Genomic DNA, 56,211 nt, shown 5'->3' on the forward strand with positions numbered 1-56,211 from the left:
GCAGAAGCCGGCACTGACAGCGCGATGGTGCAGGTGCCCAACAGCCTGTTCTTCCAGCGCTCGGTGCGGCGTTGGCCAGGCACTCACGTGTTCCCCGGCGATCGCTAGTATTCACATCTTGTAAAAATCTATAGCCAGCCTTTGGTCGGCGGAGTTAGCTTTAGGCACAACCGCTAACTCTTCCCTGAGGTGTGTAATGGCACTCGACACATGGCTGGCCTTTTTCGTGGCCAGTTGGATTATCTCCCTTTCCCCCGGCGCCGGCGCCATCGCGTCGATGTCCAGCGGCCTGCAATACGGTTTCCTGCGCGGCTATTGGAACGCCATCGGCCTGCAACTGGGCCTGGCGATGCAGATTGCCGTGGTAGCGGGTGGCCTGGGTGCGATTCTGGCGGCATCGTCTACCGCGTTTTATGCCATCAAATGGTTCGGCGTGGCTTACCTGGTGTACCTGGCCATCAAGCAATGGCGTGCCTTGCCCATGGACATGAGCGAGGACGCGACGATACGCCCGATCGGCAAGCCGATGGCGATGATGTTCCGTGGTTTCCTGGTCAACGCCAGCAACCCCAAGGCCTTGGTGTTCATGCTGGCGGTGCTGCCGCAGTTCGTGAACCCGCAGGCGCCGCTGCTGATCCAGTACCTGATCCTCGGCGCGACGATGATCAGCGTCGACATGATCGTGATGGCGGGCTACACCGGGTTGGCCTCGAAAGTGTTGCGCCTGTTGCGCACGCCGAAGCAGCAGAAACGCATGAACCGCACGTTTGCCGGGTTGTTCGTGGGAGCGGCGGGTTTCCTCGCCAGCTTGCATCGCGCAACGGCGTAACTGACGAAACCGGTTAAAAAATGTGGAAGCGGGCTTGCTCGCGAATGCGCAGTGTCAGTCACCAGATGTATTGACTGATCCACCGCATTCGCGAGCAAGTCCGCTCCCACATTGGTTTTATGTCGGTAGCAGGATTTTCATTCAGCGCAGGATCTTCGGCGCTTCATCCCGTGGCAGGTTATTGCGCAATGCCGGCTGCCCAGGTTGTTCCTGATAACCACCACCCAGTTGTTCGGCCAGCTGCCGCGCAACATCCTCACCCAAGGCTTTCGACACTTCTTTAACCACGCGCGGTCGGTTCAGGCTGACGCGTACGTCACGGTTGTTGACCAGCTTGGTGTCCTGGCCTTCGCCCATGGCGGTGAACGCCGAGGTGATCTCGTAGGTGCGCGTGTTGATCAGGCTGAAATCCGCCACCAGCGTCAGGCCCAGCACCGCCGAGTAACTGTTGGTGTGGTCCAGGGCATTGATGTCCTGGGTAAAGTCGATGTCCGACAGGGTGCCGAACAGCACATAGTCCGCGCCCTTGAAGTGACCGGCCTTGATGCGCTTGATCACGTCGTAGACGTCACCCTTGGCGTCGGCGGTGTAGGGCGTGCCCTGCACCAACTGGAACTGCCGGGACTTGAGGATCTCGCCCTTGATATCACCGCTGAACTTGCGCAGCTCGGTCTGCTCGATGTAGCTGGTACGGCTTTCGTACTCGCTGTAGTTCGAGGACCCGCTGGCGTGGTAAGCGCTGGCCTGGAAGTTGTTATTGGCCGACACCTGGTGAATGTATTCCTCGACCCGCGCCTCATAGGCCAGGTCGGTCACCGCGATCTTCGGGGCGGCCGAGGCGCCAAAGGCGCACAGCAGGCCGATCATGCCGATCCATGCACGCATTGCTTAGCGCTCCGTAGTCTTGCGGATTTCTTTTTCGTCCATCCATTCGGCCAGGCCGCTCTCGACGTCGATCAACTGCAGGCTGAACTTGTAGAACACGTCCTTGTAGTCCGAGCTGCGCTTGACGATGGAGCTGATCGAGCCTTCCAGGCGGTACTTGGCGGCGACCATGTTGCCGGTCTTGCTCACGGTGGATTTCTTGTACAGGCCGCTCTGGTTCTGCAGCTTGAGCTGGTCGACCTGGCTTTGCATGTCGGTGTTGTCGCTGGCGAAGCGCGCGGTGCCGGTTTTCATCAGCTGGGTCTTGATCGACGTGGTGATCTCGCGGGTGTCGATGTATTCGCTGGTCTTGTTCTTCACGTCATACACCTGCACCACCGGGCGACCCTGCAGGATGCCGGACTGGGCCAGGGAGCGGGTCATGCTTTCGGCGATCATCTGCAGGTCGGTGGAGCCGAACTCGTTGGTCACCAGTTCCACGGCCTTGGTGTCGCCGTAGCTGATGTTCTTGCCGCCCAGTACCGGCGAGGTGTTGGCGCAACCGCTGGCCAGGACGGCCACCACGGCGAGGATCGAGAAGCGTGCAAACATGGGGAAATCTCTCAAAAAGGGTGGACGGCTCAAGGGGTTTTGACTTCGAGACGGAAGTCCGCCGCTTGCGGCAGATTGGCGATGGCCGGCAGGAAGGTTGCCTGGTTGGCGTACAGGTTCAGCACTTTCCAGGTTTCTTCGTCGCCCACCGGGAAACCGTCGGCGCCCAGCCAGGCGAAGCGGTAATACATCATCTGGTTGCTGCTGGTGATGTTGCTCAACTGCACCTTGGCGGTGAGGAAGCCGTTCTCGCGCGCGACGCGAATGGCGCCGACGGCGATGCCCTTGAACTTGCCCATCACCACGATTTTGCTCGCGGCGCTGCCAGGCTCCGGCGGCGGCGGGGTGGCGCAGCCGGCGAGCAGGACCAGCGCCAGCGCGCCGAGGATGAAATGACGCATAGCGTGCTCCTTAAGGTTGTTTGAGGGTGGCAATGGCCTGGGGCGGCGTGCTCGGCACCACATGGGCCGCAAGCCCGCCGGCGAACACCTGGTTGCCGACCACGCGCAGCGTGATCACCTGGTAACGCTGGTCGGCCTTGACCGTCACCAACGTGCCGCCCAGGGCGTTGGGCAGGCTGACCTGGTGTTCGCCATGCTTGAGGCGCAGGCGAGTGACTTGGGTCATGTCCGGCAGGGTGCGCCAGGTGCGGGTGTCGGCGCCTTCGGTCACGGCCGAGGCGATACCCAGCACCAGGCCCGCCATCGGGTTGGTCTTGTTCAGGTTGTTTTGCGCCACGCCACGGGTGACTGCCCGCACGGTAGTGCGCAGGATGATGCCGGGCATGTCGTCGCGCAGCGCACGGCGGGACATGGCCGTGGTGCTGTTGAGCGCGGTGAGGTTCTGCTGCTGGCCGTCGATGCCGATCTGGGCGAAGGTGGCCGTGGAGGTATCGGCCTTGATCACCGGGAACGACAGCGGGGTGATCACCAGGTTGCCATTGATCGGGATCGGCAGCGGCAGGCGAATCGAGTCGCGCGCGGGGGCCAGGCCGCTCTGGACCACGATCAGCACGTCGGTTTCGTCGGCGCCGACTTTGGATTTGTCCAGGTCCAGCAAGGCTTGTTCCAGCAGCTTGGTGTTGGGGCGCAGCTCGGCGGCCTTGCGATAGCCGGGCGCGGCCAGGTCTTTTTCACCCAGGGCTTCGTAGACGAAGCCGGCCAGGTAATGGCTGAACGCACTCTGGTAGCTGTTTTTCAGGCCGACCACTTCCGGCGCGTCGAGGGACTCCACCGGGTAGCCGCGCAGGTCTTTCATCTGGGTGGTCACGCCTTCGCGCTGGGCTTCGTCCTCGCGCTTGAGGTATTCCTTGTCGCGCAGGTCGGCGATCACGGCTTCGCGCTCGTGGGTCTTCTTGATTTCGGTGCGTGCGCCGTCGAAGTCGTTCAGGGCCAGCAGGTTCAGAGCCATCTGCGTGGTCAGCATGACCTTTTCGTAGTCATAGCCTTCGTAGCGACGCACCTTGTCGTTGACCAGGAAGCTGCCGAACTGGGAGAGGTACTTTTCGCTGTCGAACTTGACCGACTCTTCCCACTTGTAGACTTGCAGGTCGGCGCTGCGCCAGGCGGTCTGGCTGCCGGTGATGTCGCCCTTGGCCCGCAGCAACTCGCCTTTCTCGAAGAAATACAGCAAGTCCTTGTCGTCGCCGCTGTTGTTTTTTTCCAGCAGCGTCAGGGCGCCGTCGACGTTGCCAGTGGCCAATTGCTGGTTGGTGGCTTGCAGCTCGGTGTCGTAGCTGCGGAACATCGAACAACCGGACAGCAAGGTAACCGCCACGAGCGCGAGCGGAGGTAAGGCGCGAAATGCCATGCAACTTCTTCCCTGAAAGTCTTCAGCTAATGTGATGATTCCTCATAAAAACGAGGAACGAAATTCCCTTTCGCACTAACAGGGCGCGGCATTATAAGCGCCATTACTGGCAAAACAATGGCTTTTTGCTTTGAATGAGTCGACGTGGATGCCACTACTGCGCCGCTCAAATTTCCCGCCCTCGCAGACGACAAATCACTAACGCCTTGAGTCAAAGCCTTTAAGGCTTAACAATGTGTTACTTCGTATTTCCCTTTGAGATTCATTCATGACTGCCCCCTTCCGTTTTCTCGCCTGGCTGATGTTGCCGGCGTTGATGTCGTGCAGCTTCAACCTGTTGGCCGCGACTGCCGAGGGCGCCCCCCAGGCCCTGCATTTGCTGGACTACATTGGCGCCGACTACCCACCGACGGTGGAGGCGGGCAAGGTCATCGATGAGTCCGAATACAGTGAGCAGCTGGAATTTCTCGGCGTGTTGCAGGGCCTGGTCGCCGAGTTGCCGCAGCGCCCGGAACGCGCGGCGCTGGTAAAGGGTGTCGATGAACTCCTGGCCGCGGTAACCGCCCGCCAGGATGGCGGCGCAGTTGCACGCCAGGCGCGCCAGCTCGGTGCCCAGTTGGCGGTGGCGTATGAAGTCAGCCAGGCGCCGGCGATCACGCCCGACCCCACGCGCGGCGCACCGCTGTACGCGCAGCATTGCTCGGTGTGCCACGGCACGGCCGGCGCCGGTGATGGCCCGGCCAGCGTGGGCATGACGCCACCGCCGGCCAACCTGCGCGATGCCGCGCGCCTGGATCGCCTGAGCCTCTACGCGATCTACAACACCCTCGGCCTGGGCGTCGAAGGCACGGATATGCCGTCTTTCGCCGACCAATTGGATGATCGCCAGCGCTGGGACCTGGCCACCTACATCGCCGGCTTCACCGCCGACCCTGCTGCGGCGAAAACCGATCAACCGTTCAACCTCGCCGACCTGGCCCGCCAGACCCCGAATGAAGTGCTGGCCGCCAACGGCCCAGCCGCTGCCGCGACCTTCCGCGCCCAGCGTGCACAACCGCCGCAGGTCAAGCGGGGCCCGGCGCAGTTGCTCGACTACACCGCCGCGACCCTGGACAAGAGCCTCGCTGCCTTCCGCAACGGCGACCACGACCAGGCCTACGACCTGTCGGTAGCCGCGTACCTGGAAGGCTTCGAGCTGGTGGAGAGTTCGCTGGATAACGTCGACGCCAACGTGCGCAAGGACACCGAGAAGGCCCTGATGGCCTATCGGCAGTCGCTGCAGGACGGTTTGCCGATCGAGCAGGTGCAACAGCGCCTGGACGTGGCCAAGGGCAAGCTCACGGAGTCTGCCGGTCTGCTCGGCAGCGATGGCCTGAGTTGGTCGTTGAGCTACATCTCCGGTTTGCTGATCCTGCTGCGTGAAGGGCTGGAAGCGATTCTGGTGCTGGCCGCGATCCTCGCGTTCCTGCGTAACACCGGCCAGCAATCGGCGGTGCGCAGCGTCAACGTCGGTTGGGGCCTGGCGCTGTTGGCTGGCTTGGCCACCTGGGCGCTGGCCGCGTATGTGATTGATGTGAGCGGCGCCCAGCGTGAATTGCTTGAAGGCTGCACGGCGCTGTTTGCCAGCGTGATGGTGCTGTGGCTCGGCGTGTGGATGCACGACCGACGCCACGCAGCGGCCTGGCAGGACTACATCAAGAGCAGCCTGGTCGGCGGTGGCGGGCGTTTCGGCTTCGCGATGCTGGCGTTCTTCTCGGTGTACCGCGAGTTGTTCGAAGTGATCCTGTTCTACGAAACCCTGTGGCTGCAGGCCGGTCCGGCTGGGCACAACGCCGTGCTGGCCGGTGGCGCCACGGCGCTGGTGCTGTTGGTGGGCCTGGCCTGGGTGATCCTGCGCGGCTCGGCCAAGTTGCCGCTGGCGCTGTTCTTCGGTATCAACGCGGCGCTGCTGTGCGCGCTGTCGGTGGTGTTTGCCGGGCACGGTGTGAAGGCGTTGCAGGAAGCGGGCATCTTCGGCACGCGGCCGGTGGCGTTCTTTGACTTTGACTGGCTGGGCATTCACGCCGATGCGTACTCGCTGGGTGCGCAGGCCGTGGCAATCCTGGCGATTGCGGTGCTGTACGGCCGCAGCCGCCTGGCCGAAAAGCGCCGGGTGGTGGCATAGGCATGCGCGTCTGGATCGATGCAGATGCCTGTCCGCGGGCGGCCAAGGACCAGGTGGTGAAGTTCGCTTTAAAGCGTCAGTTCGAGGTGGTGCTGGTGGCCGGGCAGAGCCAGATCAAGCCAAGCTTTGCTTGCGTGAAATTGATCGTGGTGCCCAGCGGCCCGGACGCGGCCGACGACTACCTGGTGGAGCACGCGGTGCCCGGTGAACTGGTGATCTGCAGCGATGTGCCCCTGGCCGACCGGTTGGTGAAAAAGGGCGTCACGGCACTGGACCCGCGCGGCAAGGAGTTCAGCCCGGCGAACATGAGTGAACGCTTGGCGGTGCGGAACCTGTTCACTGATCTGCGTGAGCAAGGCCAGATGGGCGGTGGTCCACCGCCCCACGGGGAAAAGGACAAGCAGGCGTTTGCCAATGCACTGGATCGCCTCCTGACGCGGCTGATGCGCCAGGCGTGACCTCCCTTGTGGGGAGCGAGCTTGTTTTCTGTGGCGAGCGGGCTTGCCCCGCGTTGGGTGGCGAAGCCGCCCTGAAACCAGTCACCCCGTTGTGTCTGAATGACCGTGGTGCCGTACTGGGGCCGCTGCGTGCCCCAACGCAAGCCCGCTCGCCACGGACAACAAGCTGCTTGCCACAATTAACGGGTCAGTCGTTCTCGTGCGTCAGCTCCAGCACGCGATCCACCAGTTTGTTGATGCCTGACGCCACCTCGCTGATGTTCTTGCCCAACATGTACGCCGGTGTGCTCACCAGCTTGCGCGCCTTGTCCTCGACGATGTCTTCCACCGTGCATTCGTGATGGGTGGCGCCCATCTTGTCGAGGGCGGCGGCGGTGTCGGCGTCGTTACCGATGGTGCAGGTCACGCCAGGGCCGTAGATCTTCGCGGCCAGGGCAGGGGAGATGCAGATCAGCCCCACCGGCTTGCCCGCTTCGGCAAAGGCTTCGGCCAGCTCCAGCACCTGTGGGTTGACGCTGCAACCGGCGCCTTCGACGGCAAAGTTCGACAGGTTTTTCGCCGCGCCAAATCCGCCGGGCACGATCAACGCGTCGAACTCGTCGGCGTTGGCGTCGCGAATGTCCTTCACCTCGCCCCGGGCGATTCGGGCAGATTCCACCAGTACATTGCGTGATTCGGGCATCTCTTCACCGGTGAGGTGGTTGATCACATGCAGTTGCGCAATATCCGGGGCAAAACATTGGACCTGAGCGCCGCGCTGGTCCAGGCGCAGCAGGGTGATCACGCTTTCGTGGATCTCTGCGCCGTCATACACGCCGCAGCCGGAAAGGATCACTGCAATCTTTTTGCTCATGGGCATTTCTCCTGGGGTCTTGGCGTTAAATGTCTACTAATTTGTCATCTGTTGCCAATGGGATCTCGTGTCGCTGCACCTAATCTTGATGTAACAAAAATAGACCGGACCAGACCATGGACTTCGTGCCTTACGCGGTACCGTTTTTCATTGCCTTGATCGTGGTGGAGCTGCTCGCCGACCGTTGGCGTGGGCAGCGCAACTACCGTGTGGCAGATGCCATCAACAGCCTCAGCACCGGCGTGCTGTCCACCACCACGGGCCTGCTCACCAAGGGCGTAGGGCTGTTGACCTACGCATTTGCGCTCAAGCACCTGGCCGTGATCGAGCTGTCGGCCCACAGCGTCTGGACCTGGGTATTCGCCTTCGTCTTCTACGACTTCTGCTACTACTGGCTGCACCGCTGCGGCCATGAGCGCAACATCCTCTGGGCCGCGCATTCGGTGCATCACCAGAGCGAGGACTACAACCTCACCACGGCCTTGCGCCAGACCAGCACCGGCTTTCTGCTGAGCTGGATCTTCTATCTCCCCCTGGCCGTGCTCGGCGTGCCTCTGGTGGTGTTTATCAGCGTGGCGTCGCTCAACCTGCTGTACCAATTCTGGGTGCACACCCGCCATGTGCCCAAGCTCGGCTGGTTCGAATGGTTCTTCGTCACGCCGTCCAATCATCGGGCCCACCATGCACAGAACGCTCTCTACATGGATCGCAACTACGGCGGGGTGTTCATTATTTGGGACCGGCTGTTCGGCAGCTTTCAGGAAGAGGACGACAACGAGCCGGTGATCTTTGGCGTCACCACACCCCTGGCCAGCTGGAATCCGCTGTGGGCCAACCTGCAGTTTTATGCACAGTTGTGGAGTGATGCGCGGCGCACCGAGAGTGTGTGGGACAAGCTGCGTATCTGGTTCATGCGCACCGGCTGGCGGCCGGCGGATGTGAAAGCGAAGTATCCGTTGGCCAAGCCGGACCTCACCCAGTTCCGCAAATTCGAGGTGCCGCTGGACGCGCGCCAGCAGGTGTACGTCGCCTTGCAGTTTGCGGCGTATGTGGGTTTTGGCAGCTATCTGATGAATTTCGGCGAGGGGCTGCCCACGCAGGCGCTGGTGCTGGGCTGGGGCGCGATGGCGTTGGGACTGTTTACCCTGGGCGTCGCCCTGGAGAATCGCCCGTGGGCGCTGAAAGCTGAGCTGGTGCGCCTGGCGCTGAATGTGCCACTGGTGTGGCTGGCGCCGCTGGTCGGGCTATGGCCGGCCAGCAGCTTGGGCTGGCTGGGGCTGGCGAGTTACAGCCTGCTCAGCGTGATCGGCCTCTACTGCTGCAGAAGCCGGCTTACTCGACTGGTGTCTTAGGCGTCTCGACGGGGGCCGGCTCGGCGGCGAGCCGGGCCTTGGCATCCTCACACGCCTGGCGCGCGATCCGTGCGTTCTTGAAGCGGCGGCGTAGCCACAAGCCGAAGCCCAGCAGCAGCAAGGCGCCCAGCACCCACAGCTCGTACTTCTTGACGCTGCCGAGCATGCCTTCCAGCACTGCGCCGAAGTGGTAGGCCGCAGCCCCCAGGGCGGCAGCCCAGATCGCGGCGCCGATGCCGTTGAGGATCAAGTAGCGCGCCGGCGGATAGCCCGAAAGACCGATCGCCACCGGCATCACCGTGCGCAACCCGTAGACAAAACGGAAGCTCAGCACCCAGATATCCGGATGCTTGCGGATATGCTCCAGGGCCTTGTCGCCCATCAATTGCCAGCGCGGCTTGCGCGCCAACAGTTTGCGGCCGTGCTTGCGCCCAAGGAAATACCACAACTGGTCGCCGGCGTAGCTGCCGCAGAAGGCAACCACGACCACCAGGTTGATATCCATGTATCCACGGAACGCCAGGAAGCCTGCGAGAACCAGGATGGTCTCGCCTTCGAAGAACGTGCCTAGGAAGAGGGCAAAGTAGCCGAAGTCATGCAGAAATTGTTGAAGCATGGTCTGGGTGCTGGCGAAATGAACGCGCAGCCTACGCCTTCGCGAACATTCATGAAAGTATCGAGATGTGTCACGAAGTGAACAATTCCTACATAAACGACGAATGCGACTACAGGTCGCATCGATAAGCACAACTGTCATTCCTTCGTCATAATGGCCGCTTATAACTGCAACGCTCGCCCGTAAACACGGGCTCAGGAGTCTGTCGTGAGCTTTACCCCTGCCAATCGCCTGTTCCCTGCCACCCGTCTGCGCCGCAATCGCCGTGATGATTTTTCTCGTCGTCTGGTTCGTGAAAACGTACTGACCACGAACGATCTGATCCTGCCGGTGTTTGTGCTGGACGGTGAAAATCGTCGGGAAGCGGTGGCGTCGATGCCGGGTGTAGAGCGCTTGACCATTGATCAGTTGCTGATCGAGGCGGCGAACTGGGTTGAGCTGGGGATTCCGGCGCTGGCGCTGTTTCCGGTCACGCCGCCTGGGCTCAAGTCGCTGGATGCTGCCGAAGCCTGGAACCCGCAAGGCATCGCCCAGCGCGCCACCCGCGCCCTGCGCGAGCGTTTCCCGGAGTTGGGGGTGATCACCGACGTGGCGTTGGACCCGTTCACCACCCACGGCCAGGATGGCATTCTCGACGAAGACGGCTATGTTCAAAACGACATTACCGTCGACGCGCTGGTCAAGCAGGCCTTGTCCCACGCCGCAGCGGGCGCCCAGGTGGTGGCGCCGTCAGACATGATGGACGGCCGCATCCAGGCGATTCGCGAAGCCCTGGAACTGGCGGGCCACGTCAATGTGCGGATCATGGCCTACTCGGCCAAGTACGCCAGCGCCTATTACGGCCCGTTCCGCGATGCGGTGGGCTCGGCGCTGAACCTGGGCAAGGCCGACAAGGCCTCGTACCAGATGGACCCGGCCAACAGCCACGAAGCCCTGCACGAGGTGGCCGCTGACCTGGCCGAAGGTGCCGACATGGTGATGGTCAAGCCCGGGATGCCTTACCTGGACATCCTTTACCGGGTCAAAGAGGAATTCAAAGTGCCGACCTTTGTCTATCAGGTCAGCGGTGAATACGCCATGCACATGGCCGCGATCCAGAATGGCTGGTTGAGTGAAGGGGTGATCCTTGAATCCCTGACTGCCTTTAAACGTGCTGGCGCCGATGGCATCCTGACCTACTTCGCCGCCCGCGCTGCCCAATTGCTTAGAGAGCAACAATAGCCCTCACAGGAACACTCGATGAATACCGAAGGACTCTCCGAAGTTGCCGTAAAAGACGCTCACCCGGTGGTGGAACAAGTCACCGAGACCCCGCCGGAGCTGGAGCCGGCCGCGCCAGCCGTGGTGGCCGAGCCGCCTGTGCCGGCGCCGGTGGTCGCGGTGACCAACCTGGATGACAGCAGCCTGTACATCCATCGCGAGCTGTCACAACTGCAATTCAATATCCGCGTGCTGGAGCAGGCGCTGGATGAGTCCTATCCGCTGCTGGAACGGCTGAAATTCCTGCTGATCTTCTCCAGCAACCTGGACGAGTTCTTCGAAATCCGCGTCGCCGGCCTCAAGAAGCAGATCACCTTCGCCCGTGAACAAGCCGGCGCCGACGGCCTGCAGCCGCACCAGGCGCTGGCTCGCATCAGCGAACTGGTGCACGGCCATGTGGACCGCCAGTACGCGATCCTCAACGACATCCTGCTGCCGGAACTGGAAAAACATCAGGTCCGCTTCATTCGTCGTCGTCACTGGACCACCAAGATCAAGACCTGGGTGCGCCGCTACTTCCGCGACGAAATCGCGCCGATCATCACCCCGATTGGCCTCGACCCGACGCACCCGTTCCCGTTGCTGGTGAACAAGAGCCTGAACTTCATCGTCGAGCTCGAAGGTATCGACGCCTTCGGTCGCGATTCGGGCCTGGCGATTATCCCGGCGCCGCGTTTGCTGCCACGGATCATCAAGGTACCGGAAGAGGTGGGTGGGCCTGGCGATAACTATGTATTCCTTTCGTCGATGATCCACGCCCACGCCGATGACCTGTTCCAGGGCATGAAGGTCAAGGGCTGCTACCAGTTCCGCCTGACCCGTAACGCCGACCTGGCGCTGGACTCCGAAGACGTCGAAGACTTGGCGCGTGCCCTGCGTGGCGAGCTGTTCTCACGGCGCTACGGCGACGCGGTGCGCCTGGAAGTGGCCGATACCTGCCCCAAGCACCTGTCGGACTATCTGCTCAAGCAGTTCAACCTGGGCGAGACCGAGCTGTATCAGGTCAACGGTCCGGTAAACCTGACGCGCCTGTTCAGCATCACCGGCCTGGACAGCCATCCGGAGCTGCAATACACGCCGTTCACCCCGCAGATCCCGAAACTGCTGCAAAACAGCGAAAACATTTTCAGCGTGATCAGCAAGCAGGACATCCTGCTGCTGCACCCGTTCGAGTCCTTCACCCCGGTGGTCGACCTGCTGCGCCAGGCCGCCAAGGACCCGCATGTCTTGGCCGTACGCCAGACCCTGTACCGCTCCGGCGCCAACTCGGAGATTGTCGATGCGTTGGTCGACGCGGCGCGTAACGGCAAGGAAGTCACCGCGGTGATCGAGCTGCGTGCGCGGTTCGACGAAGAATCCAACCTGCAACTGGCCAGCCGCCTGCAGGCCGCCGGGGCGGTAGTGATCTACGGCGTGGTGGGCTTCAAGACCCACGCCAAGATGATGCTGATCCTGCGCCGTGAAGCCGGTGAGATCGTGCGCTATGCCCACTTGGGTACCGGCAACTATCACGCCGGCAACGCCAAGCTCTACACCGACTACAGCCTGCTGACCTCCGACGACGCCTTGTGCGAAGACGTCGGCAAGTTGTTCAGCCAGTTGATCGGCATGGGCAAGACGTTGCGCATGAAGAAGTTGCTGCATGCGCCGTTCACTCTCAAGAAGGGCATGCTCGACATGATTGCCCGCGAGACCCAGTTCGCCCTCGACGGCAAGCCGGCGCACATCATTGCCAAGTTCAACTCGCTGACCGATCCGAAGATCATCCGCGCGCTGTACAAGGCCAGCCAGTCCGGCGTGCGCATCGACCTGGTGGTGCGTGGCATGTGCTGCCTGCGCCCGGGCATCGCCGGCGTCTCGCACAACATCCATGTGCGCTCGATCATCGGCCGTTTCCTGGAGCACACCCGCGTGTTCTACTTCCTCAACGGCGGCGAGGAGCAGATGTTCCTCTCCAGCGCCGACTGGATGGAGCGCAACCTCGACAAGCGTGTGGAGACGTGTTTCCCGGTAGAAGGCAAGAAGCTGATCATGCGGGTCAAGAAGGAGCTGGAAAGCTACCTCACCGACAACACCCACAGCTGGAGCCTGCAATCGGACGGGCGCTACGTGCGCAACACGCCAACCGGCAACCAGAACCCGCGCAGCGCGCAGGCGACGTTGCTGGAGAAGTTGGGCAGCCCGATCCTCTCGGTGAATTGAGGCTTTACCTGGCAGCATGAAAAACGGCCCTTTAAGGGCCGTTTTTTTGTGCTGGGTGTAGCCCAATTATTGTGGCGAGCGGGCTTTTTTGTGGTGACCGGGCCTTTGGTGGGGAATGGGCTCTTTGTGGGGAGTGGGCTGTTTGTGGGGAATGGGCTCTTTGTGGCGAGCGGGCTGTTTGTGGTGAGCGGGCTTGCCCCGCGTTGGGTGGCGCAGCCGCCCCAAAACCTGCCAATGCGCTCCGACTGACGCTCCTCGGTGGCTTGATGGGTCGGGGCCGCTTCGCGCCCCAACGCGGGGCAAGCCCGCTCGCCACAAGAAGTCCGCTTGCCACCCACACAAGGCCTACCTGCCACAGACAACGTGCCTGCCTACTCCAACAAGGCCTGCTTGGCACAGACAACAAGCCTGCCCACCCCAACAAGCCCTCATGCCACGCTAGCTGCCTGCTTCGAGGTCAGCGCAGGTTCAGGCTGAACCCCACCCGCGTCAGCCACTCCGCTTCCTGGGCGAAGTCCGCCTGGGTCAGTTGGTTCTCGTCCAGCCAGCCTTTCGGGAACACCACGTCGAGGCTCTCGCCATTGGCGCGCAGGGTCACCTGGGGCATTTCCTGGGTGCCGCGGATGTGGTGGAACAGGATCGCAAAGCGCAGCAGCACGCACAGGCGGATCAGCTTGATGCCTTCGTCGCCGAATTCGGCGAACTTGTCCTTGGGGATGTTGCGGCGATGGCCACGCACCAGCAACGCCAGCATTTGCTGGTCCTCGCGGGAGAACCCGGCGAGGTCCGAGTGCTCGATGAGGTAGGCGCCGTGCTTATGGTAATGGTAGTGGGCGATATCCAGGCCCACTTCATGCACCTTGGCCGCCCAACCCAGCAGCTCACGCCATACGCCGTCTTCGAGGTCCCAGTCTTCGGCCACCTGGTCGAATGCGTGCAAGGCTTTGCGCTCGACACGGGCGGCCTGTTCCAGGTCGACGTGATAACGCTCCATCAGCGAGCTGAGGGTACGCTCACGCACGTCCTCATGGTGGTGGCGGCCCAGCAGGTCGTAGAGCACGCCTTCGCGCAAGGCGCCGTCGCAGTGGTCCATGCGTTGCAGTTCGAGGGCGTCGAAGATCGCTTCGAGGATCGCCAGGCCGGCCGGGAAAATGGCACGACGGTCGGGCTTGATGCCGTCGAAGTCGATTTTCTCGGCATCGCCCAGTTTGAACAGCTTGCGCTTGAGCCACGCCAGGCCTTCGGCGTTGACTTCGCCGGCGCCATGGCCGCCGGCTTTCAAGGCCAGGCCGATGGCACGGATGGTGCCGGACGAACCGATGGCTTCATCCCAGGTCAGGCGATGCAGGGCGTGTTCGATGCTCATGATCTCCAGGCGCGCCGCCGTGTAGGCCTGGGCGTAGCGTGCCGGGGTGATCTTGCCGTCCTTGAAATAGCGTTGGGTAAAGCTGACGCAGCCCATCTGCAGGCTTTCGCGCAGCAGTGGTTCGAAGCGTTGGCCGATGATGAACTCGGTACTGCCGCCGCCGATGTCCGCGACCAGGCGCTTGCCCGGTGTGTCGGCCAGCGTGTGCGAGACACCCAGGTAGATCAGGCGCGCCTCTTCACGGCCGGAGATGACCTCCACCGGGTGCCCGAGGATTTCCTCGGCGCGGCGGATGAATTCGCCGCGGTTGCGTGCTTCGCGCAGGGCGTTGGTGCCGACGATTCGTACGGCGCCCAGCGGCATGCCGTTGATCAGTTGGGCAAAACGCTTGAGGCAATCGAGCCCGCGCTGCATGGATTCTTCATTGAGCTGGCGCTCGTCGTCGATCCCGGCGGCCAGTTGCACTTTCTCGCCGAGCCGCTCAAGGATGCGGATTTCGCCGTTCTGGGCCTTGGCCACGACCATGTGAAAGCTGTTGGAGCCCAGGTCGATGGCGGCGATCAGGGACAGATTCTTGGCTTGGGATTGCGGCATGGTTTGGGGGTCTCGGTCGATAACCTTGCCATCGTGCCACGATCGACCGCCAACGCCAACGCGTAGTGCTGCGGGAATTTCTCTCAGATCGTCTGTAGGTGATTACTGTGGGAAATGTAGTCGAACTTTCCGCACCTCTGTTAGCGCAGTCGTTGGAAGCCGTAGGAATATATAACTTCATGCTTCTGGACGGCTGATCATGATTTCGCCTACAGATTAAATGTCAGTGTTGTATTCGTTAAGTGGTTCGGGACTACTGTTGCGGCGCGCTTTGATGACAGTTTGTTTATATCACTCCCACAGTAATCACGGTGTCGTCTTATTCTTTGTTCGGGCATCAAAGCGACAGACTGTCACTCGGCAATCTTGCCGTGGTGTTATTTATTTATGGCTTGTTTATTCAAGCGCAAATAAAGGCGCCTCCTAACTTTAGATGACAGGTCGATTATGAAAAAAATTGTTGGATTGACTCTTGGTATCGCGTGCCTGGCTGGCGCCCTCAATGTTCATGCGTCCACCAGTGCCGAGCTGATTGTCAGGGGCACTATCAAGCCCACCGCCTGCAACCTCAGCATGACCGGTGGCGGGATTATCAACTACGGCGATATTGCCTCGGGCACATTGCAGCAGACCGCCTTCAACCCCCTGCCCGAAAGAACCACGCCCCTGAGCGTCAGTTGCGGCAGCACTCCCATGACGTTCGGACTGAGATTTGTCGACCTGCAGTCCGCCAGCAAGGTCTCGGGGATCCTCAATGCATTGGGTTCGGGTTATACCGAAGTACATAACTATGGCTTGGGCATCGTCTCTGGCCGGCGTACCGGCGGCTTTGCGGTCACCCTCAGGGACCTGAGGACAAGCACTGCGACGCTGTTTCCGATCATGCGTGTCGGTACCGGTGGCTGGCAGAGCAGCGACGGCAAGGTCGCCCAATCGCCATCTCAATACTCATGGCGCAGCGGCACTGCCATTTCCCCGGCCTCGATTCCTCAGCTGACCGGGACCATTGCGGTGCGCGCAGTGATCAACAGGGCGCAAGACCTGGACCTGAGTCGTGACATTACCCTTGATGGGCGCGCAACACTTGAGTTGAGTTACATCTAAGCGACTGAATGACAGCCGATCAGAAATGTATGTCTTTCTTGTCGGCTGTTTTATCCGGGCCTGATTATCAATCGCCAACTTATGTCGTGGGGAATACTGGGTGCTTAGTCTTTCAGTCATAAATAATGCGCGGTTGTTTTGTGCAGGTTTGTTGTTGTGTTGTAACAGTGTTGTCCTCGCGGATGGCATGTTGCCGGAAACCACCGTCGTTGTGCTTTATGAAGCACAGGGCGAAGCCACGATAAATATCAAGAATACCGACCCTGGACCGGCGCTACTTCACTCAGTCGTGGAAAATGTGCCCGAAGACGTCGAGCCTCTGTTGATCGTGACGCCGCCCATCACACGCGTGGAGGCGGGTGAAACCCAGTTGGTACGTTTTATCGCCACATTGAAGGAACCCCTGAAGACCCAGCGATTGAAGCGGGTGTCTTTCGAGGGCATCCCCCAGGCACGCGGCCCAGGCGGTGCGACGATTGGTATCACCTTGCGGCAGAATTTACCGTTGATCCTGCACCCAAAGGATCTGCCTGTGCACCACACGCCCTGGGAACTGCTGAAGTGGAAGCGTGCGGGAAAAAGTCTCACGGTCCACAACGACAGCGCCTACGTGGTACGCCTGGAGCCACAGGTGCAGTTGCTGCCCCAAGGTGGGCTCGCCTCCTTGCCGCGCACCTATGTGTTGCCGGGGGAAGCGCTTGCGGTGCAGGTCGACGGCGCGCTGGAGGGCGTGACGAGCGTCGAGATCAGGCCGGCCACGCTCTACGGGTTTTCGGCGGATAGCTATCGGGCCCTGATCAATGCCGACGAGGGTTGATCGACCGATGAACAACCAGTCGAGTAACAGGCGTGTAGCTTCGTTGTGGCCGCGCCGACCCACGCTATTGATGGGGGTGGCGACGCTATGGGGTCTGCCCGGCTTCGCCCCGGCGCTGGAGTTGGGGGAGGGGTTCGACCTCGCGGCACTCACCACCCACGGTATCGACCCGAAGGTCTCCGACTACTTTCGCAGTGCCGCGCGCTTTCGCGAGGGCGTGCAGGTGGTGGGGCTGCAGGTCAATGGCAATCCGCTGGGGTTGGTGGATGCTCGGTTCGACGCCCAGGGGCAATTGTGTTTTACCAAGGGGCTGCTGGAAAAAGCCGGGTTGATCGAGCCTGGCCGCGTGCTTCACAAAGGCGCGACTGCAGACCAGTCTTGCCATGACTTCCTTGGCGCGTTCCCGACGACGATGGTGCGCCTGCGCCCCGGCAACGAGGAAATCGCGTTGGTGGTGCCCACCGGATCACTGCGTGAGCCGCAATGGGAGGCGGGGCAATTTGCCCGGGGTGGTGCGGCGGCGTTATTCAACTATGACGTACAGGGGTTCAACAGCTATTCGGACAGTGGGCCCAATCGCTTCGTTTCGGCCTATACCGAGGCCGGCTTCAACCTCGGCGACTGGATTGTTCGCAGCCGTCAATTCTATGTATCCGACAACGGTGTGGCCCGCAACGAGCACCTGTACGCCTACGCCCAGCGGGACCTGAGTGCGTTGCAATCGACCTTCCAGGTGGGGCAACTCTCCAGCAACAACCCGCTGTTTGGTGGCCTGCAGTTATCCGGCGTGCAGTTTTCTCCCGATGGCCAATCGCGAGCGCCGGCAGGCAGTAACAACGCCGTGGTCGAGGGGTTGGCCCAAAGCCAGTCGCGTATTGAAGTGCGCCAGTCTGGCGTGTTGATTCACAGCACGCTGGTGCCCGAAGGCCCCTTTCGGCTGACCGGTTTGCCGTTGCTCAACAGCACCAGCGACCTGGAGGTCAGTGTCATCGATGTGCGGGGCGCCAAGCGCAGTTTCGTGGTGCCGGCGGCGTCGTTCGCAGGGAGTACGCCGGCGGCACCTGGGTATTATTTCTCGTTGGGCAAGGTGCGCAAAAACGCACATGAACAAGGCCCCACCCCGGTGGTCGCCATGGGCAGCGGCACGTGGGGCCTGGGACGCGATTCGTCCGCCGGCCTTGGCTTGTTGAGCACCGATGAATATTGGTCGGCAGGTGGCACCCTGGGCAGTGTGCTGTTCCAGCGGGTTTCAGTGGGGGCTCGCCATAACGTGTCTCGTGATAGCCGTGACGCGGTATCCGGGGCTCGCAGCAGCGTATCGGTGAGCAGCCCGGTCTACGCCAATGTGGACGTCAACCTCAGCGCGACCACGCAGACCCGTGGCTATCGCGAAGTCCATGAAGCGGGCCGCTCGGCCAGGGCCGATGACCTGGATGCGCGCTTCAAAAATCAGTACACGGCAGGTGTGAGCTGGGTCGACACCACCCTGGGAGCATTTTCCCTGGGCTATTCCCGAAGTGCCCAGTTTGATGGGCAATCGGCCGACCACGTGTTTGCGTCGTGGAACAAATCGTTCCGGCACGCCGATGTCGCGTTGGTGGCCGACTCACAGGTAGGCGGCCGTCAGTCACGCCGTGACGGCACACGCGATGACAATCGTCGCGATGCGGCCCTGGACGATGACCTGTCCGTGCGGCTGCAGGTCAGCGTGCCGCTGGGCAGTGACCGTCGCGTGAACAGCTATATCAGTCGGCGTGGTGATCAATCCCGTGCCGGCACTGCGCTCAGTGAGCGGGTCAATGATTACGTCAATTACGAGGTGGGCGTCGAGCGTGACCTCAGTGCCCGCGAGCAGTCGATGCGCGGCCATGTGGAGCTGATGCCACGTTACACGCAGGTCGGCCTGGGCGTCAGCCAGGACTCGCTGGGCACTCTTTACAACGGGCAGCTGCAGGGTGGCGTGGTGGCTCACGCCGGCGGGGTGACCTTCTCGCCGTATGCGGTGCAGGACACATTTGGCATTGCATCGGTGGGCAACATCGGCGCTGCGAAACTTGACACCCCGTACGGCCCGGTATGGACGGATTTCAGCGGACAGGCCGTGATCCCGGGCTTGCCCGCCTATACCGACAGCCGCATTGAAGTGCAGACCCAGTCCCTGCCAAAACGCGTTGACCTGAAAAACGGCACCCAAGTGCTGGCTGCCGGGCGAGGGTCGGTTAATACCGTGGCATTCGATGTGGTGAGCGTGCGCCGTGTACTGCTCACCGCCACTGATGAGCAAGGCCAAGCACTGCCACAGGGCGCTGCGGTGTTCGACAAAAACAAGCGCTTCCTGACCAGTGTGGTGGGTGACGGCATGATCTTCCTGAATGACGTCAATGACTCGCAAGACCTCAGGGTTGCATTGCCGGACTCATCCTCTTGCCGGCTCAACGTTGTTCCCGAGGCCGAGGCCGACAATGACAAATTCTATGAGACAACCTCGGCGGTGTGCCATGTCCTTTAAGTTCAAGACCAAGTGTCTTGCCCTGTTCTGTACGGCGTTGATCGCTGAGGGTGTACAGGCTGAAAACTGCCGGCTTTCCGTCAGCCAGCCGCGCATCGACTATGGCGTCATCCGCAACGAGGCGCGTGCCGAAAGCCCCTTGCTCGCCCTCGGTAAGCGCAGGGTGCAGCTCAATGTGCTGTGTGTGGAGCCCTCGGCTATTGGCTTGAGATTTATCGGCGCAGCAGACGGGCAAGGGTATCTGTTTGGCCGGCAGGGGCGCTTTCGCCTGGCTCTCCTGCAGGCCCAGGTGGATGGGCGCGTTGTCGAGTGGACGCTGGCACATCGGCCTGGTGAGACCGCCGACGGGCAGTTGTTGCCAGGCCAGGTCCTGGTGGCTCAGGCGGCCGGCAAGCGACTGACGGCTCAGGTCGAAATCGATACCGACCTGCCCACCAGCGCCCTGCAGGTACGCAGCCAGACTGTACTGGAGGGTCAGGGCCGTTTCGAACTGGTCAGTCCGGCTGCTCCACTGAGCCGATGAAGTTGGCGAACTCAGGGGTTTGCGGGTTGGCGAACAGCACTTTGGGGTCGCCCACTTCATGCACCTTGCCCTGGTGCATGAACACCAGTTTGTCGCCCACTTCCCGGGCGAAGCGCATCTCGTGGGTCACCATGATCAGGGTCATGCCGTCCTTGGCCAGTTGGCGCACCACGCTGAGCACTTCATTGACCAATTCCGGATCAAGGGCCGAGGTGATTTCATCGCATAGCAGTACCTTGGGCGACATGGCCAGGGCGCGGGCGATGGCCACTCGCTGTTGCTGGCCGCCGGACAGGCGATCGGGGAAGGCATCGAATTTCTCGCCCAGCCCGACGCGCTCCAGCATCTGCCGGGCCAGTTGGGCCGCCTTGGCTTTCGGCACTTTCTGCACCACCTGCGGCGCGAGCATTACGTTTTCGCCGACCGTCAGGTGCGGAAACAGGTTGAACTGCTGGAACACCATCCCGACTTTCTGTCGCAGGCTGCGCAGATCGGCACGGGCGGCATCGAGGTACTCGCCATCGACTTCGATCACGCCGTCGTTGATGGATTCCAGGCCATTGAGTGTGCGCAGCAAGGTGGACTTGCCCGAGCCGCTGCGGCCGATGATCGCCACCACCTGGCCTTCTTCGACGGTCAGGTCGATGCCCTTGAGTACATGGTGATCGCCGTAATACTTATGCAGGGCGGAAATTCTAAGCAGAGGCATGCAGTCTCCTTTCCAGGTAGCGGGCACTGAGGGACAAGGGGTAGCAGAGCAGGAAGTAACCGAGCGCGACCAGGCCGTAGACCATGAATGGTTCGAAGGTGGCGTTGGCGAGCATGCCGCCGGTCTTGGTCAGCTCGGTGAAGCCAATGATCGAGGTCACCGCGGTGCCCTTGATGACTTGCACCGAGAAACCCACGGTCGGCGCCACGGCAATCCGCAGGGCTTGGGGCAGGATCACGTAGCGCAGTTGCTCCAACGGGTTCAACGCCAGGCTGGCCGAGGCTTCCCATTGCCCGTGGGCGATGGAGTCGACGCAGCCGCGCCAGATTTCGGCGAGGTAGGCGCTGGTAAACAGCGTCAGGGCAATCGCGGCTGCCAGCCACGGCGATATATCCACCCCGAGCAGGGCAATGCCAAAAAACACCAGGAACAGCTGCATCAACAGCGGCGTGCCCTGGAACAGTTCAATGTAGGTGCGGGCGACATTGCGCGGGAAGGCTTTGCGGCTGATGCGCATCGTCATCACCAACAAGCCGATCACGCCGCCGCCGATAAACGCCACCAGCGACAGCAGCAACGTCCACTGCAAGCCGATGGCCAGGTTGCGCACGATGTCCCAGAAGGAGAAATCACTCATCGGCTGTTCCTCATCACAAACCGGCGGCCGATCCAGTTCAGCAACTGGCGAATCATCAGCGCCATGCACAGGTACACCAGGGTGGTCAGGGCATAGGTTTCGAACGCACGGAAATTGCGCGACTGGATAAAGTTGGCGGCAAAGCTCAACTCCTCGGTGGCGATCTGCGAACACACCGCCGAACCGAGCATCACGATGATGATCTGGCTGCTCAGGGCCGGCCACACCTTGCCCAGCGCCGGCAGCAGCACCACATGGCGGAACGCCTCAAAGCGCGTCATTGCCAGCGCCGCAGCGGCTTCCAGTTGCCCACGGGGGATGGCCTGGATGCCGGCGCGGATGATCTCGGTGGAGTAGGCCCCCAGGTTGATCACCATCGCCAGCACGGCGGCTTGCCATTCGGTGATCTTCAGCCCCAGGGACGGCAGGCCGAAGAAGATGAAAAACAACTGCACCAGGAACGGCGTGTTGCGGATCAACTCGACGTACACCCCGAAGAACCACGCAAACGGCTGGATCTTCCACGCCCGCACCACCGCGCCGACGGTGCCCAGGGCTACCCCCAGGATGGCACCGATGGCGGTCAGCTCAAGGGTGAACAGCGCGCCGCGCAACAGCAGGTCGGTATTGGCCAGCACCGGCACAAAGTCGAATTGATAGGCCATCAATCAGCTCCGCTTCACAGATCGGCAGGCAGTGGCTCTTTGAGCCATTGCATTGCATTCTTTTCCAGGCTGCCGTCAGCTTTTGCCGCGACCAGGATCTGGTTGACCTTCTCCAGCAACGCCGGCTCGTTCTTGTTCACGCCGACGTACACCGGCGAATCCTTGAGTTTCACTTTCAGCGCCGGCACGCGTTTCGGGTTGCGCTCGCTGATCGCCACCATCACTACGTTGCCGCTGGCGATGAGGTCGACCTGGCCGGCCAGGTAGGCGGCGATGGTCGAGTTGTTGTCTTCGAAGCGCTTGATCGTGGCCTCTTTGGGCGCCACGGCGGTCAGCTCGATGTCTTCAATGGCGCCACGGGTCACGCTGATGGTCTTGCCCTTGAGGTCGTCGGTGGTGCTGATCGCCGCGTCAGGCGGGCCGAACACGGCGAGGTAGAACGGTGCATAGGCCCGGGAGAAGTCGATGACCTTTTCGCGCTCGGGGTTTTTACCCAGGCTGGAAATCACCAGGTCAACCTTGCCAGTGGTGAGGAACGGAATGCGGTTGGTGCTGTTGACCGGGGTCAGTTCCAGCTTGACCTTGAGCTGGTCGGCCAGCAGCTTGGCGGTGTCGATGTCCAGGCCGCGAGGCTTCATGTCCGGGCCGACCGAGCCGAAGGGCGGGAAGTCCTGGGGCACGGCGACCTTGAGGGTGCCACGGGCGACAATATCGTCCAGACCGTTGGCCTGGGCGGGTGCCTGGCTCAGCATCAGGCTGGCAAACAGGGCAGTGAGCAGGGCGCTGTAGCGCTTGGTCATGGCAACTCTCCGAGAAGGGCGAAGGAATTTTCTGATTTTGCTCAGTGCACAGCCCATGCCAGCCCTCTCGGAATCGTCTGAAGGGCCGGGATTTGTTGAGGTTTGGTGGTCTTACTGGTCTGAACAGTCAGAAGGCTTTTCGCACCTTTTTCGAGCGCCGGTAAAACCCCGCGAGCCCCTTTGGGGCGTGGCTTGCCGTGGCCTTCGAATAGCTTTACAACTAGCCGCTCTGATGACGAGAACCTTGAGTTTTTTATGAATTCCATCGCCCAAGCCGTACCGGAAGCGGCCCTGCAGGCCATCCGTAAACTGATCAAGGAGCAAGGCTTCGGGCCGGGCGACGCCCTGCCGTCCCAGCGCGACCTGGCGGTGCAGTTGGGGGTGAGTCGGGCGTCATTGCGCGAAGCGTTGTCGTCCCTCAGTGCCCTGGGGGTGGTCAGCGTGCAGCCGGGCAAAGGCGTGTTCGTGCAGGCGGCAGAAGAGGCGCCGGGGTTTGCCTGGCCCTTCGCGGCGCAGGCCACGCCGTTGGATATCTTCCAGTTGCGCTACGCCCTCGAGGGGTTTGCGGCAGGGTTGGCGGCGATGACCTTGACCCTTGATGAGCTGGACAGCCTGGAAGATAACGTCGAGGCGATGCGCAAGGTGCTCAAGGCCGGTGACTTTGAAGCGGCGGCCCGGCTGGACTTCGAATTCCACCAGCGCATCCTCCTGGCCAGCGGCAATCAGGCGATGGTGAGCATCCTGAGTGCCAGCGCCGAGGTGTTCCTGGAGAGCCAGAAACTACCGTTCATCCGGCCGGAGCGGGCCATGGAGACCTGGCAGGAGCACCGCAGGATCCTGCGCGCCCTGGCCCGTCGCGCCAGTGTGGCGGCACAAAAAACCATGCAGGAACACGTGCGCAATGCGGCATTGCGCACTGGCATCGCCTTCGTGACGCCCGTCACGCCCTGAGTCGGGCCATACCCAAACTCATGCGCCATCATAGGAAGACTCAATCAGAGGCGGCTTCCTGAACGGGGGAAGGGCGGCTATGATGGGCAACGTTTTTTTTGCTTACAATCCGGAGACATCCATGAGCAACGATCTTATCAAGCACGTCACCGACGCGACCTTTGAGGCCGAAGTACTCAAGGCTGCTGGCCCGGTGCTGGTTGACTACTGGGCTGAATGGTGTGGCCCTTGCAAAATGATCGCTCCGGTCCTGGACGACATTGCAACCACCTACGAAGGCAAGTTGACCATTGCCAAGCTGAACATCGACGACAATCAGGAAACCCCGGCCAAGCATGGCGTGCGTGGTATTCCTACGTTGATGCTGTTCAAGAACGGCAACGTCGAGGCCACCAAGGTTGGCGCGCTGTCGAAGTCCCAGCTGCAAGCTTTCCTCGACGCGAACATCTAAACGGCGTCAAAAAAGCCCCGCAAATTGCGGGGCTTTTTCGTGAAACAGGGCTAGACGCTCCGAAACTCAGGTGGTACATTCGGCCCCGCACTGGTTTCTCCACTGCCCCCTGCAAGCCGTCGCCGACGCATTCCTTTTCGATTAGTACGCGATCCTGTCGCCTTCTCTGCGGCGCGGCCTCATTAAGCCAAAAGCTTAATTTCCCCCCTCCATAAATGATTACGTCATTCCTATATGAATCTGACTGAACTCAAGCAAAAGCCGATTACCGACCTGCTCCAATTGGCCGAAGAAATGGGCATAGAAAATATGGCCCGTTCGCGCAAGCAGGACGTGATTTTCTCCCTGCTCAAGAAGCACGCGAAAAGCGGCGAGGAAATCTCCGGTGATGGCGTGCTGGAGATTCTCCAGGACGGCTTCGGCTTCCTCCGCTCTGCAGACGCCTCCTATCTCGCCGGCCCAGACGATATCTACGTCTCGCCGAGCCAGATCCGTCGCTTCAACTTGCGCACCGGTGACACCATCGTTGGCAAGATCCGCCCTCCGAAGGAAGGCGAGCGTTATTTCGCCCTGCTCAAGGTCGACACGATCAACTTCGATCGCCCCGAGAACGCAAAAAACAAGATTCTCTTCGAGAACCTGACCCCGCTGTTCCCGACCGTGCGCATGAAGATGGAAGCCGGTAACGGTTCCACCGAAGACTTGACCGGTCGAGTGATCGACCTGTGCGCCCCGATCGGCAAGGGCCAGCGTGGCCTGATCGTCGCACCGCCGAAAGCCGGCAAGACCATCATGCTGCAGAACATTGCCGCGAACATCGCGCGTAACAATCCTGAAGTTCACCTGATCGTGCTGCTGATCGATGAGCGTCCGGAAGAAGTGACCGAAATGCAGCGCACTGTGCGCGGCGAAGTGGTTGCCTCCACGTTCGATGAGCCGCCAACCCGCCACGTGCAGGTTGCCGAAATGGTGATCGAGAAGGCCAAGCGCCTGGTCGAGCACAAGAAAGACGTGGTGATCCTGCTCGACTCCATCACCCGCCTGGCCCGTGCCTACAACACCGTGATCCCGAGCTCCGGCAAGGTATTGACCGGTGGTGTTGACGCCCACGCCCTGGAGAAACCGAAGCGTTTCTTCGGCGCCGCGCGGAATATCGAGGAAGGCGGTTCGCTGACCATCATCGCCACCGCGCTGGTTGAAACCGGCTCGAAGATGGACGAAGTGATCTACGAAGAGTTCAAGGGTACCGGCAACATGGAACTGCCCCTGGACCGTCGCATCGCGGAAAAACGCGTCTTCCCGGCCATCAACATCAACCGCTCCGGCACCCGCCGCGAAGAGTTGCTGACTGCCGACGACGAACTGCAGCGCATGTGGATCCTGCGCAAGCTGCTGCACCCGATGGACGAAGTTGCCGCCATCGAGTTCCTGATCGACAAACTGAAAACCACCAAGACCAACGACGAGTTCTTCCTGTCGATGAAGCGTAAGTAATACGACGTTTCAGGTCCGAAAAAATGGCGCCCCCAGGGGCGCCATTTTTTTTCGTGCGTTTTTTAAGCACCTTCGGCACGCAAATGCACCGCGATAAGCTGCCAGCCGCCGCCAGAGCAGGTAGGATGTACGCCTATTTTACGGGTGGCATGGTTAATGAAATTCAAGGATCTTCGGGATTTCGTGCAGCAACTTGAGCAGCGCGGAGAGTTGAAACGTATCCAGATGCCGATTTCGCCGGTGCTGGAAATGACTGAGATTTGCGACCGTACCCTGCGCAACAAGGGCCCGGCGCTGCTGTTCGAGAAGCCGACCGGTTTCGATATCCCGGTGCTCGGCAACCTGTTCGGCACCCCCGAGCGCGTGGCGTTTGGCATGGGCGCCGAGTCGGTCAGCGAACTGCGCGAGATCGGCAAGCTGCTGGCGTTCCTCAAGGAGCCTGAGCCACCCAAGGGCCTCAAGGATGCCTGGTCGAAGCTGCCGATCTTCCGCAAGATCATTGCCATGGCGCCCAAGGTGGTCAAGGACGCGGTGTGCCAGGAAGTGGTCATCGAAGGCGATGACGTCGACCTTGCCATGCTCCCCGTGCAAACCTGCTGGCCCGGCGATGTCGGCCCGCTGATCACCTGGGGCCTGACCGTCACCAAGGGCCCGAACAAGGACCGCCAGAACCTCGGCATCTATCGCCAGCAAGTGATCGGCCGCAACAAGGTGATCATGCGTTGGCTGAGCCACCGTGGCGGCGCCCTGGATTTTCGCGAGTGGTGCGAGAAGCACCCCGGCAAGCCGTTCCCGGTGTCCGTGGCCCTCGGCGCCGACCCGGCGACCATCCTCGGTGCCGTCACCCCGGTGCCGGACAGCCTTTCCGAGTACGCTTTCGCCGGCCTGTTGCGCGGTAACCGTACCGAACTGGTGAAGTGCCGCGGCAACGACCTGCAAGTGCCGGCCACCGCCGAAATCATCCTCGAAGGCGTGATTCACCCTGGCGAGATGGCGGATGAGGGTCCTTACGGCGACCATACCGGCTACTACAACGAAGTCGACAGCTTTCCGGTGTTCACCGTCGAGCGCATCACCCATCGGATCAAGCCGATCTACCACAGCACCTACACCGGCCGTCCGCCGGATGAGCCGGCAATTCTCGGCGTGGCGCTGAACGAAGTGTTCGTGCCGATCCTGCAGAAGCAATTCCCGGAGATCACCGATTTCTACCTGCCGCCCGAAGGCTGCTCGTACCGCATGGCCATCGTGACCATGAAGAAGTCGTACCCGGGCCATGCCAAGCGCGTCATGCTGGGTGTGTGGTCGTTTTTGCGACAGTTCATGTACACCAAGTTCGTTATCGTCACCGACGACGACATCAACGCCCGCGACTGGAACGACGTGATCTGGGCCATCACCACGCGCATGGACCCCAAGCGCGACACGGTGATGATCGACAACACGCCGATCGACTACCTCGACTTCGCCTCGCCGGTGTCGGGCCTGGGGTCGAAGATGGGACTGGATGCCACGCATAAATGGCCGGGCGAAACCACCCGCGAGTGGGGTCGGGTCATCGTCAAGGATGAAGCCGTGACGGCGCGTGTCGATGCGATCTGGAAAGAATTGGGAATAGATTGATGCGTGTAACCCTGCAACCTTCCGGCGCGGTGCTGGAGCTGGTCCCCGGCGAGCGAATCCTCGAAGGCGCGCGTCGCCTGGGCTACGAGTGTCCCCAGGCGTGCCGCAATGGGGTGTGCCACGTGTGTGCCGCGTTGCTGGTTGAGGGCCGGGTGCAACAAGGCGGTGAGGTGCGTGACCACGGTGAGTTCTACACCTGCATCGCCGAGCCGCTGGAGGATTGCATTGTATTGTGGGATGGCGTGCTGGCGCCGGGAGAGTTGCCGTTGCGCAAGTTGTCGTGCCAATTGAGTGAGTGCGTGGATGTCGGTGGCGATGTGTGGCGCGTGCGCCTGCGGGCTCCGGCCGGCAAGGCCGTGCGTTACCACGCCGGGCAATACCTGATGATCGAACGGGAGAACGGTGAGAAGTCGGCGTTTTCCCTGGCGTCGGCGCCTCACGCCGGGCGCGAGCTGGAGCTGCATGTGCTGGTTCGTGAAGACAGCGCGCGCAGCCTGTTGGAGCAGCTGCAGCGCAACCAGATGGCGCGTGTCGAACTGCCGTTCGGTGACACCCACCTGGCGGAGCTGCCGGACGGGCCGCTGGTGTTGATCGCCGCCGGCACCGGCATGGCGCAGATGCACAGCCTGATCGAGCACTGCCGCGCATCCGGCTTCAAGCACCCGGTGCACCTGTATTGGGGCGTGCGTCGACCGGAAGATTTCTACCAGATCGAGCATTGGGACCAGTGGCAGCAACTGCCCAACCTGTTCCTGCACAAGGTTGTCAGCGACCTGTGCGGCTGGGAAGGGCGCTGCGGCCTGCTGCATGAAGCCGTGTGCGAAGACATTGCCGACCTCAAGGCGGTGCATGTCTACGCCAGCGGCTCACCGGCGATGATCTACGGCACCCTGGACGCGCTGGTCGACGCCGGCATGGATGCACACCAGATGCGCGCCGATGTGTTCGCCTACGCGCCTCGGCCCTGAGCCGAGCAAGCATCAAATACAGCCCAAATGTGGGAGCGGGCTTGCTCGCGAAGGCGCCAGATCAGCCAGCATCTTCAGCGACTGACCCACCGCTTTCGCGGGCAAGCCCGCTCCCACAGTTTTGATCGTTGTTCGGGCTTGGGATTCGGGGTGCTGCAGCATTTGAGCGGTCGGTACAACTCGGTTTCAACCTTGAAACACAACCCAAATGTGGGAGCGGGCTTGCTCGCGAAGGCGCCAGATCGGCCAGCATCTTCAGCGACTGACCCACCGCTTTCGCGGGCAAGCCCGCTCCCACAGTTTTGATCGCTCTTCGGGCTTGGGATTCGAGGCGCCGGCATTTGAGCGGTCGGTACAACTCGGTTCCAACCTTGAAATACAACCCAAATGTGGGAGCGGGCTTGCTCGCGAAGGCGCCAGATCAGCCAGCATCTTCAGCGACTGATCCACCGCTTTCGCGGGCAAGCCCGCTCCCACAGTTTTGATCGTTGTTCGGGCTGGGGATTCGGGGTGCTGCAGCATTTGAGCGGTCGGTACAACTCGGTTCCAACCTTGAAATACAGCCCAAATGTGGGAGCGGGCTTGCTCGCGAAGGCGCCAGGTCAGCCGCCCTCTTCAGCGACTGACCCACCGCTTTCGCGAGCAAGCCCGCTCCCACAGTTTTGATCGCTGCTCGGGCTTAGGATTCGAGGCGCCGGCATTTGAGCTGACGACACAACTCGGTTTCAACCTTGAAATACATCCCAAATGTGGGAGCTGGCTTGCCTGCGATAGCGGTGGGTCAGCGCAATATCTGCTGACTGGCATACCGCAATCGCAAGCCCGCGCCCACATTGGCTCGCACCGTGTCAGCTTCAGAAGCGCACGCCAGTCGTCACCATCGCCGCATTGAATCCCAACAGTACGAACTCTGCCGCCACCGGCCCGTAATGGGTGCCTACCGACGGAATGATCACTGGTGCCACGCCGAAACGGTTCAAGGGGATCTTGTCGCGGTACTCGCCGCGATAACCCTGGATCGCCCCGCCTGTCAGCTTCAAGTACACCGGATAGTCCGGCACGTCATAGCGCTTGCCCGCGTAGGCATAGTAGGAACGCTGGCGGAACGAATTGCGAAATGTCGCCCCGCCATACACAAAGCCTGACGCCTCATTGCGCTCCAGGCCGATCAGGTCCTGGTGGTTGTTGTGGTCCGGGTCAGGCGCAAAGTGTCGGGTGTAGACACTGGTCTGCGCGTACCAGAAACCTTTGTCGTCGTTGGCCGGCGGTGTCTCTCCGGCCAGCGCGGTGGTGGCCTGGGCGAGAAACAACAGGCCAGGCAGTCGAAATGTCTTCATGGGTGCGACCTCGATAGTCGGTTTGATCGGCGGCTAGGTGGGTCGTGATGTGCGCGCTATTTTGACGGCAGGAGCATTCCCAAGGCTGAACCCGGGCTGAAAGTAACGGGATTGCCACCCTCAATCCTGACGAGTGGGGCGCCGTGCTTATGCATTCGCTTATTCCTTAAAGGTATTTAATTTGTTACATAAATATCTTTAAGCTATATCTCAACGGACTACCGATTTTTCTTCCAATGACCAACAACTGACCGCTACCGCCCGCCAGCCGGATCGATCGTACGAACTCAGGACACTGACGTTCTGAATTTTGATTTAGGGGAGCGGTATGGGGAGCTACAAGAAACACGCGTTGTACACAGCGATTTTGTCGGCCAATTTGCTGACCGCTGTGGGATTCAATCCAGTCCTGGCGGCGCAAACGCCCGCCGCCGATGCACCCAAACTCGACACCGTCATCGTTACCGGTACCCGCGCCCAGGAGCGCACGGCCAGTGCGTCGCTGTCGCCTATCGATGTGATTTCCGGCGATAGTTTGCGCAGTACCGGCTCCGATGAGCTGGGGGCAGTGTTGGCGCGGCTGATTCCGTCGATCAACTTCCCGCGCCCAAGCCTGGTAGACGGCGCCGAGCTGGTTCGCCCGGCGCAGTTGCGCGGGTTGTCGCCGGACCAGGTGCTCGTGCTAGTCAACGGCAAGCGCCGCCACACCAGCGCGTTCGTCAACCTGGGCGGGGCGGTAGGCCGTGGTTCGGCACCGGCAGACCTCAATGCGATCCCGCTGTCGGCGGTGGACCACATTGAAGTGCTGCGCGACGGCGCTTCCGCACGCTATGGCTCCGATGCCATTGCCGGGGTGATCAACGTGATCCTCAAGCACGCCGACCATGGCGGCTCGATCTCCAGCAAGTTTGGCGAGTACAAGAAAGGCGATGGTATCCAGCGCAATATCAGCGGCAACACCGGTCTGGCAGTAGGGGACAACGGTTTCATCAACCTCTCGGCCGAGGGGGCGGACAACGATTACACCAACCGCGCCGGTAAAGACTTCCGACCCGCCAGCGTAGGCTCTACCACCTACGGCCAGCAGGTGTTTCGCCAGGGTGAACCGGCAACCAATGAAGGCAAGCTGGCGTTCAACTCCGAGTATGCCTTCAACGATGGGCTGGAGTTCTACACCTTCGGTGGCTATAGCAAGCGGCGGGGCGAGACGGCGGCGTTCTATCGGGCGAGCAATGGCTCCAACAACATTCCGGCGCTCAACCCCAACGGCTACCTGCCGCTGATCAAGGGCAACCTGGAGGACACCTCGCTGGTGGTAGGCCTGCGCGGCCTGCTGGCCTATGACTGGCATTACGATCTGTCGGCCAACTATGGCAAGAACCAGTACGAGCTGAGCACCGAAACCATCAACACCTCCCTGGGCCTGGCCACGCCGCGCAAGTTCGATAACGGCACGCTGAGCAACGATCAGAAACAAGTCAGCCTGGACCTGTCCCGCGAGTTCGATGTGGGCTGGCTGCCGTATCCGGTTTCGGTAGCGTTCGGCGGTGAATACCTGCACCAGGGCTACGAGATCGAGGCGGGTGAGCCGGCGTCCTACTACCAGACCGGCAGCTCCGGCCTGGGTGGATTCCGCGATGCCGATGCCGGCACCAGCTCGCGGCATAACTGGGCCCAATACCTGGACCTGGAAACCAATTTCACCGAAAAACTCAGCGCTTCTGCGGCTGTGCGCCATGAGGACTACAGCGACTTCGGCTCCAATGTCAGCGGCTCGTTGTCGGCGCGTTATGACTTCACGCCGCAGGTGGCCTTGCGGGGCAGTGTCTCCAATGGCTTTCGCGCGCCGTCCCTGGCCCAGCAGAACTTTGCCTACACCTCGTCGCAGTTGATCGGCAGCACTATCCAGGAAGCGGGTACCTTTCCCGCCAACAGCCAGGTCGCCCGCCTGCTCGGCGCTGAAGACCTCAAGGCCGAGAAGTCGCGCAACTACAGCCTCGGCCTGGTGCTGGAGCCCGCCGATGACCTGACCGTGACGCTCGATGTCTACCGCATCGACATCCGCGATCGCATCAGCCTGTCGTCGAACCTGAACCTCAACCCCGCGGCCATTGCCTACCTGCAAGCCAATGGCGTCGGCAACATCAACTACACCAGTGCCCGCTATTTCACCAATGCCACCAACACCAGCACCGACGGCGTCGACCTGGTAGCCAACTATCGCTACCAGTTCGATAACGGCATCCGCTGGAACAGCACCGTAGGCTACAACTACAACCACACCAAGGTGACGGACGTGAAGGCCAACCCGGCGATCCTCGACAGCCTGGGCGTGAACCTGCTGCGTGTGGACCGTCGCGAGCGCATAGGGTTGCTCGGCGATACCACGCCGCAGCACAAGCTGAGCCTGGGTAACGACTTCACCTTCGGAAATTGGGCGTTGCACAGCAACCTGGTGCGCTATGGTGAATTCACCAGCTACCAGGCGGACAAGGTCAACGACCAGACCTTCAAGGCCGCCTGGGTGCTGGATTTGTCAGCGGACTACAAGCTGAAGAACTGGACGTTCACCCTGGGCGGCGACAACGTCACCGATAAATACCCGGAAAAGGTCAACGCCTTCGCCAGCAGTGGTGGCAATCTCGCCTATAGCACTTTTTCGCCGTACGGTTACAGCGGCGCGTTTTATTACGGTAAAGTTGCTTACAACTGGTAACACACAGGAGGCGTACCGCTTTTCGCCATGACCGCCATTGAATCCGATCTTTTGCAATTGGCTTACCCTCCGCGGCTCGATCTGGGGCCGCAACTCACTCACGAACAGTTGTTGAGCTCGATGCAGGCCACCATGGGTCGGCACAAGGGTGGGCCGGTCTGGCTATTTGCGTATGGTTCGCTGATCTGGCGTCCTGAATGCTCGTCCACCGAGCGGGTGCGGGCACGGGTCCACGGTTATCACCGGGGCCTGTACCTGTGGTCTCACGAACATCGGGGTACGCCGGAGTTGCCGGGGCTGGTGTTCGGGCTGGATCGCGGGGGTTCCTGCAGCGGATTTGCCTATCGGCTGCCGGAAGATCAGCTGGAAGCGTCGCTCTACGCCCTGTGGCGCCGCGAAATGCCTTATCCCTCGTACCGGCCACATTGGCTCAGTTGCCGTCTGGAAGATGGCAGCCAGGTGCAGGCATTGGGGTTTGTATTGGAGCGGCACTTGCCCAGCTACGCCGGGAACTTGCCCGACGAAGTGCTCAATCATGTGCTGGAAAGCGCTTGCGGGCGTTACGGCACGACTCGCGATTATGTCGAGCAGACCGTCAACGCCCTGCGTAGCCACGCCATGCCAGATAAAAACCTGGAGGCGCGGCTCAAGCGCTGTGCCAAGGATTGCTCAGGCGGTTAGCGCGCCGCGCTGACGCTGTTGGTGTGCCACAGCGTGGGGATCAGGAACGCGATAGCCAGCAGGCACGCGGCGATCAGCAGCACAAAACCACCGTCCCAGCCGAAATGGTCCACGGTGTAGCCCATGGCCGCACTCGCCGCCACCGAACCCCCAAGGTAACCGAACAGACCGGTGAAGCCCGCAGCTGTACCGGCGGCTTTCTTCGGTGCCAGTTCCAGCGCCTGCAGGCCGATCAGCATCACCGGGCCATAGATCAGAAAGCCGATGGAGAACAGCGCGATCATGTCGATTACCGGGTTGCCTGGCGGGTTGAGCCAGTAGACCAGGGTCGCCACGGTCACCAACGCCATGAACACGATGCCGGTCAGGCCACGGTTGCCCCGGAAGATCTTGTCCGACATCCAGCCGCACAGCAGCGTGCCCGGAATGCCCGCCCACTCATAGAAGAAGTACGCCCAGGACGACTTGTCGACCGTGAAGTGCTTGGCTTCCTTGAGGTAAGTCGGCGCCCAGTCCAGCACGCCGTAGCGCAGCAGGTAGACGAACACGTTGGCGAACGCGATGTACCAGAGCATTTTGTTGCGCAGCACGTATTTGACGAAGATTTCCTTGGCGCTGAATTCGTCTTCGTGGCTGGCGTCGTAGCCTTCCGGGTAATCATTTTTGTATTGCTCGATCGGCGGCAGGCCTACCGATTGCGGGGTGTCACGCATGGTGATGAAAGCAAAGGCCGCCACCAGCAACGCCACGGTGGCCGGGACGTAGAACGCTGCGTGCCAGTCGTTGAACCACGCCATGCCGAGCAGGAACAGCGGGCCGATCAGGCCGCCGCCGACGTTGTGCGCCACGTTCCACACGGAGACTACGCCGCCGCGTTCTTTCTGCGACCACCAGTGCACCATGGTCCGCCCGCTTGGCGGCCAGCCCATGCCCTGGGCCCAACCGTTGATGAACAGCAAAATGAACATCATCGTCACGCTGGACGTGGCCCAAGGCGCGAAACCGAAAATGAACATCACCCCCGCCGACACCAGCAGGCCGAAGGGCAGGAAGTAGCGCGGGTTGGAGCGGTCGGACACCAGGCCCATGAGGAACTTGGACAGGCCGTACGCAATCGCGATGGCCGACATCGCCAGGCCCAGTTCACCTCGGGTGTAACCCTCGTCGATCAGGTAGGGCATGGCCAGCGAGAAGTTTTTGCGCAGCAGATAGTAGCCGGCATAACCGAAGAAAATACCGGCGAAGATCTGCCAGCGCAGGCGTCGGTAAGTGCTGTCTATTTTTTCTTCAGGCAGGGGTGCCTGGTGTGCGGCAGGACGAAAGAAAGCAAACATTCAAGAGCTCCAAATTTCTTGTTTTGACTGCGGATGCGAATGTTACAGTTTCGTTACCGAAAATAGCATTGCCTCTTATCCGCAAATACAGGAAATGGGAGCAATCGCATGTTCTCTTACGAACATGTCGCTAATAGATAAGTGATGGTCGGTATCAGGTCTTGAGGCCCAGGGAGATCAACGGTGGGAGCTGGCTTGCCTGCGAGAGTGGTCTCGCAGCTGCACTTGTGTTGGCTGACCCACCGCTATCGCAGGCAAGCCAGCTTCCACATCGGCCACATTTCAATTGGTCAGCGGGTTTGGACCACGACTTTGCCCACCGCTTTGCGCTGCCCCAGGTCATTGATCGCCTGGGCGGCTTGCTCCAGCGGGTACACCTGCGAGACCAGCGGCTTGAGCTTGCCCTCGGCATACCAACTGAACAGTTGCTGGAAGTTCGCCGCATTGTCCTGCGGCTGGCGTTGCGCGAACGAGCCCCAGAACACCCCGACCACTGCCGCGCCCTTGAGCAGCGCCAGGTTGACCGGCAGTTCCGGGATGCGTCCGCTGGCAAAGCCCACCACCAACAGGCGGCCGTTCCAGGCGATGGCGCGGATGGCCTGGTCAAACAGGTCGCCACCCACCGGGTCGTAGATCACATCGGCGCCGTTGCCGTCGGTCAGGCGCTTGATCTCGTCCTTGAGGCTGGCTTCGCTGTAGTTGATCAACTCATCGGCGCCCGCAGCCTTGGCCACGGCCAGCTTGTCGGCGCTGCTGGCGGCGGCGATCACCCGCGCGCCCATGGCCTTGCCGATTTCCACGGCGGCCAGGCCGACGCCACCGGAGGCACCGAGGACCAGCAGGGTTTCGCCGGGTTGCAGGTTGGCGCGCTGTTTCAGCGCGTGCATCGAAGTGCCGTAGGTCATGCTGAAGGCGGCGGCGGTGTTGAAGTCCATGCTCGGCGGGATCGGCAGCACGTTGTAGCCGGGCACCGCGACCTGTTCGGCAAAGCTGCCCCAGCCGGTCAGCGCCATGACCCGGTCACCGACTTTCAGGTGGCTGACCTTTTCTCCCACTTCACTGACCACGCCCGCCGCTTCGCCACCCGGCGAGAACGGGAAGGGCGGCTTGAACTGGTACTTGCCCTCGATGATCAGGGTGTCCGGGAAATTCACCCCGGCGGCATGCACGTCCAGCAGGATTTCGTTCTTCTTGATCGTAGGGCTTGCGGTCTCTTCCAGCACCAGGGTTTCGGCGGGGCCGAAGGCTTTGCACAGCACAGCTTTCATCGGACTATTCCTTTTGGCATCGTGGCCGATAAGTGTAGGAGGGTACGCCCGTGGGTCAACGAGCATGCCCCGGCCTGATAAGCCGCCATAAGCTTGTACTCAGCCTTGCTAGCGTTATGCTACCGGGCAACCGAATTTGAGGAATGAACTGTGAAAGCGTGGATCCTGTTGATGCTGGCCCTGACCTTGCCGATGGCAGCGCAGGCCGAAGAAGCCAAAGAAGGCGAGGCGCCGAAGGTCAGCTATATCAGCCTGAGCCCGCCGTTCGTGGGCAACTACGGCCTGGACGGCACGGCGAAACTCAAGGTATTCAAGGCCGACATCGCCCTGCGCGTCACTGGCCCCGAGGCTGCCGCAGCGGTCAAAGCCAACGATGCGTTGATCCGTAACCAGCTGGTAGCGCTGTTCACCCAGCAGACCAGCGAGACCATGAGCACCATTGAAGGCAAGGAAAAGCTGCGCCAGGAAGCCCTCAAGCAGACCCAGCAAGTGATGAACGACGAGACGGGCAAACCGGTGGTGGAGGACTTGTTGTTCAACAACCTGATCATCCAGTAACGCGGCAGAACAGGCTTGTCGTGGCGAGCGGGCTTGCCCCGCGTTGGGTGGCGAAGCCGCCCCAAAACCCTACGCCTCGGTTTGTCTGAAGAAATGTGAAACTCGATCAGGGCTGCTGCGCAGCCCAACGCGGGGCAAGCCCGCTCGCCACAACAAGCCTGCTCGCCAGGAGAACCGGTTCTTAGACTTTACGAGGCCAGGCTTTTACGGAACCTGGCCAACGCCACAGCAAAAAACAGCAAGCCAATCCCGGCCAGCGCCAACAAGTCAGGCCACACCACGCTCAGCCCCGCATCCCGAAACAGAATCGCCGCGCTCAGGCTTACAAAGTGTGTCGAAGGCGAGCCCTGCATCACCCACTGCAACCATTCGGGCATGCTGTCCAGCGGCGTGCTACCGCCGGAGAGCAGCAGCATCGGGATGATCACCGGGATCGCCAGCAAGCCGAACTGTGGTGTCGAGCGGGCGAGGGTGGCGAGGAAGATACCCAGCGCGGTGCTGGCAAACAGGTACAGCGCCGTCACCAACAGAAACAGGCTCAGGGATCCGGCCAGCGGCACGCCGAGCAAGCCTTTGACCACCACCTCCAGCGACAGCCAGGTACACAGCACCACCACCAGCATGTTGCTCCAGATTTTCGCCAACATGATTTCCAGCGCCGTCAGCGGCAGTACCAGCAGGTGATCAAGGGTGCCGTGCTCGCGCTCGCGCAGCAGCGCGGTGCCGGTCAGGACGATGGCGAGGATGGTGATGTTGTTGACGATCTGGATCACCGCCAGGAACCAGCCGCCTTCCAGGTTGGTGTTGAACAGCGCCCGGGTGGTCAGCAGGGCGGGCGTCTTGCTCGCAGCATCGGTTTGACCGCTGTGGTTGAGCAATTCGCGCTGGAAAATCCGCCCGATGTATCCCGCGCCCATGAACGCCTGGCTCATCGCCGTGGCGTCGACATTCACCTGCACGCCTGGCTGGCGACCGGCCAACAGGTCGGCCTGGAAGTTTGCCGGCACGTTGATCACGAAGGTGTATTCACCGCTGTCCATGACCTTGTCCAACTGGTCGTAGGCCAGCGGCGCAGGCGTCTGGAACTCCGGTGGTTGCAGGGCTTCGGCCATCTGCCGTGAAAGTGCACTGTGGTCTTCATCGACAAATGCGACGCTGGCGTTGTGCACGCCAATCACCGAGCCGGCGGCGGGCATGTAGATGGCCACGGTAAAGGCGTAGAACAGAAACAGCAGCAGCACGCTGTCGTGACGCAGGCTGGTGAGTTCCTTGAGGCCCAAGCGCAGGATGTGAGAGAACGTGTGCATCAGGCCTCCTGCTTCTTGAGCATGACCAGGCTCAGCCCGGTGAACCCGACGAAAAAACCGAACAGCGCCAGGCACTGCGGCCACAACTGGCGCAGGTCGAGGGCTTTGGTGAAGGTGCCTACGGCAATATCCAGGAAGTGCCCGGCCGGAAACAGCGTGCCCATCAGGGCGGCCGCACCTTCCAGGGACGAGCGCGGCACGATCAGGCCGGAGAACTGGATGGTCGGCAGGCTGGTGATAATCATGGTGCCGAGGATCGCGGCGATCTGGGTGCGGGTGAATGCAGAAATCAGCAGGCCCATGCTGGTGGTGGCCAGCACGTACAGCAGGCCGCCGAATGCCAGGGTCAGGCCGCTGCCCTTGAATGGCACGCCGAACAGCCAGCGGTTCATCGCCACCAACAGCGCCAGGTTGACCAGGCTCACCGCGAGGTACGGCGCCTGTTTGCCGAGCAGGAATTCCAGGCGGGTCAGCGGTGTGGCGTAGAAGTTGGTGATCGAGCCCAGTTCCTTCTCCCGCACGATGCCCAGGGCGGTGAGCATTGCCGGGATAAACGCCAGGATCAGTGCCATCACTCCCGGACCGATGGCATTCACGCTGACCACGTCCTGGTTATAGCGAAAGCGCGTTTCGAGTTTGACGGCAGACTGGCTGCTGCGGGGCAGGCTGCTCAGTTCGGCCAGTTGCTGGAGATTGCCCTGGTGCACCGCTTCCACGTAGTTACGGCTGGTTTCCGCCCGAAACGGCATGCCACCGTCGAGCCACGCAGCCACCGTGGGTTGGCGACCGGCGTAGAGGTCACGCCCGAAACCCGGCGGGATTTCCAGGGCCAGTTTGATTTCCGAACGTTGCAGGCGCCGGTGCAACTCGGTGGCGTCGCGGATGGCGGGTTGTTCGGCGAAATAGCGCGAGCTGCGAAAGGCTTCCAGGTAGGCGCGGCTTTGCGGCGTCTGGTCCTGGTCGTAGACGGCGAAGGCGAGATTTTCCACGTCCAGGGAAATGCCGTAGCCGAAGATCACCATCATGAACATCGCCCCAAGCAGGGCGAACGCCATGCGCACCTTGTCGCGCAGCAGCTCCTTGCCTTCACGACTCGCCACCGCCAACAGGCGCGAGAGACTGAAACCGCGCTTGCTGACCGGCGGCGTGCTGGTTTCGCTGACGGTTTGCGCGGGCGCGGTGGGTTCGACTTCGCCCTGGGCTTGCTCCAGGCAGGTGACGAACGCGGCTTCCAAGGTGTCGCCGTGGAACTGCCGCTGCAGCGCGTCCGGCGTATCACAGGCCAGCACCTTGCCCGCATGCATCAAGGAGATGCGATCGCAGCGTTGGGCTTCGTTCATAAAGTGGGTGGACAGGAAAATCGTCACGCCTTGTTCGCGCGACAGCTCGACCAACAGCCGCCAGAAATCATCCCGCGCCGCCGGGTCGACGCCCGAAGTCGGCTCATCGAGGATCAGCACTTCCGGGCGGTGCAGCACCGCCACTGCCAAGGACAAACGTTGGCGCAGGCCCAGAGGCAGTTCGCCGGACGGCTGCTCGGCGACGTCACCGAGGTCGAAGCGCTGGATCAGCTCATCGATGCGCGGGCCGCTGTCGGCCTTGGGCAGGTCGAACAATTGCGCGTGCAACACCAGGTTCTGGCGCACGCTGAGTTCGCCGTACAGCGAGAAACTCTGCGACATGAAGCCCACGCGCTTGCGGGTGGCCAGGTCCTTGGCATTCACCGGATTGCCCAGCAGCATGGCACTGCCTTCAGTGGCCGGCATCAGCCCGGTGAGGACTTTCATGGTGGTGGTCTTGCCACATCCGTTGGAGCCGAGGAAGCCGAAAATCTCTCCCCGCCCAATCGCGAAGCTGACCTTGTTCACCGCAGTGAAGTCCCCAAAGCGCAGGGTCAGGTCGTGGGCTTCGATGGCGATATCAGTGTTGGCGTTTTCCCTCGGCGGGATCACCAGTGGCTGGTTGTTGTGGGCGCTGTCGCCCTGGAAGTGCGTAAACGCCTCATCCAGTTTGCCGCTGGGTGTCGTCGCCGCCAGGTCCCGGCTCAGGCCATCGGCGATCAGCTTGCCACGGTCGAGCATCAGGCAATGTTCGAACTGCTCGGCCTCTTCCATGTAGGCCGTGGCCACCAGCAATGTCAGTTGCGGGCGCTCGCTGCGCACGGTTTCCACCAGTTCCCAGAAGCGCCGGCGCGACAGCGGGTCGACGCCGGTGGTGGGTTCGTCGAGGATCAACAGGTCCGGATCGTGGATCAGCGCGCAGCACAGGCCGAGCTTCTGTTTCATCCCACCGGAGAGCTTGCCGGCAGGACGCTCGGCGAAACGGGCGAGGTCGGTGGCCAGCAGCAGGTTGTGCATGCGCTGGTCGCAATCGGCTTTCGACAGGCCGAACAATGTCGCGAAGAAGCGAATGTTCTCGCTGATCGACAGTTCGGGATACAGGTTGCCGCCCAGGCCCTGGGGCATGAACGCGATGCGCGGGTAGAGGCTGTTGCGATGACGACGATCGGCGATGGAGCCGCCGAGCACTTCCAACTGGCCGTCCTGCAGTTTCTTGACCCCGGCGATCAGCCCCAGCAGGCTCGACTTGCCCGCGCCATCCGGGCCGATCAACCCGCAGCGAGTACCCGCGGGCAGGCTGAAGGCGATGTCCAGCAGTGCCTGTTGTTTGCCGTAGCGGTGGTTGATCCCGGTGGCGTGCAGCGCCAGGCCGGTCATTGCAGGTTGGCCGGCCAGTCGATATCAGCCGTACGTACATAGCCAGCGCCGGGCATGCCGGGCTTGGCTTGCGGCACGGCGCTGGGTTCGGTCAGGCGCAGTTTGACGCGAAACACCAGTTTCTGGCGTTCGTCGCGGGTTTCGACTTCCTTGGGGGTGAACTGGGATTTGGCCGCGACAAAGCTGATCTTGGCCGGCAGCGGCTGATCGGGCAGGGCGTCGAGCAGCACGCGCGCCTCACTGCCGACGGTCAGGCGACCGGTGACGGAGGCGGGCAGGTAGAGGTTCATGTACTGGTCCTGCGGATCGATCAGCAACAGCACGCGCCCCCCGGCGCCAAGCACTTCACCGGGCTCGGCCAGGCGCAGCTGGATAATCCCGTCGATGGGCGCGCGCAGGCTGCTGTCATCGATTTCGCTGGTGAGCTGGGCGACCTGGGCCTGGGCGGCGCCAATCGCGGCTTTCACCGAATTGACCTGGGCTTGCGCGGCAATCACGGCAGCATTGCCGGTGTTCTGGCGCGCCTGCTGTTGATCGATCAGCTGGCTGCTGGCGAAGCCGCGCTTGTACAACTCCTGGGTCCGCTTGAGTTCCTGGTTGGCGAGCAATTGCTCGCTCTGGCGCAGTTGCACATTGGCCTCGGCGGCGGCGAAGTTTTCCCTGGCGCGCAGCACCTCGGCTTCGGCCTGGGCGCGCTGGGCCTCCAGGGTGCGGGTGTCCATGCGGGCCAGCAGTTGGCCCTTGAGCACTTTGTCGCCTTCATCCACCCGCACTTCGGCGAGGCGCCCGGGGATCTTCGCGGCGATCTGCACTTCAGTGGATTCCAGGCGGCCGTTGCCCATGCTCAGGCCTTCGGGCAGGCGGTCCTGGGTGGACTTCCAGTAACCGAAGCCGCCGGCGGCGACCAGTAACAGGATCAGCAACGTGGCAAATAGCTGGGAGGTGCGGTGGTTCGTCGACATGGGTGCATCCTGCGGCGTTAGCGTCCTAGTTTGACCGGTGTTGCCTCAGCGGGCCTTGATACCGGTCAAATGAAGCGCCAGCCTAACCCGGTTACCGTGCAGATGCATGCGCCGGGAGCGTGACTGCAGGGTTCTGCTGTATCAGCGCAGTGCGAGTATCGCCGACCATTGTTCGTCGGTGACCGGCATCACCGAGAGGCGGCTGCCTTTTTGCACCAGCGGCAGTTCGGCAAGTGCGGCCTGTTGCTTTAAGTAGCCAAGGCCCAGCACGTTGGCAAACGTTTCGACATGGGCGACGTTGATCGCACTCCACGGATTTTTCTCGGCGCTGGCCTTGGCGTCGAAATAGTGGCTGTCGGGTTCCAGTGCGGTGGGATCCGGGTACGCCGCCGCGACGATTTTGCCGATGCCGGCGATGCCTGGCTCGGGGCAACTGGAGTGGTAGAAGAAAAATTGGTCACCCACCGCCATGGCGCGCAGGAAATTTCTCGCCTGGTAGTTGCGCACCCCGTCCCAGCGGGCTTCGCCAAGCTTTTCCAGGCCTTTGATGGAGAGTTCGTCGGGCTCGGATTTCATCAGCCAGTAGGCCATTTTTGGGCTCCTGAAACAGGCATTGGGAAAGTTGTCAGGCAATTCCATGACAAACCGACAGTCGGTTGGCGCCAAGGTTTGCGTGTTGGTTCACGTTAACGCAGAATGCCGGGATTTTAAGCTTGACGCAGCTGCAACGGACTACTTTGGAACGTTGTTGTCATCGTGTACGAGGTGCCTGAAGGGGGGCAATCGATGCAACGTAAACCGGATTTACTATGGATTTTGGTGATTTTGTTTGGTCTGGGTGTCGTGACCACCGGGTATGCGCAAAGCCTGTGGTCGAACAAGACCGATGCTCCCGTTGAACTGGCTCAACAGCAGCCACAGCCGTTCAAGCGTTAACCCTTCTTTCAAGGCGCCGCTGACTCCAGTGGCGTCTGTGCGATATACCATCCCTTGTCACTGACAGTGCCCGCCAACGGCACGTCCCAGCTCGCCTGCACCAGTCGTTCGACTTTCTGACATTCATGGGCCAGGCCCAGCAGCGTCGGCTTGCGCCAGCTTTGGCGACGAGCCAGATAGGCCAGGCTGCGGTCGTAGAAACCACCGCCCATGCCCAGGCGTCCGCCCGCGTCGTCGAATCCCACCAGCGGCAGCAGCACCAGGTCCAGCGCCCAGACTTTGCGTTGCCGGCTGATATTGACCCGTGGCTCAAGGATGCGAAAACGGTTGGGCAAGAGTTTCTCCCCAGGCCGCACGCGCTGGAACACCATCTTGGTCCGTGGCCAGGCGCTGAGCACCGGCAGGTACGTGGCCTTGCCCCGGCGCTGTGCGGCACGCAGCAGCGGGCGCGGATCGATTTCACCGTCCGTCGGCAGGTACAAGGAAATATGTTTGGCCCGGCGAAACAGCGGGTGCTGTGCCAGTTGCCGATACAGGCCTTGGGCGGCCCGGCGCTGATCGCTCGGCGTGAGGGCGCGGCGGGCGTTGCGCAACATGCGTCGAAGTTGCGGACGGGAAAGCGGCGCAGGTTCGGTCATGGTTTTTCGGCTCATAAAACAATGCCAGTCCTAGGACTGGCATTGATTTGGAATTCAGGCTCCCCGACAGAGCCGCTGTCGACTTAGCCCTTGAACCCGAAAGTTCAAGGTGGAAGAAGCAGTAGGCTTTAAGGCTTTCCGTCTAGCGGACATGCACACCAGCCCAACGTGCAACTTCCAGGGTAGTGCGAATCGGCTCAGGGACATCGCCGACTGGCAAACACGCCAGGGAGTGGGGCGAGTATACCCTAAACCGTCTCGGCAATCAGCCCTTGGGTGCGTCTGAATCGCTGGAAAGCACCAGATCAACACGTTCCAGCAGGTCACGCACCTGCTCGCGCGTCGAGCCGCTGGCCTGCACGTCAGGGCGTTCCTGCTTATGCAGCAAATCGTGGGTGATGTTCAGCGCGGCCATCACGGCGATGCGATCGGCGCCGATGACTTTGCCGCTGCTGCGGATCTCACGCATCTTGCCGTCCAGGTAGCGGGCGGCGCTCACCAGGTTGTTGCGCTCTTCCTGCGGGCAGATGATCGAATATTCTTTGTCGAGGATCTGCACGGTGACGCTATTGCTTGAACTCATGAGTCTTGCTCCAGGGCCTTCAGGCGCGAAATCATCGATTCGACCTTACGCCGGGCGATTTCGTTTTTTTCAATGAGGTGAGCGCGTTCCTCGCGCCAGGTCTTTTCCTGAGCTAATAGGAGTCCGTTTTGACTCTTAAGTTGCTCGACCCGAGTAATTAGCAATTCGAGTCTGGCCATCAGCGCTTGCAGGTCGGTGTCTTCCATTGGGTTCCACTGGATTTGTCTGATGAATGGCAACTGCAGGATAAACGATCTGACGCCCTTGATAGTCTTGGTACGTCTGCCGGTGCTAGGATACAGCGCTCCATTCTAGACATTGCGCCGTCTGGCGCCTAGCTCACCATGCCCATTCAGAACTCCCCGTACGACGCTTTTTCCAAACTGCTGAGCTCCAGCGGCCACCCTTGCTCGCCTGCCGAACTGCACGGCGTGTTGCTCGGTCGCAGCTGCACCGGCGTGGGCTTCGATGCCGACAACTGGCTGGCCGACGTGGCCGAGCTGCTGGAAACCGAACCGACCGAAAACGTGCGTAACGCGCTGATCGGCCTGCAAGAGATGGTCAAGGGCGAACTGACCGGTGATGACGTCACCGTGGTCCTGCTGCTGCCGACCGATGACGCGCCACTCGCCGACCGTGCTGCCGCACTGGGCCAATGGTGCCAGGGTTTCCTGCACGGCTTCGGCGTGAATGCCGGCGGCCTGTTGGACCTGAGCCCCGATGCTAAGGAAGTGCTGCAGGACCTGGCGGCCATCTCCCAGGTGCAAGACGCCCTGGAAGAGTCCGAAGACGGCGAAAGCGACTACATGGAAGTCATGGAATACCTGCGCGTCGCGCCGCTGCTGCTGTTCACCGAGACCAAGAAGTCCGCTGAACCGGCCGCTCCCAAGCCGTCGCTGCACTAAGAAAGGACACCCCTCTGCCCATGATCCATATCCCCAAAGCGGAATACACCCGGCGCCGCAAGGCGCTCATGGCGCAGATGGAACCCAACAGCATCGCGATCCTGCCGGCCGCCGCCGTGGCCATTCGCAATCGCGATGTCGAGCATGTCTATCGCCAGGACAGCGACTTCCAGTACCTCAGCGGTTTTCCCGAGCCCGAAGCGGTGATCGTGCTGATGCCCGGTCGCCAGCATGGCGAGTACGTGCTGTTCTGCCGCGAACGCAATGCCGAACGCGAATTGTGGGACGGCCTGCGCGCCGGCACTGAAGGCGCGGTGCGTGACTTCGGCGCCGACGATGCCTTCCCCATCACCGATATCGACGACATCCTGCCCGGCCTGATCGAAGGTCGCGACCGGGTGTACTCGGCCATGGGCAGCAATGCCGAATTCGACCGGCACCTGATGGAGTGGATCAACGTCATCCGCTCCAAAGCGCACCTGGGCGCCCAGCCGCCGAACGAGTTTGTTGCCCTGGATCATCTGCTGCACGACATGCGCCTGTATAAATCGGCGGCAGAAGTGAAGGTGATGCGCGAGGCCGCGCGAATCTCGTGCGCCGCCCACGTGAAGGCGATGCAAGCCAGCCGTGCCGGCCTGCACGAGTTCAGCCTGGAAGCCGAGCTGGATTACGAATTTCGCAAGGGCGGCGCGAAGATGCCGGCCTATGGCTCCATCGTCGCCGCCGGGCGCAACAGCTGCATCCTGCATTACCAGCAGAATGATGCGGTGCTCAAGGACGGCGACCTGGTGCTGATCGACGCCGGTTGCGAGATCGATTGCTACGCCAGCGACATCACGCGCACCTGGCCGGTCAATGGCAAGTTCTCCCCGGAACAGAGGGCGATCTACGAGATTGTGCTGGCCTCCCAGGAAGCCGCCTTTGCCGAGATCGCGCCAAATAAACACTGGAACCAGGCCCATGAGGCAACGGTGCAAGTCATCACCGCGGGGCTGGTAAAGCTGGGACTGCTGCAGGGCGACGTCGACGAATTGATCGCCAGCGAAGCCTACAAACCGTTCTATATGCACCGCGCCGGCCACTGGCTGGGCATGGATGTGCATGACGTGGGCGAGTACAAGGTGGGCGGCGAATGGCGCGTGCTGGAAGTTGGCATGGCGTTGACCGTGGAACCGGGCATCTATATTTCGCCGGATAACCAGGCCGTGGCGAAGAAATGGCGTGGCATTGGCGTACGTATCGAGGACGACGTGGTGGTGACCAAGCAAGGCTGTGAAATTCTGACCGGCGGCGTGCCCAAGGCTGTCGCCGAGATTGAAGCACTGATGGCGGCTGCCCGATGAGCCGGGTCAACCTGGCGATTATCGGTGGCGGCCTGGTGGGTGCCAGCCTGGCGCTGGCATTGCAGGCCGGGGCCAAGGCGCGGGGCTGGAAGATCGTGCTGATCGAGCCCTTCGCGCCGGGCGACAGCTATCAGCCAAGCTACGATGCGCGCTCTTCGGCGCTGTCGTTCGGGGCCCGGCAGATCTATCAGCGACTGGGCATCTGGCAGGATATTTCCCGCCGCGCCGAGCCGATCAAGCAGATTCATGTGTCGGACCGTGGGCGGTTCTCCACCGCACGCCTGTCCGCCATGGAGGAGGGGGTCCCGGCCCTCGGCTACGTGGTGGAAAACGCCTGGCTGGGCCAATGCCTGTGGCAGGGCCTGGACAAAGACGTGGTGAGCTGGCGCTGCCCGGCGGAAGTCACGCGCATGGAACCGCTGCCGGATGGCTATCGCCTGACCCTCAATGATGAAACCGTGCTTGAGTGCGACCTGGCGGTGCTGGCCGATGGCGGCCGCTCCGGCTTGCGCGAGCAACTGGGCATCGGCGTGAAAACCCGCCCCTACAACCAGAGCGCGCTGATCGCCAACATCACCCCGAGCGAATCCCATAACGGCGAAGCGTTCGAGCGCTTTACCGATGAAGGCCCGATGGCCTTGCTGCCGCTGCCGGACAACCGCTGCGCGCTGGTCTGGACCCGCATCGGAATGGACGCACAGCGCCTTGCCAACCTTGATGAGCGCAGTTTCCTGAGCGAACTGCAGGGTGTGTTCGGCTACCGCCTGGGTACCCTGAAGCAAGTGGGCGCGCGTCATCTGTATCCGCTGACCCTGGTGGAAGCCGAAGAACAAGTACGCTCGCACCTGGCGATCCTCGGCAACGCCGCCCACAGCCTGCATCCGATTGCCGGACAGGGGTTCAACCTGTCCCTGCGTGATGCGAATGCCTTGGCTGAGGCGTTGTTGGCCGGGCCGGCGGTGCCGGGTGACCTGGCGACCTTGCAAGGCTATCGCGAGCGCCAGCGCCTCGACCAGCAACTGACCGTGGGTTTCTCCGACCAGGTCACGCGGCTGTTTGGCAGTGCGCAACCGTTGGTCGCGCTGGGGCGCAATATGGGGCTGCTGGGGCTGGATCTGTTGCCCCCGGCCAAGCGCTGGTTCGCCCGTCAGGCCATGGGCCTGGGCACGCGTCCTAATGCGTAGCTGGCTGACCCGGCGTGTGGGCAAGGCGCGGCTGCTGCGCTGGTTCTTGACCCTGTACCCGCCGTACCTCGGCGCGGGCGTGCGCGTGCAGGCGCTGAGTGCCGACTTTCGGCATGCCAAGGTGCGCATGGGCCTGGGCTGGTACAACCGCAATTACGTGGGCACGCAGTTTGGCGGCAGCCTGTATTCGATGGTCGACCCGTTCTACATGCTGCTGTTGATGGAAAACCTGGGCCGCGACTATATCGTCTGGGACAAGGCCGCGAGCATCGACTTTGTCTCGCCGGGCAAGGGCCCGGTGTATGCCGAATTTTCCATCGACGACGCCTTGCTCGATGAGATTCGTCGACAGACCGAGGGTGGCGAGAAGTACCTGCCGCATCTCAAAGTGCAGATTCATGACGGCTCCGGCACCTTGGTGGCGCGGGTCGACAAAACCCTTTACGTGCGGCGCAAGCCGCCAGCGAGACAGGCTTAAAGCATGGACATGCGCGCAGATGTGCTGATTGTCGGGGCCGGAATGGTCGGAAGCGCCCTGGCGCTGGCGTTGCAAGGCAGTGGCCTGCAGGTGCTGCTGCTGGATGGCAGCCCGCTGAGCGTCAAGCCGTTTGACCCCGAAGCGGCCTTCGAGCCACGGGTGAGCGCCTTGTCGACCGCCAGCCAGCGCATTCTTGAGCGCCTGGGTGTGTGGGACGGCATCGTCTCGCGACGTGCCAGCCCTTACGGCGAGATGCAGGTGTGGGATGGCAGCGGCACTGGGCAGATCCACTTTTCGGCGGCCAGCGTGCATGCCGAGGTGCTCGGGCACATCGTCGAGAACCGCGTGGTGCAGGATGCCTTGCTCGATCGCTTGCACGACTGCGACCTGGGTCTGTTGGCCAATGCGCGCCTGGAACAGATGCGCCGCTCCGGCGACGACTGGCTGCTGACCCTGGCCGACGGTCGCAAGCTGCGCGCGCCGCTGGTGGTGGCCGCCGATGGCGCCAACTCCGCGGTACGCCGCCTGACCGGCACCGCGACCCGCGAATGGGATTACCTGCATAACGCTATCGTCACCAGCGTGCGCAGCAGCCAACCGCACCAGCGCACGGCGTGGCAACGCTTCACCGACACCGGCCCGCTGGCGTTCTTGCCGCTGGCTCGCGATGGGCAGGAAGACTGGTGCTCGATTGTCTGGTCGACCACACCGACAGAATCCGAACGCTTGATGGCGCTGGATGACGAAAGCTTCTGCCGTGAACTCGAGCGCGCCTTCGAGGGGCGACTCGGCACGGTGATCAGCGCCGACCCGCGCGTCTGCGTGCCATTGCGTCAGCGTCACGCCAAGCGCTATGTGGCCGAAGGCCTGGCGCTGATCGGCGATGCGGCCCACGTGATCCACCCGTTGGCGGGGCAGGGCGTGAACCTGGGCTTTCTCGACGCGGCGGTGCTGGCTGAGGTGCTGTTGTCGGCGACCGAACGCGGCGAGCGCCTGGCCGATGTGAAAGTGCTGAGCCGCTACGAACGCCGGCGCATGCCCCACAACCTGGCACTGATGGCGGCGATGGAGGGCTTTGAGCGCCTGTTCCAGGCCGACCAACTGCCGTTGCGCTGGTTGCGCAATGCGGGCTTGAAGCTGGTCGACCAGATGCCGGAAGCCAAAGCGGTATTTGTGCGCCAGGCGTTGGGCCTGACTGGCGATCTCCCGGAACTGGCGAAGCCATGAGCTCAACGCGACCTGTGTAGGCGCCGGCTTGCCGGAGACGAGGCGAGCCTCGTGCAACATCTGGTAACGCCTCCGCCAAGCGCCACCAAATGTGAGTCCTTATCATTTGCCTTCTTTTTGCAAATGAGAGACCGCACCCATGTTGGCACCCAAGCGCCTCCTGACTGCCCTGGCACTCACCCTGGTCGGCAGCACCACCGTGCAGGCCGCCGATGAAGTCGTGGTCTACTCCTCGCGCATCGACGAACTGATCAAGCCGGTGTTCGACGCCTACACCCAGAAGACCGGTGTGAAGGTGAAGTTCATTACCGACAAGGAAGCCCCGCTGATGCAGCGCATCAAGGCCGAGGGCGAAAACGCCACCGCCGACCTGTTGCTGACCGTCGACGCCGGCAACCTCTGGCAGGCCGAGCAAATGGGCATCCTGCAGCCGTTCACCTCCGCGGTGATCGACAAGAACATCCCCCTGCAATACCGCTCCTCAAACCACGCCTGGACCGGTTTGAGCCTGCGCGCGCGGACCATCGCCTATTCAACCGACCGGGTCAAACCGGATGACCTGACCACTTATGAGGCCTTGGCCGACAAGCAATGGGAAGGCCGCCTGTGCCTGCGCACGGCGAAGAAGGTCTACAACCAGTCGCTGACCGCCACCCTGATCGAAACCCATGGTGCGGCCAAGACCGAAGAAATCGTCAAGGGCTGGGTCAACAACCTGTCCACCGATGTATTCTCGGACGACATCGCGGTACTGGAGGCGATCAACGCCGGCCAGTGCGACGTGGGTATCGTCAACACCTACTATTACGGCCGCCTGCACAAGCAGAACCCGGCGCTCGCGGTGAAGCTGTTCTGGCCAAACCAGGGCGACCGTGGCGTGCATGTGAACCTGTCGGGTATCGGCCTGACCAAAAACGCGCCACACCCGGAAGCCGCCAAGGCCTTGGTGGAGTGGATGACCACGCCTGAGGCGCAGAAGATCTTTGCCGATGTAAACCAGGAGTTCCCGGCCAACCCGGCGGTACCGCCGTCGGCCGAAGTGGCGACCTGGGGCAAGTTCGTCGCCGACACCTTGCCGGTTGAAGTCGCGGGCAAGCGCCAGGCCGAGGCGATTCGTTTGATGGATCGGGCGGGCTGGAACTAAGCCCGACCTAAAAGCACCGCAGATCAAATGTGGGAGCTGGCTTGCCTGCGATTGCATCACCTGGGTATCACTGATACATCAAGGTGCCTGCATCGCAGGCAAGCCAGCTCCCACACTAATGTGCGGCGATTTCAAGCTATTCCTCCACTGAGAATCACCTTTGGCCCACCCCGCCCAACGCCGCTGGTACCTGCCGGTCTTCACCGTCGCTGCCCTGGTGCTGCTGCCGCTGAGCGTACTGTTGCTGTCCTGGCAAAGCATCGATGCGCAAATCTGGGCCCATCTGTGGGAAACCCAGATGCCTCGCCTCTTGGGCAACACCCTGACCCTGGTGCTGGGGGTTGGCGTTGGCGTCACCCTGTTGGGCGTGAGCCTGGCCTGGCTGACCAGCCTCTGCGAATTTCCCGGCAGGCGCTGGCTGGATTGGGCGTTGATGCTGCCCTTCGCTATTCCTGCCTATGTGCTTGCGTTTGTGTTCGTCGGCTTGCTGGACTTCGCCGGCCCGGTGCAAACCCTTCTGCGCGAATGGTTTGGCACCGGCTTGCGCCTGCCGCGAGTTCGATCAACCAGCGGCGTGATCATTGTGTTGGTGCTGGTGTTCTATCCCTATGTGTACCTGCTGGCGCGCACCGCGTTTCTGGCCCAGGGCAAAGGCCTGATGGAAGCCGCGCGGGTGTTGGGGCAGTCGCCCTGGCAAGCGTTCTGGCGTGTGGCTTTGCCCATGGCGCGGCCGGCGATTGGCGCGGGTGTGGCGTTGGCATTGATGGAGACCCTGGCGGATTTCGGCGCGGTCTCGGTGTTCAACTTCGACACCTTCACCACCGCCATCTACAAGACCTGGTACGGCTTTTTCAGTCTGTCCAGCGCAGCCCAGCTGGCCAGCCTGTTGCTGCTGGTGGTGATGCTGGTGCTGTATGGCGAGCGGCGTGCACGGGGTGCCAGCCGTCCAGGCAATGAACGACCACGGGGTAAAGCCCTGTATCACTTGCGAGGGTTCAAGGCGGTCGCGGCCAGCAGTTGGTGTGGCCTGGTGTTTGCCTGTGCCTTTGTGATTCCGATGCTGCAACTGGTCGCCTGGTTCTGGCAGCGTGGCCGCTTCGACCTGGATGAACGTTATTCAGGCCTGATCGTGCATACCCTCTACCTGGGCGGCATCGCGGCGCTGATCACCGTCAGCGTGGCGTTGCTATTGGCGTTCGCCAACCGCCTGGCGCCGACCCGGGCGATTCGCTCCGGCATCAGCCTGGCCAACGTCGGCTACGCCCTGCCGGGCTCGGTGCTGGCTGTGTCGATCATGCTGGCGTTCAGTTACCTGGACCGTGAGCTGGTGGTGCCGCTGTCGGCATGGCTCGGCGGCGCGGGCAAGCCCTTGCTGTTGGGTAGCCTGTCGGCGCTGGTGCTGGCGTATCTGGTGCGTTTCCTGGCGGTGGCCTATGGTCCGCTGGAAAACAGCCTGGCACGCATCCGCCCGTCCCTGCCGGAGGCGGCGCGCAGTCTCGGGGTGAGTGGTTCACGACTGTTTTGCAAAGTGTATCTGCCGCTGTTGCTGCCCGGGACATTGAGCGCGGCGCTGCTGGTATTTGTCGATGTGCTCAAGGAAATGCCCGCAACCCTGCTGATGCGGCCTTTTGGCTGGGACACCCTGGCCGTGCGGATTTTCGAAATGACCAGCGAAGGGGAGTGGGCGCGGGCGTCATTACCGGCCTTGACCCTGGTGTTGGTGGGCTTGCTGCCGGTGATCGGGCTGATCCGACGCTCTGCCCGGCAAATCGGTTAGGTGCCAGTCCTACGGCTTGAGGCTACAATGCGCGGCATTCGGTGCGGTCCGTCTTTCGGATCGAGTCGCTGTGCGTGGCTGCAGGCCTTGTAAATCAAGGTGTCCAGCGCGAACGGCAACGCTGCGCACCTTCGCCACGCCCGGAAGGAGAAACCCATGGGACAGCGTACGCCTCTGTATGACCTGCATCTCGCCCTAGGCGCGAAAATGGTCGATTTTGGCGGTTGGGATATGCCTCTGCACTACGGCTCGCAAGTTGAAGAACACCATCAGGTGCGACGCGACTGCGGGGTGTTTGATGTATCTCACATGACCGTGATCGATGTCACCGGCCCCCAGGCCAAGGAATGGCTCCAGCACCTGCTGGCCAATGATGTCGATCGTTTGCATGGCTGCGGCCGTGCGCTCTACAGCGCCATGCTCAATGAGCAGGGCGGAGTGGTGGACGACATGATCGTCTACCGTACCGAAAGTGGCTACCGCCTGGTGGTCAATGCCGCCACCCGCGACCAGGACATGGCTTGGATGCAGGCGCAGTTGGGCAGCTACGCGGTGCAGCTGCATGAGCGCCCCGAGTTGGCCATGCTGGCCATTCAAGGCCCGCACGCCCGGCAGAAGATCGCCGAACTGGTGACCCAGGCGCGCGCCACCCTGATCCACCAGCTCAAGCCCTTCGAAGGCCAGGCCGATGGCGACTGGTTTATCGCCCGCACCGGTTATACCGGTGAAGACGGCCTGGAAATTGTGCTGCCTGCCGATCAGGCCCCGGGTTTCTTCAATGACCTGGTGGGTGCCGGTATTTCACCCATCGGCCTTGGCGCCCGCGATACGCTGCGCCTGGAGGCCGGCATGAACCTGTATGGCCAGGATATCCACCAGGACGTTTCGCCGCTGGCGGCCAACATGGCCTGGAGCATTGCCTGGGAGCCGGCCGAACGCGAGTTCATCGGGCGTGCCGCGCTGGAAGCTGAACTGGCGGCGGGTGTGCAGTTCAAACTGGTCGGGCTGGTGCTTGAAGAACGCGGGGTTTTACGCGCTCATCAGGTGGTTCGTATCGCCAATGTTGGCGAAGGAGAGATCACCAGTGGTAGTTTCTCTCCTACGCTGAGCAAATCCATTGCCCTGGCGCGTGTACCGACGGCGACAGCCGATCGGGCCGAAGTGGAAATCCGCGGCAAGTGGTACCCGGTTCGAGTGGTCAAGCCGACCTTCGTGCGCCATGGCAAAACCCTGATCTAACTATTTCCGGCAGGCCAAAGGCCGCTGACATTACTTCTTGAGGACACAGATTATGAGCGATATCCCTGCCGACCTGCGTTTTGCTGAAAGTCACGAATGGGCTCGTCTGGAAGCTGACGGCACGGTGACTGTCGGTATTTCCGACCACGCTCAGGAAGCGCTGGGGGACGTGGTGTTTGTTGAGCTGGCCGAGGTTGGCGCCCAGTTTGGCGCGACTGATCAGGCGGGTGTGGTGGAGTCGGTCAAGGCCGCTTCGGATATCTATGCCCCGGTGGCAGGCGAAGTGATTGCCGTCAACGAAGAGCTGAGTGGTAGCCCTGAGCTGCTGAACTCTGACCCGTATGGCGCATGGATCTTCAAGCTCAAGCCAAGCAACCCGGCTGACCTGGAAAAACTGCTGGACGCCGCCGGCTACAAAGCTGCCATCGGCGAGTAAACCATTTAGGCGCTGACTTGCCTGCGATGCGGGCACCTCGGTGTATCAGTGATACCCAGGTGATGCAGTCGCAGGCAAGCCAGCGCCCACAGTCGATTGTGACTAGCCGGCTTGCAGCACTGCCTTGACGGCTGCCACCGAACGCTCCACATCTGCCTCTGTCATCGCCGTAAACATCGGCAACGACACGATCAAACGTCCCACACGCTCAGCTATCGGAAACATGCCTTCCTTGAATCCCTGCGCCCGATACAGGCTCAGCAGGTGGATCGGCGGGTAGTGATAGCCAATGCCGACGCCATGGGCTTGCATCTGCTCCATAAAGGTGGCGCGGGCGGGCAGGCCGTCCTGACGCTCCGGCAGCACCAGCTGGAACAGGTGCCAGTTACTGTTCTCGAAGTCCGCCGGCGGCAATTGCGCGCCATACTTTTCCTCGAAGTCGCTGCCAAAGCACTTGAAGTAGTGTCGCGCCAGATTCTGGCGATGGGCGGTGATCTTCTCGATATGCGCGAACTGCCCCAAGCCGATGGCGGCGGCGATATCGGTCATGTTGAACTTGCCGCCCAGCACATCCACATCCAGGCCGTCGAAACCCGTGCGGGTGACGCCCTGCAGGCGATATTTTTCCGCCAGGCGCGCTTCTTCAGCGTTATTCAGCACCAGGCAACCGCCCTCGGAGGAGGTGATGTTCTTGTTGGCCTGGAAGCTGAACGACACGAAGTCACCCGTGGCCCCAATGCGCTCGCCATCCCAGCTGGACCCCAGCGCCTGGGCCGCGTCTTCAATGATGCGCAAGTTGTACTTGTTAGCCAGGGCATAGAGCATCGGCATATCCAGCGGCAGACCGGCGAGGTACACCGGGATGATCGCCTTGGTACGCGGGGTAATCGCTGCTTCGACCTGGGCCAGGTCGATATTGCGAGTGACCGGGTCGATGTCGGCGAACACCGGCGTGGCGCCCACTTCCAGGATCACGTTGGCCGTGGCAACCCAGGAGATCGGCGTGGTGATGACTTCATCACCTGGGCCGATGCCCGCGATGCGCAGGGCTATCTCCATGGTGCAGGTGCCCGAGTTGAACGTACGCACCGGGCGACCGCCAAAATATTCCGACAGCTGCGCCTCGAATGCCTGCACTTTTGGCCCGCTGGTGATCCAGCCCGAGCGCAATACATCGCCCACCGCCGAGATGGTGGCTTCATCAATGGTAGGTTTGGAAAATGGCAGAAAAGGCTGTTGGCTCATGACGACGAAGGCATCCGTTTCAGATTGGCGATGAGTAGGCAAGGTATCAGTACCGGCATGGTTGCACGGCTAGACTGAATATAGCCTGTCATCCGTGAATGAATCGTCGTGTCACGGGCAAAAAAATGCCGCTTTATCAGCGGCATTCTTCAGGGAGTGAAAATCACTCGGTGACAGCGTTTTTCGCGAGGATGGCGTTGGCCAGCTCCATGTCCGTGGCCTGCAGGCCAGGGTTATCGGCGCGGACTTTCTGCATCGCAGCTTCCAGGTATGGGCCACGAATGCCGCCGTCGCTGGCAACGAAACTGCCGGCGTCGTCTTGTGCAGCGACCACCAGCTTGTGGTCCTTGAAAGTCAGGTACGTCGAGCCGGTGGTGGCGCCCGACGAGATGACATTGCGCCAGAAGCTGTCGGCCATGGCTGAACCGACAGGGAGGGAAAGCACAGCAAGGGTTGCGACAGCATATTTGAGACGCATGATGGGTGACTCCGGGTGGGTTATCTGTACTTTATGATTGTAGTAAGCCCAGCCGAGTTCCATCACTGACTAAACAGTTTCAACCTCCAATACTGCACCTTCCCGACCAATTACCCGTACGTGAGCGCCTACAGGGCTGTCGGGACCGGTGACCATCCACACGCCATCGCCGACTTTTACCTTGCCGCGACCCTCGACAATTGCCTGATGCACCACAAAGGTGCGCCCGACCAGCTCGGAGCCACGTTCGTTCAGCCCTGGTTGGTCACTGACCTTGGCGCTGCTGCGCTGGCGTTTCCACCAATACACCGCCGTGAGGATCGACAATACGGCGAACAGCAGCAGTTGCCATTCCAGTCCCAAGGGCGGGACCAGGAACTTGATCACGCCGACTGCGGCTGCTGCGATGCCCATCCACAGCAGGTAGCCACCAGCGCCGAATACCTCGAGTATCAACAGCACGGTGCCGAGTGCCAGCCAATCCCAGAATGACAAATTCAGCAGGAAATCCCACATGGCGATGGCCTCAGCCTTTCTTGCTGTCGAACGTTGCCTTGACGATCTCGCCGATACCGCCGACCGCGCCGATTACTTGGCTGGCTTCCAGCGGCATCAGGATGACCTTGCTGTTGTTGGCCGAAGCCAGCTTGCCCAAGGCGTCGATGTATTTTTGCGCGACGAAGTAGTTGACCGCCTGCACGTTGCCCGATGCGATCGCCTCCGACACCACCTGGGTGGCGCGCGCTTCGGCTTCGGCCTGGCGCTCGCGGGCCTCGGACTCAAGGAAGGCCGCCTGACGGCTACCTTCGGCTTCGAGAATCTGCGCCTGCTTCTTGCCTTCGGCGGTCAGGATCGCCGATGCGCGCAGGCCTTCGGCCTCGAGGATTTGTGCACGCTTGATCCGCTCGGCTTTCATCTGGCCGGACATGGCAGCCATCAGGTCGGCGGGCGGGCTGATGTCCTTGATCTCGATACGGGTGATCTTGATACCCCAGGGGGCGGTGGCTTCATCCACGGTTTTCAGCAGTTTTTCGTTGATGCCGTCACGCTGGCTGAGCATCGCATCCAGCTCCATCGAGCCGAGCACAGTACGGATATTGGTTTGCAGCAGGTTGCGGATGGCGTGCTCGAGGTTGTTGACCTCGTAGGCGGCCTGGGCGGTATTGACGACCTGGAAGAAGCACACGGCGTCGATCTGCACGGTGGCGTTGTCGGCGGTGATCACTTCCTGCGGCGGGATATCCAGCACGCTTTCCATCACGTTGATCTTGCGACCGATGCGGTCCATGACCGGGATGATGATGTTCAGGCCGGGCTTGAGGGTGTTGGTGTAGCGGCCAAAGCGCTCGACCGTCCACTGGTAGCCTTGGGGCACTACCTTGAAACCCATGAAGAGGATGGCGACGGCCAACCCCACGAAAAGAAGCAGTACGGTTCCGATCTGCATAGCGATTCCTTATCTAAGAATGTCAGTAAAACGACAGTCGG

Annotated in this window: 54 protein-coding genes and 1 other RNA gene (1 of these 55 cut by a window edge); 29 read left to right on the forward strand and 26 right to left on the reverse strand. The window is 61.6% G+C overall.

Annotation, left to right across the window (positions count from 1 at the left end; translation table 11 throughout):
* Both NTD80_RS11645 and NTD80_RS11650 read left to right on the forward strand, forming a co-directional pair.
* Positions 1-108, forward strand: the end of a protein-coding gene (locus NTD80_RS11645; RefSeq protein ID WP_065902400.1) for a mechanosensitive ion channel family protein. It extends 465 nt beyond the left edge of the window; 108 of the gene's 573 nt are visible here — the last part of the coding sequence; its start codon lies off the left edge, out of view; it ends in the stop codon at positions 106-108.
* Positions 109-196: 88 nt separating this feature from the next.
* Positions 197-829, forward strand: a complete 633-nt coding sequence (locus tag NTD80_RS11650; RefSeq protein ID WP_065902398.1) for a LysE family transporter — start codon at positions 197-199, stop codon at positions 827-829.
* A 141-nt stretch (positions 830-970) separates the two neighbouring features.
* On the opposite strand, the gene NTD80_RS11655 is transcribed toward NTD80_RS11650, so the two are convergent.
* From NTD80_RS11655 to NTD80_RS11670, 4 genes are read right to left on the reverse strand one after another with little or no spacing between them, the layout of a single operon-like run.
* Positions 971-1,714, reverse strand: a complete 744-nt coding sequence (locus NTD80_RS11655; RefSeq protein WP_065902396.1) for a penicillin-binding protein activator LpoB — start codon at positions 1,712-1,714, stop codon at positions 971-973.
* A gap of 3 nt (positions 1,715-1,717) precedes the next feature.
* Positions 1,718-2,305, reverse strand: coding sequence for a penicillin-binding protein activator LpoB (gene lpoB, locus NTD80_RS11660; RefSeq protein ID WP_015886479.1), 588 nt, complete (start codon positions 2,303-2,305; stop codon positions 1,718-1,720).
* A gap of 29 nt (positions 2,306-2,334) precedes the next feature.
* Positions 2,335-2,706 (reverse strand): YcfL family protein, encoded by a 372-nt coding sequence (locus NTD80_RS11665; protein ID WP_008439304.1) that lies wholly within the window; start codon positions 2,704-2,706, stop codon positions 2,335-2,337.
* A gap of 10 nt (positions 2,707-2,716) precedes the next feature.
* The gene (locus NTD80_RS11670; protein WP_065902394.1) at positions 2,717-4,114 is read right to left on the reverse strand and encodes a COG3014 family protein; all 1,398 of its coding nucleotides are present in this window, start codon (positions 4,112-4,114) and stop codon (positions 2,717-2,719) included.
* Between the two features lie 268 nt (positions 4,115-4,382).
* On the opposite strand from NTD80_RS11670, the gene NTD80_RS11675 reads away from it, so the two are divergent.
* Entirely contained in the window at positions 4,383-6,278 is a 1,896-nt protein-coding gene (locus NTD80_RS11675; RefSeq protein ID WP_262133675.1) for an FTR1 family protein, read from the forward strand.
* A 2-nt stretch (positions 6,279-6,280) separates the two neighbouring features.
* Positions 6,281-6,736 carry a YaiI/YqxD family protein gene (locus NTD80_RS11680; protein ID WP_065902390.1) on the forward strand — a complete coding sequence of 152 codons (456 nt, stop codon included), beginning with the start codon at positions 6,281-6,283 and terminating at the stop codon, positions 6,734-6,736.
* Positions 6,737-6,923: 187 nt separating this feature from the next.
* Here NTD80_RS11680 and elbB read toward each other — a convergent pair whose 3' ends face one another.
* Positions 6,924-7,589, reverse strand: coding sequence for an isoprenoid biosynthesis glyoxalase ElbB (gene elbB, locus NTD80_RS11685; protein WP_106802322.1), 666 nt, complete (start codon positions 7,587-7,589; stop codon positions 6,924-6,926).
* A gap of 116 nt (positions 7,590-7,705) precedes the next feature.
* Between elbB and NTD80_RS11690 the strand changes: the two genes are divergently transcribed.
* Positions 7,706-8,941, forward strand: coding sequence for a sterol desaturase family protein (locus NTD80_RS11690; RefSeq protein ID WP_262133677.1), 1,236 nt, complete (start codon positions 7,706-7,708; stop codon positions 8,939-8,941).
* Here the strand turns inward: NTD80_RS11690 and NTD80_RS11695 are convergent.
* A complete protein-coding gene (locus tag NTD80_RS11695) occupies positions 8,922-9,557 on the reverse strand; it encodes a DedA family protein (protein WP_106802324.1) in 636 nt (211 codons plus the stop codon). The genes NTD80_RS11690 and NTD80_RS11695 overlap by 20 nt on opposite strands.
* Positions 9,558-9,764: 207 nt before the next feature.
* Here NTD80_RS11695 and hemB point away from each other — a divergent pair, with 207 nt between their 5' ends.
* Together hemB and ppk1 are read left to right on the forward strand one after the other, a co-directional pair.
* On the forward strand, positions 9,765-10,778 hold the full coding sequence (gene hemB / locus NTD80_RS11700) for a porphobilinogen synthase (RefSeq protein WP_262133678.1): 1,014 nt from the start codon (positions 9,765-9,767) through the stop codon (positions 10,776-10,778).
* Positions 10,779-10,796: 18 nt separating this feature from the next.
* On the forward strand, positions 10,797-13,019 hold the full coding sequence (ppk1, locus tag NTD80_RS11705) for a polyphosphate kinase 1 (RefSeq protein WP_065902381.1): 2,223 nt from the start codon (positions 10,797-10,799) through the stop codon (positions 13,017-13,019).
* A 457-nt stretch (positions 13,020-13,476) separates the two neighbouring features.
* On the opposite strand, the gene ppx is transcribed toward ppk1, so the two are convergent.
* Complete coding sequence (ppx, locus tag NTD80_RS11710) at positions 13,477-14,979, reverse strand: exopolyphosphatase (protein ID WP_262133681.1); 1,503 nt, start codon at positions 14,977-14,979, stop codon at positions 13,477-13,479.
* Positions 14,980-15,426: 447 nt separating this feature from the next.
* On the opposite strand from ppx, the gene NTD80_RS11715 reads away from it, so the two are divergent.
* From NTD80_RS11715 to NTD80_RS11730, 4 genes are all read left to right on the forward strand, one after another.
* Positions 15,427-16,083: a DUF1120 domain-containing protein gene (locus tag NTD80_RS11715; RefSeq protein ID WP_262133683.1), complete on the forward strand. Its 657-nt coding sequence runs from the start codon at positions 15,427-15,429 to the stop codon at positions 16,081-16,083.
* A 118-nt stretch (positions 16,084-16,201) separates the two neighbouring features.
* Entirely contained in the window at positions 16,202-16,900 is a 699-nt protein-coding gene (locus NTD80_RS11720) for a fimbria/pilus chaperone family protein (RefSeq protein ID WP_262133741.1), read from the forward strand.
* A 70-nt stretch (positions 16,901-16,970) separates the two neighbouring features.
* Positions 16,971-19,409, forward strand: coding sequence for a fimbria/pilus outer membrane usher protein (locus NTD80_RS11725; protein WP_262133742.1), 2,439 nt, complete (start codon positions 16,971-16,973; stop codon positions 19,407-19,409).
* Positions 19,399-19,932 (forward strand): hypothetical protein, encoded by a 534-nt coding sequence (locus NTD80_RS11730; protein ID WP_262133685.1) that lies wholly within the window; start codon positions 19,399-19,401, stop codon positions 19,930-19,932. The genes NTD80_RS11725 and NTD80_RS11730 overlap by 11 nt, the downstream gene beginning before the upstream one ends.
* On the opposite strand, the gene NTD80_RS11735 is transcribed toward NTD80_RS11730, so the two are convergent.
* Genes NTD80_RS11735 through NTD80_RS11750 form a run of 4 tightly spaced genes read right to left on the reverse strand, consistent with a single transcriptional unit; the run spans position 19,904 to position 22,743 of the window.
* The gene (locus NTD80_RS11735; protein WP_065938032.1) at positions 19,904-20,641 is read right to left on the reverse strand and encodes an amino acid ABC transporter ATP-binding protein; all 738 of its coding nucleotides are present in this window, start codon (positions 20,639-20,641) and stop codon (positions 19,904-19,906) included. The two genes, NTD80_RS11730 and NTD80_RS11735, sit on opposite strands and share 29 nt — an antisense overlap.
* Positions 20,628-21,278 (reverse strand): amino acid ABC transporter permease, encoded by a 651-nt coding sequence (locus NTD80_RS11740; protein ID WP_065902373.1) that lies wholly within the window; start codon positions 21,276-21,278, stop codon positions 20,628-20,630. The genes NTD80_RS11735 and NTD80_RS11740 overlap by 14 nt, the downstream gene beginning before the upstream one ends.
* The gene (locus NTD80_RS11745; protein ID WP_017736949.1) at positions 21,275-21,943 is read right to left on the reverse strand and encodes an amino acid ABC transporter permease; all 669 of its coding nucleotides are present in this window, start codon (positions 21,941-21,943) and stop codon (positions 21,275-21,277) included. Before NTD80_RS11745 ends, NTD80_RS11740 begins: the two co-directional genes overlap by 4 nt.
* A gap of 14 nt (positions 21,944-21,957) precedes the next feature.
* Positions 21,958-22,743 carry a transporter substrate-binding domain-containing protein gene (locus NTD80_RS11750; protein WP_065902369.1) on the reverse strand — a complete coding sequence of 262 codons (786 nt, stop codon included), beginning with the start codon at positions 22,741-22,743 and terminating at the stop codon, positions 21,958-21,960.
* A 255-nt stretch (positions 22,744-22,998) separates the two neighbouring features.
* Between NTD80_RS11750 and NTD80_RS11755 the strand changes: the two genes are divergently transcribed.
* The 5 genes from NTD80_RS11755 (at position 22,999) to NTD80_RS11775 (ending at position 28,230) form a co-directional block, all read left to right on the forward strand.
* Positions 22,999-23,694, forward strand: a complete 696-nt coding sequence (locus NTD80_RS11755) for a FadR/GntR family transcriptional regulator (protein ID WP_262133688.1) — start codon at positions 22,999-23,001, stop codon at positions 23,692-23,694.
* Between the two features lie 121 nt (positions 23,695-23,815).
* The gene (gene trxA, locus NTD80_RS11760; RefSeq protein WP_015886460.1) at positions 23,816-24,145 is read left to right on the forward strand and encodes a thioredoxin TrxA; all 330 of its coding nucleotides are present in this window, start codon (positions 23,816-23,818) and stop codon (positions 24,143-24,145) included.
* Between the two features lie 234 nt (positions 24,146-24,379).
* Complete coding sequence (gene rho, locus NTD80_RS11765) at positions 24,380-25,639, forward strand: transcription termination factor Rho (protein ID WP_003176825.1); 1,260 nt, start codon at positions 24,380-24,382, stop codon at positions 25,637-25,639.
* A 156-nt stretch (positions 25,640-25,795) separates the two neighbouring features.
* A complete protein-coding gene (gene ubiD, locus NTD80_RS11770) occupies positions 25,796-27,262 on the forward strand; it encodes a 4-hydroxy-3-polyprenylbenzoate decarboxylase (RefSeq protein ID WP_065902367.1) in 1,467 nt (488 codons plus the stop codon).
* Positions 27,262-28,230 carry a CDP-6-deoxy-delta-3,4-glucoseen reductase gene (locus tag NTD80_RS11775; protein ID WP_065902366.1) on the forward strand — a complete coding sequence of 323 codons (969 nt, stop codon included), beginning with the start codon at positions 27,262-27,264 and terminating at the stop codon, positions 28,228-28,230. The genes ubiD and NTD80_RS11775 overlap by 1 nt, the downstream gene beginning before the upstream one ends.
* Positions 28,231-29,084: 854 nt before the next feature.
* Here the strand turns inward: NTD80_RS11775 and NTD80_RS11785 are convergent.
* Positions 29,085-29,567, reverse strand: coding sequence for a sn-glycerol-3-phosphate transporter (locus NTD80_RS11785; RefSeq protein WP_262133692.1), 483 nt, complete (start codon positions 29,565-29,567; stop codon positions 29,085-29,087).
* A gap of 328 nt (positions 29,568-29,895) precedes the next feature.
* Here NTD80_RS11785 and NTD80_RS11790 point away from each other — a divergent pair, with 328 nt between their 5' ends.
* Together NTD80_RS11790 and NTD80_RS11795 are read left to right on the forward strand one after the other, a co-directional pair.
* Positions 29,896-32,283, forward strand: a complete 2,388-nt coding sequence (locus NTD80_RS11790) for a TonB-dependent receptor plug domain-containing protein (RefSeq protein WP_262133694.1) — start codon at positions 29,896-29,898, stop codon at positions 32,281-32,283.
* A gap of 27 nt (positions 32,284-32,310) precedes the next feature.
* Entirely contained in the window at positions 32,311-32,964 is a 654-nt protein-coding gene (locus NTD80_RS11795; RefSeq protein WP_065902362.1) for a gamma-glutamylcyclotransferase, read from the forward strand.
* On the opposite strand, the gene glpT is transcribed toward NTD80_RS11795, so the two are convergent.
* On the reverse strand, positions 32,961-34,298 hold the full coding sequence (glpT, locus tag NTD80_RS11800; protein WP_065902361.1) for a glycerol-3-phosphate transporter: 1,338 nt from the start codon (positions 34,296-34,298) through the stop codon (positions 32,961-32,963). The two genes, NTD80_RS11795 and glpT, sit on opposite strands and share 4 nt — an antisense overlap.
* A gap of 290 nt (positions 34,299-34,588) precedes the next feature.
* Entirely contained in the window at positions 34,589-35,566 is a 978-nt protein-coding gene (locus NTD80_RS11805) for an NADPH:quinone oxidoreductase family protein (RefSeq protein WP_106802333.1), read from the reverse strand.
* A gap of 150 nt (positions 35,567-35,716) precedes the next feature.
* On the opposite strand from NTD80_RS11805, the gene NTD80_RS11810 reads away from it, so the two are divergent.
* Positions 35,717-36,124 (forward strand): flagellar basal body-associated protein FliL, encoded by a 408-nt coding sequence (locus tag NTD80_RS11810; RefSeq protein ID WP_065902358.1) that lies wholly within the window; start codon positions 35,717-35,719, stop codon positions 36,122-36,124.
* 188 nt (positions 36,125-36,312) lie between these two features.
* Here the strand turns inward: NTD80_RS11810 and NTD80_RS11815 are convergent, their stop codons facing one another.
* The 4 genes from NTD80_RS11815 to NTD80_RS11830 all read right to left on the reverse strand — a co-directional run bounded on the left by NTD80_RS11815 (position 36,313) and on the right by NTD80_RS11830 (position 41,701).
* Positions 36,313-37,431: an ABC transporter permease gene (locus NTD80_RS11815; RefSeq protein WP_262133696.1), complete on the reverse strand. Its 1,119-nt coding sequence runs from the start codon at positions 37,429-37,431 to the stop codon at positions 36,313-36,315.
* Complete coding sequence (rbbA, locus tag NTD80_RS11820) at positions 37,431-40,148, reverse strand: ribosome-associated ATPase/putative transporter RbbA (RefSeq protein WP_262133697.1); 2,718 nt, start codon at positions 40,146-40,148, stop codon at positions 37,431-37,433. Before rbbA ends, NTD80_RS11815 begins: the two co-directional genes overlap by 1 nt.
* Complete coding sequence (locus NTD80_RS11825) at positions 40,145-41,110, reverse strand: HlyD family secretion protein (protein WP_106802336.1); 966 nt, start codon at positions 41,108-41,110, stop codon at positions 40,145-40,147. Before NTD80_RS11825 ends, rbbA begins: the two co-directional genes overlap by 4 nt.
* A gap of 141 nt (positions 41,111-41,251) precedes the next feature.
* The gene (locus tag NTD80_RS11830) at positions 41,252-41,701 is read right to left on the reverse strand and encodes an EVE domain-containing protein (protein WP_262133699.1); all 450 of its coding nucleotides are present in this window, start codon (positions 41,699-41,701) and stop codon (positions 41,252-41,254) included.
* Between the two features lie 195 nt (positions 41,702-41,896).
* On the opposite strand from NTD80_RS11830, the gene NTD80_RS11835 reads away from it, so the two are divergent.
* Complete coding sequence (locus tag NTD80_RS11835; protein ID WP_010207387.1) at positions 41,897-42,046, forward strand: hypothetical protein; 150 nt, start codon at positions 41,897-41,899, stop codon at positions 42,044-42,046.
* An 8-nt stretch (positions 42,047-42,054) separates the two neighbouring features.
* Here NTD80_RS11835 and NTD80_RS11840 read toward each other — a convergent pair whose 3' ends face one another.
* From NTD80_RS11840 to NTD80_RS11855, 4 genes are all read right to left on the reverse strand, one after another.
* Positions 42,055-42,684 carry a 5-formyltetrahydrofolate cyclo-ligase gene (locus NTD80_RS11840; RefSeq protein ID WP_262133743.1) on the reverse strand — a complete coding sequence of 210 codons (630 nt, stop codon included), beginning with the start codon at positions 42,682-42,684 and terminating at the stop codon, positions 42,055-42,057.
* 56 nt (positions 42,685-42,740) lie between these two features.
* A non-coding RNA gene (gene ssrS / locus NTD80_RS11845) (6S RNA) lies at positions 42,741-42,919 on the reverse strand.
* A 30-nt stretch (positions 42,920-42,949) separates the two neighbouring features.
* Complete coding sequence (locus NTD80_RS11850; protein WP_003176812.1) at positions 42,950-43,267, reverse strand: cell division protein ZapA; 318 nt, start codon at positions 43,265-43,267, stop codon at positions 42,950-42,952.
* Positions 43,264-43,473 (reverse strand): TIGR02449 family protein, encoded by a 210-nt coding sequence (locus tag NTD80_RS11855; RefSeq protein WP_007982902.1) that lies wholly within the window; start codon positions 43,471-43,473, stop codon positions 43,264-43,266. The genes NTD80_RS11850 and NTD80_RS11855 overlap by 4 nt, the downstream gene beginning before the upstream one ends.
* Before the next feature lie 138 nt (positions 43,474-43,611).
* On the opposite strand from NTD80_RS11855, the gene NTD80_RS11860 reads away from it, so the two are divergent.
* From NTD80_RS11860 to gcvH, 9 genes are all read left to right on the forward strand, one after another.
* Positions 43,612-44,172 carry a YecA family protein gene (locus NTD80_RS11860; protein WP_262133700.1) on the forward strand — a complete coding sequence of 187 codons (561 nt, stop codon included), beginning with the start codon at positions 43,612-43,614 and terminating at the stop codon, positions 44,170-44,172.
* 20 nt (positions 44,173-44,192) lie between these two features.
* Positions 44,193-45,515, forward strand: coding sequence for a Xaa-Pro aminopeptidase (gene pepP / locus NTD80_RS11865; protein WP_065902344.1), 1,323 nt, complete (start codon positions 44,193-44,195; stop codon positions 45,513-45,515).
* Positions 45,512-46,699 carry a 2-octaprenyl-6-methoxyphenyl hydroxylase gene (ubiH, locus tag NTD80_RS11870; protein WP_262133701.1) on the forward strand — a complete coding sequence of 396 codons (1,188 nt, stop codon included), beginning with the start codon at positions 45,512-45,514 and terminating at the stop codon, positions 46,697-46,699. The genes pepP and ubiH overlap by 4 nt, the downstream gene beginning before the upstream one ends.
* Entirely contained in the window at positions 46,692-47,177 is a 486-nt protein-coding gene (locus NTD80_RS11875; RefSeq protein ID WP_065902340.1) for a DUF4442 domain-containing protein, read from the forward strand. Before ubiH ends, NTD80_RS11875 begins: the two co-directional genes overlap by 8 nt.
* Before the next feature lie 9 nt (positions 47,178-47,186).
* Positions 47,187-48,404 (forward strand): 2-octaprenyl-3-methyl-6-methoxy-1,4-benzoquinol hydroxylase, encoded by a 1,218-nt coding sequence (locus NTD80_RS11880; protein WP_262133745.1) that lies wholly within the window; start codon positions 47,187-47,189, stop codon positions 48,402-48,404.
* A 139-nt stretch (positions 48,405-48,543) separates the two neighbouring features.
* A complete protein-coding gene (locus NTD80_RS11885; RefSeq protein WP_262133704.1) occupies positions 48,544-49,548 on the forward strand; it encodes an extracellular solute-binding protein in 1,005 nt (334 codons plus the stop codon).
* Between the two features lie 160 nt (positions 49,549-49,708).
* Positions 49,709-51,325, forward strand: coding sequence for an ABC transporter permease (locus NTD80_RS11890; protein ID WP_262133706.1), 1,617 nt, complete (start codon positions 49,709-49,711; stop codon positions 51,323-51,325).
* 156 nt (positions 51,326-51,481) lie between these two features.
* A complete protein-coding gene (gene gcvT / locus NTD80_RS11895) occupies positions 51,482-52,564 on the forward strand; it encodes a glycine cleavage system aminomethyltransferase GcvT (protein WP_262133708.1) in 1,083 nt (360 codons plus the stop codon).
* A gap of 52 nt (positions 52,565-52,616) precedes the next feature.
* Positions 52,617-53,000 carry a glycine cleavage system protein GcvH gene (gene gcvH / locus NTD80_RS11900; RefSeq protein WP_065902330.1) on the forward strand — a complete coding sequence of 128 codons (384 nt, stop codon included), beginning with the start codon at positions 52,617-52,619 and terminating at the stop codon, positions 52,998-53,000.
* A gap of 102 nt (positions 53,001-53,102) precedes the next feature.
* Here gcvH and NTD80_RS11905 read toward each other — a convergent pair whose 3' ends face one another.
* The 4 genes from NTD80_RS11905 to NTD80_RS11920 form a co-directional block, all read right to left on the reverse strand.
* On the reverse strand, positions 53,103-54,245 hold the full coding sequence (locus NTD80_RS11905; RefSeq protein WP_262133711.1) for a DegT/DnrJ/EryC1/StrS family aminotransferase: 1,143 nt from the start codon (positions 54,243-54,245) through the stop codon (positions 53,103-53,105).
* 163 nt (positions 54,246-54,408) lie between these two features.
* On the reverse strand, positions 54,409-54,723 hold the full coding sequence (locus NTD80_RS11910) for a DUF2388 domain-containing protein (protein WP_003176799.1): 315 nt from the start codon (positions 54,721-54,723) through the stop codon (positions 54,409-54,411).
* Between the two features lie 69 nt (positions 54,724-54,792).
* Complete coding sequence (locus tag NTD80_RS11915; protein ID WP_262133713.1) at positions 54,793-55,239, reverse strand: NfeD family protein; 447 nt, start codon at positions 55,237-55,239, stop codon at positions 54,793-54,795.
* 10 nt (positions 55,240-55,249) lie between these two features.
* The gene (locus NTD80_RS11920) at positions 55,250-56,170 is read right to left on the reverse strand and encodes an SPFH domain-containing protein (RefSeq protein WP_065902324.1); all 921 of its coding nucleotides are present in this window, start codon (positions 56,168-56,170) and stop codon (positions 55,250-55,252) included.
* Positions 56,171-56,211: the final 41 nt, after the last annotated feature.

Origin of the sequence: Pseudomonas sp. 13B_2.1_Bac1, from assembly GCF_025466155.1 — a bacterium.
GTDB classification, from domain to species: Bacteria; Pseudomonadota; Gammaproteobacteria; order Pseudomonadales; family Pseudomonadaceae; genus Aquipseudomonas; species Aquipseudomonas aylmerensis.

Coding starts and splice junctions, on each gene's coding strand:
- NTD80_RS11650 (WP_065902398.1), top strand. CDS start 197: ATGGCACTCGACACATGGCTGGCCTTTTTCGTGGCCAGTTGGATTATC.
- NTD80_RS11655 (WP_065902396.1), bottom strand. CDS start 1,714: ATGCGTGCATGGATCGGCATGATCGGCCTGCTGTGCGCCTTTGGCGCC.
- lpoB (WP_015886479.1), bottom strand. CDS start 2,305: ATGTTTGCACGCTTCTCGATCCTCGCCGTGGTGGCCGTCCTGGCCAGC.
- NTD80_RS11665 (WP_008439304.1), bottom strand. CDS start 2,706: ATGCGTCATTTCATCCTCGGCGCGCTGGCGCTGGTCCTGCTCGCCGGC.
- NTD80_RS11670 (WP_065902394.1), bottom strand. CDS start 4,114: ATGGCATTTCGCGCCTTACCTCCGCTCGCGCTCGTGGCGGTTACCTTG.
- NTD80_RS11675 (WP_262133675.1), top strand. CDS start 4,383: ATGACTGCCCCCTTCCGTTTTCTCGCCTGGCTGATGTTGCCGGCGTTG.
- NTD80_RS11680 (WP_065902390.1), top strand. CDS start 6,281: ATGCGCGTCTGGATCGATGCAGATGCCTGTCCGCGGGCGGCCAAGGAC.
- elbB (WP_106802322.1), bottom strand. CDS start 7,589: ATGAGCAAAAAGATTGCAGTGATCCTTTCCGGCTGCGGCGTGTATGAC.
- NTD80_RS11690 (WP_262133677.1), top strand. CDS start 7,706: ATGGACTTCGTGCCTTACGCGGTACCGTTTTTCATTGCCTTGATCGTG.
- NTD80_RS11695 (WP_106802324.1), bottom strand. CDS start 9,557: ATGCTTCAACAATTTCTGCATGACTTCGGCTACTTTGCCCTCTTCCTA.
- ppk1 (WP_065902381.1), top strand. CDS start 10,797: ATGAATACCGAAGGACTCTCCGAAGTTGCCGTAAAAGACGCTCACCCG.
- ppx (WP_262133681.1), bottom strand. CDS start 14,979: ATGCCGCAATCCCAAGCCAAGAATCTGTCCCTGATCGCCGCCATCGAC.
- NTD80_RS11715 (WP_262133683.1), top strand. CDS start 15,427: ATGAAAAAAATTGTTGGATTGACTCTTGGTATCGCGTGCCTGGCTGGC.
- NTD80_RS11725 (WP_262133742.1), top strand. CDS start 16,971: ATGGGGGTGGCGACGCTATGGGGTCTGCCCGGCTTCGCCCCGGCGCTG.
- NTD80_RS11730 (WP_262133685.1), top strand. CDS start 19,399: ATGTCCTTTAAGTTCAAGACCAAGTGTCTTGCCCTGTTCTGTACGGCG.
- NTD80_RS11735 (WP_065938032.1), bottom strand. CDS start 20,641: ATGCCTCTGCTTAGAATTTCCGCCCTGCATAAGTATTACGGCGATCAC.
- NTD80_RS11740 (WP_065902373.1), bottom strand. CDS start 21,278: ATGAGTGATTTCTCCTTCTGGGACATCGTGCGCAACCTGGCCATCGGC.
- NTD80_RS11745 (WP_017736949.1), bottom strand. CDS start 21,943: ATGGCCTATCAATTCGACTTTGTGCCGGTGCTGGCCAATACCGACCTG.
- NTD80_RS11750 (WP_065902369.1), bottom strand. CDS start 22,743: ATGACCAAGCGCTACAGCGCCCTGCTCACTGCCCTGTTTGCCAGCCTG.
- NTD80_RS11755 (WP_262133688.1), top strand. CDS start 22,999: ATGAATTCCATCGCCCAAGCCGTACCGGAAGCGGCCCTGCAGGCCATC.
- trxA (WP_015886460.1), top strand. CDS start 23,816: ATGAGCAACGATCTTATCAAGCACGTCACCGACGCGACCTTTGAGGCC.
- rho (WP_003176825.1), top strand. CDS start 24,380: ATGAATCTGACTGAACTCAAGCAAAAGCCGATTACCGACCTGCTCCAA.
- ubiD (WP_065902367.1), top strand. CDS start 25,796: ATGAAATTCAAGGATCTTCGGGATTTCGTGCAGCAACTTGAGCAGCGC.
- NTD80_RS11775 (WP_065902366.1), top strand. CDS start 27,262: ATGCGTGTAACCCTGCAACCTTCCGGCGCGGTGCTGGAGCTGGTCCCC.
- NTD80_RS11785 (WP_262133692.1), bottom strand. CDS start 29,567: ATGAAGACATTTCGACTGCCTGGCCTGTTGTTTCTCGCCCAGGCCACC.
- NTD80_RS11790 (WP_262133694.1), top strand. CDS start 29,896: ATGGGGAGCTACAAGAAACACGCGTTGTACACAGCGATTTTGTCGGCC.
- NTD80_RS11795 (WP_065902362.1), top strand. CDS start 32,311: ATGACCGCCATTGAATCCGATCTTTTGCAATTGGCTTACCCTCCGCGG.
- glpT (WP_065902361.1), bottom strand. CDS start 34,298: ATGTTTGCTTTCTTTCGTCCTGCCGCACACCAGGCACCCCTGCCTGAA.
- NTD80_RS11805 (WP_106802333.1), bottom strand. CDS start 35,566: ATGAAAGCTGTGCTGTGCAAAGCCTTCGGCCCCGCCGAAACCCTGGTG.
- NTD80_RS11815 (WP_262133696.1), bottom strand. CDS start 37,431: ATGCACACGTTCTCTCACATCCTGCGCTTGGGCCTCAAGGAACTCACC.
- rbbA (WP_262133697.1), bottom strand. CDS start 40,148: ATGACCGGCCTGGCGCTGCACGCCACCGGGATCAACCACCGCTACGGC.
- NTD80_RS11825 (WP_106802336.1), bottom strand. CDS start 41,110: ATGTCGACGAACCACCGCACCTCCCAGCTATTTGCCACGTTGCTGATC.
- NTD80_RS11830 (WP_262133699.1), bottom strand. CDS start 41,701: ATGGCCTACTGGCTGATGAAATCCGAGCCCGACGAACTCTCCATCAAA.
- NTD80_RS11835 (WP_010207387.1), top strand. CDS start 41,897: ATGCAACGTAAACCGGATTTACTATGGATTTTGGTGATTTTGTTTGGT.
- NTD80_RS11840 (WP_262133743.1), bottom strand. CDS start 42,684: ATGACCGAACCTGCGCCGCTTTCCCGTCCGCAACTTCGACGCATGTTG.
- NTD80_RS11850 (WP_003176812.1), bottom strand. CDS start 43,267: ATGAGTTCAAGCAATAGCGTCACCGTGCAGATCCTCGACAAAGAATAT.
- NTD80_RS11855 (WP_007982902.1), bottom strand. CDS start 43,473: ATGGAAGACACCGACCTGCAAGCGCTGATGGCCAGACTCGAATTGCTA.
- NTD80_RS11860 (WP_262133700.1), top strand. CDS start 43,612: ATGCCCATTCAGAACTCCCCGTACGACGCTTTTTCCAAACTGCTGAGC.
- pepP (WP_065902344.1), top strand. CDS start 44,193: ATGATCCATATCCCCAAAGCGGAATACACCCGGCGCCGCAAGGCGCTC.
- ubiH (WP_262133701.1), top strand. CDS start 45,512: ATGAGCCGGGTCAACCTGGCGATTATCGGTGGCGGCCTGGTGGGTGCC.
- NTD80_RS11875 (WP_065902340.1), top strand. CDS start 46,692: ATGCGTAGCTGGCTGACCCGGCGTGTGGGCAAGGCGCGGCTGCTGCGC.
- NTD80_RS11880 (WP_262133745.1), top strand. CDS start 47,187: ATGCGCGCAGATGTGCTGATTGTCGGGGCCGGAATGGTCGGAAGCGCC.
- NTD80_RS11885 (WP_262133704.1), top strand. CDS start 48,544: ATGTTGGCACCCAAGCGCCTCCTGACTGCCCTGGCACTCACCCTGGTC.
- gcvT (WP_262133708.1), top strand. CDS start 51,482: ATGGGACAGCGTACGCCTCTGTATGACCTGCATCTCGCCCTAGGCGCG.
- gcvH (WP_065902330.1), top strand. CDS start 52,617: ATGAGCGATATCCCTGCCGACCTGCGTTTTGCTGAAAGTCACGAATGG.
- NTD80_RS11905 (WP_262133711.1), bottom strand. CDS start 54,245: ATGAGCCAACAGCCTTTTCTGCCATTTTCCAAACCTACCATTGATGAA.
- NTD80_RS11910 (WP_003176799.1), bottom strand. CDS start 54,723: ATGCGTCTCAAATATGCTGTCGCAACCCTTGCTGTGCTTTCCCTCCCT.
- NTD80_RS11915 (WP_262133713.1), bottom strand. CDS start 55,239: ATGTGGGATTTCCTGCTGAATTTGTCATTCTGGGATTGGCTGGCACTC.
- NTD80_RS11920 (WP_065902324.1), bottom strand. CDS start 56,170: ATGCAGATCGGAACCGTACTGCTTCTTTTCGTGGGGTTGGCCGTCGCC.